Origin of the sequence: Nitrospirillum guanabarense (assembly GCF_034653355.1) — a bacterium.
Taxonomy (GTDB): Bacteria; Pseudomonadota; Alphaproteobacteria; order Azospirillales; family Azospirillaceae; genus Nitrospirillum.
Window position 1 is genome coordinate 2,730,748 of the sequence record NZ_JAYEER010000004.1, and the last position, 51,256, is coordinate 2,782,003.

Genomic DNA, 51,256 nt, shown 5'->3' on the forward strand with positions numbered 1-51,256 from the left:
GCGCCAGGGCAGCGACGCCACCGCCGCCCTGATGTTCTTCGTGCTGTGCGTGGTGCTGTTCCCCTTCGGCGTGGGGCCTGAGCCCAATGTGCTGACCCGCATCGCCCCCGGGGTGTTGTTGATCGCGGCCCTGCTGGCGGCGCTGTTGTCCATGGAGCGGCTGTTCCAGGGTGATTTCGAGGACGGCAGCCTGGAACTGCTGCTGCTCTCGCCCCTGCCGGCGGAGGGGCTGGCCATCGCCAAGGTGGCGGCCCACTGGCTGGTGACGGGTGTGCCCCTGATGATCGCGGCGCCCCTGCTGGCCCTGCTGCTGCGCATGCCGGTGGACCAGCTGGGCCTGCTGGTGGGCACGCTGGCCCTGGCGACGCCGCTGCTCAGCCTCATCGGCGCGGTGGGGGCCGCCCTGACCCTAGGCGCCCGGCGCAGCGGCGTGCTGCTGCCCCTGCTGGTGTTGCCGCTCTACATCCCCGTGCTGATCTTCGCCGCCGCCGGCCTGGACGCCGGCCTGTCCGGCCTGTCCCCCCGGCCGCACCTGCTGCTGCTGGGCGGCATGCTGTGCGGCGCCCTGGTGCTGGCCCCGCTGGCCATCGCGGCCGCGCTGCGGGCGGCGCACGAATAACCTTTCCCTTCCTAAACTATTAGGCCTGATCCATATCAATTTACGGTGTATCCCGATGGCAAAGGCCGGAGGGCGTGATACATAACGGGGGCCATGCATCGCTTCGCCAACCCCGCCCGCTTCCTGAGGATCGCCAACGCCGTGCTGCCGTGGGCGGTGGGTCTGTCGGCGGTCTGTTTCGCGGCCGGGCTGTATCTGGGCCTTTTCGCGTCGCCGCCGGATTATCAGCAGGGCGATACCGTGCGCATCATGTACATCCACGTGCCCGCCGCGTGGATGAGCATGTTCACCTACAGCACCATGGCCGTGGCCGCCGCCGCCGCGCTGGTGTGGAAGCATCCGCTGGCCGAGGTCTACGCCAAGGCGGCCGCGCCCCTGGGCGCCGGCTTCACCGCCCTATGCCTGCTGACAGGATCCCTATGGGGGGCGCCCATGTGGGGCACCTGGTGGGTGTGGGACGCGCGGCTGACCAGCGTGCTGGTGCTGTTCTTCCTCTACCTCGGCTACATGGCCCTGGTGGATGCCTTCGACGATCCGGCGCGGGGGAACAAGGCCGGCAACATCCTGCTGCTGGTGGGCGCCGTGAACGTGCCCATCATCAAGTTCTCGGTGGAGTGGTGGAATACCCTGCACCAGCCGGCCAGCGTGTTCCGCCTGGGCGGGCCCACCATCGCCGCCAGCATGCTGTGGCCCCTGCTGCTAATGGCAGTGGCCTTCCAGAGCTATTTTTTCGCCGTGGTCATCTTGCGCATCCGCGCCGGCCTGGCCGCCCGCCGGGTGCAGACCCTGCGCCTGGGCCAGGCCAACTGAACCGGCGGTTGGGCGATGGGTTGGGGCCGATGGGACAAGAAGACCGAAGGCGGTCATTCCGGTGGCGTGATAACGTAATGGTCGTGCCAACTTCGCGGTCCTTCCGGACCGTCCGGCAGTGGTTGAGAGTGTGATGGACGGGTTCCTGTCGATGGGCGGATACGCCGCCTATGTCTGGTCATCCTACGGGGCCGCGGCCGTGGTCCTGGTGGGCCTGCTGGTGCTGAGCCTGACGGGCCTGCGCCGGGTGGAACGCACCCTGGCCACGCTGGAGGCGGCCAAGCCCCGCCGCAAGCGTGAGCCCAAGGCGGCGCCCACGCCGGCGCCCACGGCCACCCCTGCCGCCGAGACCACACCATGACCCGCAAGCGCCGCCGCCTGATGATCCTGGCGCTGGCCCTCCTGGGCCTGGGTACCGCCACGGCGCTGACCCTGTCGGCCTTCCGCGACAACATCGTCTTCTTCTACAGTCCGTCCGACCTGGCCGCCAAGCCGCCGGGCGCCCGCACCGTGCGCATCGGCGGCCTGGTGGAGACGGGCAGCCTGAAGCGCGAGGGCGCGATGACCGTCACCTTCCAGGTGACCGACACGGCCAAGTCGCTGCCCGTCACCTACACCGGCATCCTGCCGGACTTGTTCCGCGAGGGGCAGGGCGTGGTGGCGGAGGGCAAGCTGGGCGCCGACGGCGTGTTCGCGGCGACCGAACTGCTGGCCAAGCATGACGAGAAGTACATGCCGCCCGACGTGGCCGACGCCCTGAAGCGCGCCGGCCATCCCGGCAAGCCCGGGGACGCACCTGTCGCGGCGGGGGAGGAGCACCAGACCTCCACCCTGCGCACCAATCCCTGAAGACAGTCCGGACGCCGCCCATGATCCCCGAGCTTGGACACTACGCGCTGGTTCTGGCGCTGGTCGTGGCCCTGGTGCAGTCGGTCATTCCCCTGTGGGGCGCGGCACGGCGCGACGCCGCGATGATGGAGGTGGGGCGCACGGCGGCCTACTGCCAGTTCGCGGCCCTGGCGCTGGCCTTCGGCGCCCTGACCTACGCCCATGTGGTGTCGGACTTCAGCGTCCTGAACGTGGTGGAGAACAGCCACACCGACAAACCCATGCTGTACAAGGTGGCCGGCGTCTGGGGCAACCATGAGGGCTCGCTGGTCCTCTGGGTGTTCATCCTGGCCCTGTTCGGCGCCCTGGTCGCCGCTTTCGGCCGCAATTTGCCGGCCAGCCTGCGGGCCCGGGTGCTGGCGGTGCAGGGCATGATCGGCGTGGGCTTCCTGTGGTTCATGGTCGCCACCAGCAACCCCTTCACCCGGGTCGACCCCGCCCCCCTGAACGGCCACGACCTGAACCCGCTGCTGCAGGACCCCGGCCTGGCCTTTCATCCGCCCTTCCTCTACCTGGGCTATGTCGGCTTCTCGCTCTGCTTCTCCTTCGCCGCCGGCGCCTTGCTGGAGGGGCGGGTGGACGCCGCCTGGGCGCGCTGGGTGCGGCCCTGGACCCTGATCGCCTGGTCGTCGCTGACGCTCGGCATCGCCATGGGGTCGTGGTGGTCCTACTACACCCTGGGCTGGGGCGGCTGGTGGTTCTGGGACCCGGTGGAAAACGCCAGCCTCATGCCCTGGCTGGCCGGCACGGCGCTGCTGCACTCCGCCATCGTGGTGGAAAAGCGCGACACGCTGAAAAGCTGGACCATCCTGCTGGCCATCGTCACCTTCACCCTGTCGCTCATGGGAACCTTCCTGGTGCGCTCCGGCGTGTTGACCTCCGTCCACGCCTTCGCGTCCGACCCGGCGCGCGGCGTCTTCATCCTGGCGCTGCTGGTGGTGGCGACGGGCGGCGGCCTGCTGCTCTACGCCCTGCGGGCCCCCATCCTGAAGGCCGGCGGCCTGTTCGCGCCCATCAGCCGCGAGGGCGGGCTGGTGCTGAACAACCTGCTGCTGTCCACCGCCTGCGCCACCGTTTTCCTGGGCACCCTCTACCCCCTGTTCATGGACGCCGTCGGCGGGGGCAAGATTTCCATCGGCCCGCCCTTCTTCAACGCCACCTTCGTGCCCCTGATGGTGCCGGTGGTGGCGGTCATGGCCATGGGCCCCCTGCTGTCGTGGAAGCGGGCGGACCTGGCGGGCGTGCTGGACCGGCTGAAGATCGCGGCCCTGGTGGGCGTGCTGGCGGCCCTGGCCGCCCTGTGGCTGGCGGGCACCAAGCCGGTGCTGGCGGTGCTGGCCCTGGGCTTGGCCGGCTGGGCCGTCATGGGCGCCATGGTGGACGTGGCCGACCGCATCCGCCTGTTCCGCATGCCCCTGACCGACAGCCTGTCCCGCGCGCGCCACCTGCCGCGCGGCGCCTGGGGCACCGCCATCGCCCACGCCGGGCTGGGCGTGGCCGTGGCCGGCATGGTCGGCACCTCCGCCTGGACGACGGAGGCCATCCAGGTTCTCCACACCGGCCAATCGGTGGACGTGGCCGGCTACAGCTTCCGCCTGGACAGCGTGGATGAGGCGCCGGGACCCAACTACACCGCGCGGCGTGCCCGGCTGACCGTCACCCGCGACGGCGGCTTCATCGCCACCCTGGCCCCGGAACAGCGCTTCTACCCCGTCACCCGCATGACGACGACGGGGGCGGCCATCCACACCAATTTCTTCAGCGACCTTTATGCTGTGGTGGGCGAGCCGGCGCCGGATGGCACCGGCTACAACACCCGCTTCTACCGCCATCCGCTGGTGCCGTGGATTTGGGTGGGCTCCATCCTCATGATGGCCGGCGGGCTGGTCAGCTTGTCCGATCGCCGCCTGCGCGTCGGCGTGCCGCTGAAGCGCGCCGTACCCCGCGCCGTCGCCGCCGTCCCGCCGGCTCCCGCCGAATAAGGTCCCCCGCATGCGCCGCCTGATGTTCCTGATCCCCCTGGTGCTGTTCCTGGGCCTGGCCGGCTGGTTCGGCGTGCGCCTGAAGCAGATCGACCGGGGCGACACGCCCGACCGCCTGCCCTCCGTCATGATCGACAAGCCGGTGCCGGCCTTCGACCTGCCGCCCCTGGTGGAAGGGCAGCCGGGCGTGGCGTCCACTGGGTTGGGGGACGGGAAAGTCCGGCTGGTCAACTTCTGGGCCAGTTGGTGCGCGCCCTGCCGGTCGGAGCATCCCATCCTGATGCGCCTGGCGGGGCAGGGGGTGGACATCCGCGGCATCGACTACAAGGACAAGGCGGCGGACGGCCAGGCCATCCTGGCGCGCGACGGCAATCCCTACGCCGCCGTGGCCCGGGATGAGAACGGCCGCACCGCCATCGACTTCGGCGTCTACGGCGTGCCCGAGACCTACGTCATCGACCGCCAGGGCCGCATCCGCTACCGCCAGGTGGGCCCCATCACCCCGCAGGATCTGCAGAACCGTATCCTGCCGCTGATCAATGAGCTGTCGAAATGAGGCGGGCGCTTTTCATCCTGGTCTTGGCGGCCACGCTGCTGTCCGGCCCCTTGGCCCACGCCGTGCAGCCGGATGAGATGCTGCCCGACCCGGCGATGGAGGCGCGGGCGCGCGCGATCTCCAAGGACCTGCGCTGCCTGGTCTGCCAGAACCAGTCCATCGACGACAGCGACGCGCCCCTGGCGCGCGACCTGCGCCTGCTGCTACGCGAACGGCTGGTGAAGGGCGATACGGACGCCCAGGCCGTGGCTTTCCTGACCGACCGCTATGGCGACTATGTCCTGCTGCGCCCGCCGGTGCGGCCGGCGACGTATCTGCTGTGGTTCGGGCCCTTCGCCCTGCTCATCGTGGGCGGCGGCGTCCTGGTGTGGCGGGGCCGGCGCGGAACCGTGGGGGCGGAGGCGGTGGCGCCGCCCCTGACGGCGGAGGAGAAGGCCCACTTGGCCGTGCTCATGCGTGACGGGGACGAGGGGAAGGGCCAGCCATGATGGCGTTCTGGATCGCCGCCGCCCTGCTGACGGCGGGCGTGCTGCTGGCGCTGCTGCGCCCGCTGATGATGCCGCGCAAGGCCGATGCGGGGGGCACGCCCGAGGTCGACATCTATAAGGACCAGTTGGCGGAGATCGAGCGCGACGTGGCGCGCGGCCTGCTGACCGACGACCAGGCCGCCGCGGCGCGGACGGAGGTCAGCCGGCGCCTGCTGGCGGCCGATGCGCGGGCGAAGTCGGCGCAGGCGGCGCCCGCGACGCCGGCGAAGCCCTCCCGCAGGCTGGCCACCGCCCTGATGGCGGCCGTGCCCCTGCTGGCCATGGGCATCTACCTGCGTCTGGGGCAGCCCGACCTGCCGGGGCAGCCGGCGGGCGGGCGTACCGACCAGGCCGCCGGCGTGCAGGCCCAGGCGGTGCTGAAGACCCTGCAGGCCCGTGTCACCGAGAACCCCAAGGATCTGGAGGCGTGGAAAGCCCTGGCCACCGCCCAGGGCATGACCGGCCAGAACGACAAGGCCGCCGTCTCCTGGGCCAAGGCCGTGGACCTGGCCCCCGACGACGCCAACCTGCAAGCCTCGCGCGCCGAGGCGCTGGTGCTGTCGGCCGACGGCGTGGTGGGGCCGGAGGCGAAGCAGGCCTTGGGGCGGGCCCTGGCCCTGAACCCCAAGGAACCGCGCGCCCGTTATTACGACGGCCTGGCCACGCGTCAGGCGGGCGACCTCAAGGGCGCCATCACCCGCTGGTCCGCCCTGCTGGCGGAAAGCCCGGCCGACGCCCCCTGGGTGCCCTTCCTGCGCGGCCAGCTGGGTGAGACGGCGACCGAGGCGGGTATGGATCCGGCGGCGGTGACGCCGCAGCCCCTGCCGCCCGCCAACCCGGCGCCTGCACCTGTTGCCGGTACCCCGGGTCCGACAGCCGACGACATGGCCGCCGCCTCCACCATGTCCAGCGGCGATCGCAACGCCATGATCCAGGGCATGGTCCAGCGTCTGGCCGACCGGCTGAAAACCCAGCCCGACGATGCCGAGGGCTGGTCGCGCCTAGCCCGCGCCTATCGTGTGCTGGGGCAGAACGACAAGGCGGCGGAGGCCGAGGCCAACGCCAAGCGCTACGGCGGCGGCACCGCCGGCGCGCCCACCGGCACCGTTCCGCCGGGCATGCCCGACCCCGCCACCATGACGCCGGAACAGCGGTCGGCCACGGTGAAGTCGCTGCTGGCCCAGTTCCAGGCGGCGGCGGAGAAGGAGCCGGACAAGCCCGAGGGCTGGGCCCGCCTGGCCCAGGCCTATGAGGCGACGGGCGATGTGGCCAAGACGCGGGAAGCTTGGGGTCGGGCCGTGGCCGCCGCCCCCGACGATGCCGAGATCAACCTGGCCTATGCCCGCGTGCTGCTGCCGGCCGACGGGGGCCGCCCACCGCCGCCCTTCTTCACCGCCCTGCGCGTGGTGCTGAAGTCCTCGCCCAACAATCCCCAGGCCCTGTGGTACCTGGGCCTGGACGCGGCGGAGGCCGGCCGCAAGGCCGAGGCCAGGGACCTGTGGGGCCGCCTGCTGCCGCTGCTGCCGGAAGGATCCGAGGACCGTAAGGAGCTGGAGGGTCGGCTGAAGGCGCTGGGCTCCTGAGTCGTTCAGAGGCTTGACCCTGCAGGGGTAATTCAAAGGTGCGGGCCAGGGTGCCGCCGTGTGTGACATCCTATCCCTCGGGTTGGTGCCAAGGGCGGTGCAAACCGGAGGTGAATGACCTAAAGTGCGGGTATCGCCCCCGTTTCGCCGGTGCCGCCCTGTCCTTGTGCCATACGGCCCCGTCTCAGGCCTCTTTTCCCTGATGAATGTCCCGCGATGAATGAATCGTCCCCTTTGCCTTCCGCCGCCGGTCTGGCCGGCGTGGTGGATGAGCATCTGCGGTGGATCGGTCAGTGGCACCGCGCGGCGTTCTTCAACCAGGGCGGCGGCGCCCCCCTGCCCACGCCGATGGCTTTCCCCGCCTGGGTGCGTGGCGCATCGGGCAGCGAGTTGGCGGACCAGCCGGCCATCGACCGTCTGATCTCCCTGCACGACCAGATGCATCGCATGGCCCGCCTGGTGCACATGCGCGCGGCCGAGGGCCAGCCGCCCTCCCTGCAGTCGTACGAGGCGGTGATCGAGAAGTTCGACGAGTTCATGCTGCTGCTGCGCCGCATCGAGCGGGCGTTCAGCGTGGCCGGCAGCGGCATCGACCCGCTGACCGGTCTGCGCAACCGCACCGGCCTGCGTGAAGAGATGGAGCGCGAGGTCAACCGCTACCGCCGCACGGGCCGCCCCTTCTGCGTGGCTCTGTGCGATCTCGACAAATTCAAGTCGGTCAATGACACGTACGGGCACGAGGCGGGCGACCGTGTGCTGATGGCCGCGGCCGGCGCCGTGAACCAGGGTATCCGCAGCTTTGACGAGGCCTTCCGCCTGGGCGGCGAGGAAATTCTGATCCTGCTGAAGGACGCCACCGTCATGGACGGCTACGCCGTGGTGGAACGCCTGCGCCAGGATATGGAAACGCTGTCCGTCGCCATCGGCGGCGGACGGGCCATCCGCTTCACCGCCAGCTTCGGCCTGGCCGAGGCGCGGCCGGATTGCGATCCGGAGGATCTGGTGGCGGAGGCGGACGCCGCCCTCTACACCGCCAAGCGCCAGGGCCGCAACCAAGTGGTGCGCGCGACCCCGCCGGTGTGAAATGGGATTCGCCGGTCGGCCGCGCCGCCTGTCGCGCACCAGCCATGAGGCTTGACCGCTTGGTCAGGATCACCCGCTTGGGGTAACCGGTCGCCTTATTCGGGCGGTCGGTCCTGATTCCTTGCGTCGCCACGGTGGCGCTCGGCCGCCGGGTCCGCTAGCTTGGAACCAATTCCACCGTTAAGAGCAAGATGCGATCAGCCATGATCGCATCTTGCTCTTAACCTGTTCATGATAGTGCGGATTTACACGATCAGGTGACTCCACCTGATCGCGTTCCGCTCTAAATTCCTGGTCTTGCCGCCCATGCGCACCGTTCCCGAATTTCCCAACCTGTTCGTCGCCGATCATCCGCTGATCCAGCACAAGCTGTCGCACATGCGGGACAAGCGGCGGTCCACCATGGGCTTCCGCCAGCTGCTGCGCGAGATCGCGCTGCTGATGGGCTATGAGCTGACGCGCGACCTGCCGTTGACCACGGAGCGGATCGAGACGCCGCTGGTGGAGATGGACGCCCCCGTCATCGAGGGCAAGAAAGTCGCCGTCGTTCCCATCCTGCGCGCCGGCCTGGTGATGGCCGAAGGCCTGCTGGAACTGATGCCCGGCGCCCGCGAGGGGCACATCGGCCTCTATCGTGACCATGAGACCAAGCAGCCGGTGGAATATCTGGTGAAGCTGCCGGCCGCGGCCGGGCGTACCTTCATCCTGGTCGACCCCATGCTGGCCACCGGCAATTCCGCCGTCCACGCGGTGGACGTGCTGAACCGTCACGGCGTGGCCGACGACCAGATCCGCTTCATGGCCCTGGTCTCGGCGCCGGAAGGCGTGCGCGTCTTCCACGCCGCCCACCCGGAGGTGAAGGTCTACACCGCCGCCCTTGACAGCCACCTGACCGACGACGCCTACATCGTCCCCGGCCTGGGCGACGCCGGCGACCGTCTGTTTGGAACCAAATAAGGTTGCCTCAGGCGCCGGCGGGCATCCGCCCTTGGCCGTCCTCAGTTTCCAGTCCGTTCCGCTCCCCGGAAACTTCCGGCGGCCCGGGTCGGGGTCTCGCCCAGTTCCGGGTGGAACTGGGCCCCGGTGCCTCTTTTCCTGGGCCGCGACCGCGGCCACCGGAGCGAGCACCGCAGGGCGCGGCGAGGATAAGGCAAGCGGCCGGACGGCCGCGCCCGCCGTTTGAGGGAACACTTTATTCAGCAGGCGGGATCACCAAAATCTTGTCGATGCGGCGGCCGTCCATGTCCACCACCTCGAAGCGGTATCCCGCGTGGCTGATGCCCTCGCCCACGCGGGGCAGGTGGCCCAGCTTGAACAACAGGAAGCCGGCCAGGGTCAGATAGTCGCCGCCATCGCGCAGGCCCGGCAGTTCCAGGACGTGCGACGCCTCCTCGATGTCCATGCGGCCGTCGATGAGCATGGAGCCGTCCTCCCGCCGCACGAATTCATCCTCATCCACATCGTGCGCCTCGGGCAGGTCGCCGGCGATCGATTCCAGGATGTCGGTCAGGGTGACGATGCCCTCGGCACTGCCGTACTCGTCCACCACCAGGGCCATCTGCTGGCCGGAGGAGCGGAACAGCTCCAGCAGGCGCATGACCTGGGTGCCGTCATGGACGATCAGGGCGGGGTTGGCCAGCTTGCCCAGGTCCGGCGTTTCGCCCGCCAGCACGGCGTCCAGCACGGCCTTGGCGTGCAGTACGCCCACCACCTCGTCCAGGCTGCCGCGGCAGATGGGGAAACGGCTGTGGTGGCTTTCCTGGATTTCCTTGGTCAGCTGCTCCACGTCGTCGTTCAGATCCAGCCACATGACATCCAGGCGCGGGGTCATGATGGCGCGCGCCGGCCGGTCGGACAGACCCAGCACGCCCTCGATCATGCGCTTCTCTTCCGGCTCGAACACGCCGGCGGCCGTGCCCTCGGCGATCAGGCTTTTCACCTCCTCTTCGGTGACGGCGTTCTCCGGCTTGCCCGCGGCACCGAACAGCTTCAGCACCAGTTCGGTGGCGGCACCCAGGAACCAGGCGACGGGGGAGGCGACGCGCGACAGGCCCTGCAGGAAAGGGGCGGTCAGCACGGCGATGCGCTCGGTCGCGAACAGGGCCAGGCGCTTGGGCACCAGTTCGCCCACGATCAGCGAGAGGAGGGTGATGCACACCACCACCAGGGCGACGGCGATGCTGTCGGCGTGCGGGGCCAGGGCCGGAATGGTCGCCAGGCTTTCCGCGAGGGGGCCAGACAGGGTGGCGCTGCCGAAGGCGCCTTCCACGATGGCGATCATGGTGATGCCGATCTGCACCGTGGACAGGAAATGCGACGGGCTGTCCTGCAGGGCCAGGGCCGTGCGGGCGCCGCGTTGCCCTTTCTCCGCCAAGGCGGTCAGCCGGCTGCGCCGGGCGGACAGGACGGCCAGTTCGGACATGGCGAAAAAGCCGTTCAGCAGGATCAGCAGAACCAGGATGGCGACTTGCAGGTAAAGCATCAGGGCGGCGTCGGAGCCTGTCGGGAGGGAAGGTACACGCGGCACGATAGCATGGACGGACAGTCTGTCGCGTCCAACCATCACGGAGGTGGCCAAGTTTTACGGCTTATGCCTTTAAAACGGCGACGGGACCAGGGGCGGGGCCATGACGTTTTCGCGACCATCGCCCCGCCCGCCGCAAGCGGTCTTGATTCCCGTGCGGACTCGTATTATCTCCGCTAGCACTCACCGGGGTTGAGTGCTAACAGCAGGCTCGACCCCACAGCTTTTGCCTTTTAAGGGAGAGACCCTATGAAGTTCCGTCCGCTGCACGACCGCGTGGTGGTGCGCCGCGTCGAGAGTGAGCAGAAGACCGCCGGCGGCATCATCATCCCCGATACCGTCAAGGAAAAGCCCCAGGAGGGCGAGGTCGTCGCCGTGGGCCCCGGCGCCCGTGACGAGCAGGGCAAGCTGATCGCCCTGGACGTGAAGGCTGGTGATCGCGTGCTGTTCGGCAAGTGGTCGGGCACCGAGGTCAAGATCGATGGGGCCGAATACCTCATCATGAAGGAATCCGACATCCTGGGCATCGTCGCCTGATTGGATGGTCGGGCCGGCTGACCGCCCCAACCGCGTTGGACAGGTCGCCGCTCGGGATTTCCCCTCATAGCCATCATGGGCCCTGATCGCGGGCCCCGGAAATTCAAGGAAGAGAGATCATGGCTGCCAAGGAAGTGAAGTTTGGCGTCGATGCCCGCAACCGCATGCTGCGCGGCGTGGACATCCTGGCCGACGCGGTGAAGGTGACCCTGGGTCCCAAGGGCCGCAACGTCGTCATCGAGAAGAGCTTCGGCGCCCCGCGCATCACCAAGGACGGCGTCAGCGTCGCCAAGGAGATCGAGCTGTCGGACAAGTTCGAGAACATGGGCGCCCAGATGGTGCGCGAAGTGGCCTCGAAGACCAACGACATCGCCGGTGACGGCACCACCACCGCCACCGTGCTGGCCCAGGCCATCGTGCGCGAGGGCGCCAAGGCCGTCGCCGCCGGCCTGAACCCGATGGACGTGAAGCGCGGCATCGACCTCGCCGTGGCCGCCGTCATCAACGACATCAAGGGCCGCTCCAAGAAGATCTCGACCAACGCCGAGATCGCCCAGGTCGGCACCATCTCCGCCAACGGCGAGGCCGAGATCGGCGAGATGATCGCCCGCGCCATGGAGAAGGTGGGCAACGAGGGCGTCATCACGGTGGAAGAGGCCAAGAGCTTCGACACCGAGCTGGAAGTCGTCGAGGGCATGCAGTTCGACCGGGGCTACCTGTCGCCGTACTTCGTGACCAACGCCGACAAGATGACGGCGGAGCTGGAAAGCCCGTACATCCTGCTGCACGAGAAGAAGCTGGGCAGCCTGCAGCCCCTGCTGCCGGTGCTGGAAGCCGTCGTGCAGAGCAGCCGCCCGCTGCTGATCGTGTCGGAAGACGTGGAAGGCGAGGCGCTGGCCACCCTGGTGGTGAACAAGCTGCGCGGCGGCCTGAAGATCGCCGCCGTGAAGGCCCCGGGCTTCGGCGACCGCCGCAAGGCGATGCTGGAGGACATGGCCATCCTGACCGGCGGCCAGGTCATCTCCGAAGATCTGGGCATCAAGCTCGAGAACGTGTCGCTGGACATGCTGGGCACCGCCAAGAAGGTGGTGATCACGAAGGACGCGACCACGATCGTGGACGGCGTTGGCGCCAAGGCCGACATCGAGGCCCGCATCGGCCAGATCAAGGCGCAGATCGAGGAGACCACCTCGGACTACGACCGTGAGAAGCTGCAGGAGCGTCTGGCGAAGCTGGCGGGCGGCGTTGCCGTCATCCGCGTCGGCGGCGCCACCGAGGTCGAGGTGAAGGAGCGCAAGGACCGCGTTGACGACGCCATGCACGCCACCCGCGCCGCGGTGGAAGAGGGCGTGGTGGCCGGCGGCGGCACCGCCCTGCTGTACGCCACCAAAGCCCTGGACGGTCTGAAGCCGGCCAACGACGACCAGCGCGTGGGCGTGGACATCATCCGCAAGGCCCTGCAGTCGCCCGTGCGCCAGATCGCCTTCAACGCCGGCACCGACGGTTCCATCGTCGTCGGCAAGCTGCTGGACCAGTCCAGCGCCGACTTCGGCTACAACGCCCAGACCGGTGAGTTCGGCGACATGTTCGCCTTCGGCGTCATCGACCCGACGAAGGTGGTCCGCACCGCCCTGCAGGACGCGGCCTCCGTGGCCGGCCTGCTGATCACCACCGAGGCGATGGTCGCCGAGAAGCCCGAGAAGAAGGCCCCTCCGGCCGGCGCCCCGGGCATGGGTGACATGGACTTCTAATTCGTCCCCAAGACGAATTGGAAATGAGAGGGCCGGCTTCCGAAAGGGGGCCGGCCTTTTTCTTTTGGCCGCATTCTTTCAGCGGGCTTGGCAGATGCGGGCCGGTGGAGTTTCATTCGTGGGCCCCATCCCCCGCGCGACAGGCGGTGCGCCCATGGCCTTGCTGGACGGCTTCACCCATCATCGCATCGCCACCGGCACGGTGGACATCCACGTGGCCCAGGGTGGCGAGGGGCCGCCCCTGCTGTTGCTGCACGGCTTTCCCGAGACGCACGCCATGTGGCGCACGGTGGCGCCGGATCTGGCCCGGCGCTACACGGTGGTGGCGGCCGACCTGCGTGGTTATGGTGACAGCGACAAGCCGGCGGATGCGGGCGATACCGACCACGCGCTCTATTCCAAGCGGGCCATGGCGGCGGACATGGTGGCGGTGATGGCGGCCTTGGGCCATTCCCGCTTCCGCCTGGCGGCGCACGATCGGGGTGCCCGCGTGGCGCACCGCCTGGCGCTGGACCATCCGGAACGGGTGGAGCGGCTGTGCCTCATGGACATCGTGCCCGGTTCCGTCGTCTACGGCACGGTGGACCAGCGGGTGGCCACCGCCTATTGGCACTGGTTCTTCCTGATCCAACCGGCGCCCTTTCCGGAGCGGCTGCTGGGCCTTGATGCCGAGTTCGTGCTGACCAGCGCGCTTCGGGGGCTGTCGCCCCATGTCGGCCAAGGGGAGGCGTCGCCTTTTCCGCCGGCGGTGATGGCGGACTATCTGCGCTGTTTCCGGGACCCGGCCACCCTGCACGCCATGTGCGAGGACTACCGCGCCGGCGCTGGCATCGATCTGACACACGAGGCGGAGGACCGGCGGCTGGGCCGGCGCATCCAGTGCCCGACACTGGTCCTATGGGGGAAGAAGGGACTCGTGGGCCGCGCCTACGACCCGCTGGCCGTGTGGGGGGAGGTCTGCCGCGACCTCAAGGGCGAGGCCCTGGACTGCGGCCACTTCCTACCCGAAGAGCGCCCGCAGGATGTCCTGCGCGCGCTCTTGGACTTCATGGGCTAGCTGCTACGCCTCGTTTCCTTTTCCCTAGGCCGCGACTGCCGCCGCCGGAGATTTCCGGGGAGCGAAGCGGACTGGAAATCGAGGACAGCCGAGGGCGCGGATGCGCCCGTCCGGCGTTTGAGGATACAATAAGCTCAGTGCACCCGCTGGGGTTCCATGTCGTGCTGGCGGACTGAGGCCAACGCCACTTCGGGCGAGGCGGCCACGGCCAGCGGGGTGCCGTCGGCGGCGTGGATGGCATAGCCCAGGATGCCCTGGGTCACCACCGGCTTCACGTAGGCCAGGACGTTCACGCCGAAGGCGGCGAAGTCCTGGGTGGACAGGTGACGCAGGGCGTCGGGGCTCAGCGTCTGGAATTCGGTGTCGAAGCTGTCGGTCATGATGTCACTCGCTTTTCGCAACGTGAGGAAGGACAGGCTTTTGGAAGCCCTGTCAGGGTGAAGGCGGAAAGTGGCCCGATCAGGGATCAAGCAGGGTTTTTATCGGGCGAAACGTCGATGGTTTGTGGCTCGGGCGTGCCCTCGCCGGCGCCGCTGATCTTGATGGTGCGCACCTTGGGTTCCGGGATGGGCCGGCGCAGGTCGATGTGCAGCAGGCCGTTGTCCAGGCTGGCGCCCAGCACCTCGATGCCGTCGGCCAGGACGAAGCTGCGCTGGAACTGCCGGGCGGCGATGCCGCGGTGCAGGTAGATGCGCGACTTGTCGTCCTGCTGGCGGCCCCGGATGATCAGCTGGTTGTCCTCTGTCTGCACCTGCAGGTCGTCGAAGGTGAACCCGGCCACGGCCAGCGAGATGCGCAGGCCATCGTCGCCAACCTGCTCGATGTTGTAAGGGGGATAGCCCTCGGCGGCGGACTTGGAAATCCGGTCGAGCGTACGCTCGAACTGGTCGAAACCCAGCAGGAAGGGGCTGTTCAGGAACGAGACGCGGGTATTCATGATGGCGGCAACCTCCTCCAACGAGCGAGTGTGCGGGGCGGCCTCTGCGCCGGGCTCCATCCGAACCCCGGTGCCTTCGGCCCGCTGCTCGGCGGCCCGGGAACGGCACCGCCTCACGACATACATGGGTACCGCCTCCAACGGTTCAAGACAAGCGCCCGCGCGCGCCGGCGGGCGGTTCGGGGGCACCGCCGCGGCGGCCCGCCCTCCCTGTGATCACCATCATGGCGGACGGACACATGCCTTTCGGCCAGGGGAAAGGGCGGGAGTTAGATACCCCCAGAAACTGTGGATAAGTCTGTGAGCGGGTGGTGCTGGGGCCAGGAGTCCCGGGGCTCTGCGCTCTTTGCCTCAAAAATAGGCAAGAAAAGCAAGCCGTTGAAAATAAAAGATATTAACGAAAATTCGTTTGCATCGCCGGGGGTATTTCCTTATCGCGAAGGGCCATGGGCAGCCTTGATTCGGCCTTGACAGGCTTGTGGACCGCCGAACGCCCGAGTCCGCGTCGGGGAGCATGGGGATTCCTTGAGGCTAGGCCCTCCGGCAGGGGACCCGAGTCGTGCCGCCGCTGGTTCCCCTTGCCGTTGGTGGGGGTTTATCTCCGGCGTCGCGCTTGATCGGCCGCCGGGGTCATGACACAAGCATTGCCATCTACCATTCAGGCTTACCGCCTTTTTCGAGGTGACCCATGCGTCGTCTGTTCTTGGCCCTTGTTCTCGGTTTGCTGGTCGTGGCGCCCGTCGGCGTGGGCGCACGGTTCGCCTGGGCCCAGTCGGGCGGCTTCGGCTTCGCCGATGAGACGCCCATCACCTTGAACGTGGCCGAGATCGAGGTGGTGAACGACTACGTGTCGCCCATGAAGCCGCCCAACATCGAATACCAGCTGCAGCTGACCCCGGCCGAGGTGGTGCGCCTGTGGGTGCAGGACCGGCTGAAGGCCGCCGGCTCCAGCGGCAAGGCCCGGGTCGTCATCAAGAACGCCAGCATCGTCGAAGTGAACCTGCCGCGCACCACGGGTGTAAAGGGGTGGTTCACCACCGACCAGTCCCAGCGCTATGACGGCCGGGTCGAGGTGGAGATCCAGGTGGACATGCCGGCCAAGGGCTATGCCGGCAGCACCTCCGTGGTGGTGACCTCCAGCCAGTCGGTATCCGAGGACGTGACCCTGAACCAGCGGGAAAAGACCTGGTCGCAGCTGGTGCGCGACATGGCCCGCGACATGGACGCCCAGCTGGCCAAGGGCATTCGCGACAACCTGTTCGCGGCGATGATCCTCTGAGTTCCTCAAGCGCCGGCAGGGCCATCCTTGATTTCCAGTCCGCCACGCTCCCGGAAATCTTCGGCACCCCGGTCGGGGCCTAGGAAAAACAAAAGGAAAGGCCGGTGGCGCTGCTTCAAGCGCCACCGGCCTTTTTCGTCGGCGCTGGGGCTCAAGCCTCAGAACATGCTGCCGGCCGGGCTGGGGTTGCCGATCATGGCCAGGAACTCGCGCCGCGTGCTGGGGTCGTTGCGGAAGGCGCCCAGCATGCGGCTGGTGACCATGGACACGCCGGGCTTGTGCACGCCGCGGGTGGTCATGCACTGGTGCGCCGCCTCGATCACCACGGCCACGCCCAGGGGCTGCAGCACCTCGTCGATGGTGTTGGCGATCTGCGAGGTCATCTTCTCCTGGATCTGCAGGCGCTTGGCATAGACCTCCACCACCCGCGCCAGCTTGGAGATGCCGACGACGCGCGAGCGCGGGAGATAGGCCACGTGGGCCACGCCGATGATGGGCACCATGTGGTGCTCGCAATAGCTTTCGAAGCGGATGTCGCGCAGCACGACCATCTCGTCGTAGCCGTCGGTCTCCTCGAAGGTGCGGGCCAGCAGCTCCATGGGGTCGGAGGCATAGCCGGCGAAGAACTCCTCATAGCTGCGGACCACACGGTCTGGCGTACCCAGCAGGCCTTCGCGCGTGGGATCGTCGCCGGCCCAGCGCAGCAGGGTGCGCACCGCTTCCTCCGCCTCCTCCCGGCTGGGACGGCCTTGGGCGGCTACGGTGCGGCGCCCATGGACCGGCCCGGCCACGATCTTGTCGGCGGGGATGTTTTTGGCGTGGGTCACGGTGTTTCTCCCTCGGGCGCACTGGCATGGATGGTGTGGGGGCCGTCAAGCCCCGGGTCGGGTGTGGAACAGTCAGGGGTATATATAGGCATCCGGCGGGGCCGTCTGTGACAGCGGCCGGACACCGCCCTCGCCTTCATCTACGCGCGGAAGGGGGCGTCAGTTCAGCGCCCCGCGCTCGTGGGGGCTATCCAGCGAGAAGGCCGGGATGCGCACGTCGAAACGGCTGCCGTCCGTGCGCTCCATCTGATAGCTGCCGACCATGATGCCCGACGGCGTGCTCAGCGGCGTGCCGCTGGTGTATTCGAAGGACTGGCCGGGGCTCAGCACCGGCTGCTCGCCCACGACGCCGGCGCCCCGCACCTCCTGCACCCGGCCGCGGGCGTCGGTGATGTGCCAATGGCGGCTGCGCAATTGCACCGTCTCGCCGCCGGTGTTCTCAATTCGCACGGTGTAGGCCCAGACATAGTGCCCTTCGCCCGGGGACGATTGGTCCTCCAGGAATTCGGGGCGCACGCTGATCCGGATGGCGTGGGTGGTTTCACTGTACATGGGACGTGTCTTTCGGGGGACGTGTCTTTCAGGGCGTTCTTCCCGTGTCGCCGGCCGGCGGCTGGCTCATCCAGCGCCTGGTTGGTCCGCGACAAAATCTCCTGTCCCATCCTTCTTAGGCCTGTTCGTGGCCAATCTCCAGGATCTTGGGGGATGCGGGGCCGCGCCCCGGGTCGGCATGTCCGAGGCGTGGGCGCTGCAGCAATGCGGGGAATGGGATGCCGACCCCGGCCCAGCGGGGATCAGACCCAAAAAACACGCTTGCGCCCGGTGGAGCTTGGCCTCATATAGGCCCTCGGGTGCAACTACCGACGGCGCGTTACATGTACGCCAGCCTCCTCCTTCGACGACGATCCTACGGTCGCCCGCCTTGCGGGCGACAGGGTCGTATCACGGCCGGATGCTGAAGCGTCGCCCCACTCCTGGCGACGCCCCTCGGTTCCGGTCTCTAGGCGCCCGCGGCGCCATCGCTTTAGAGAACCGGGACACCCCAATCGTATGATCCTGACGACTGAGCTGCCGGCGCACGCCGGCGCCATCGAACGCCTGCTCGACACCGCCTTCGGACCGAAGCGCAAAGCCAAGACCGTTTACCGCCTGCGCCGTGGCGTCGCCCCCGTGGCGGACCTGTGCATGGTGGCCCTGGATGATGAGGCGCCGGGCTACTCCGCCGCCCAGCCGCGCCTGGTGGCGTCCATCCGCTACTGGCCGGTCATGGCCGCCGACGGCACCATGACCCTGATGCTGGGTCCCATCGCGGTGGCCGAGGACTGCCGGTCCATGGGCCTGGGCGGCCAGCTGATCCGCGCCAGCCTGGCCCGGGCCCAGGCGCTGGGTTACGCCAGCGTGCTGCTGGTGGGCGACGCCCCCTACTACAACCGCTTCGGCTTCACCCGCCAGCCGGTGCTGGGCCTGAAGCTGCCGGGCCCGGTGGAACTGGACCGCTTCCTGGGTCTGGAGTTCATTCCCGGCTCCCTCGGCAACGCCCACGGCATGCTGGGCCGCGCCCCGGTGACCCGCACGGCCGTCCCCGCCGCCGCGCCGGCCGGCCAAGCCGATGCCGCTCAGGCTGTCGCCCCCCAGGCCGACACGGGCGTCGCCAAGCTGGCCCGCCCGCGCCGGAGGGCGGTTCGCTGAACCATCCGGCCCCCCGGCCAATTGCAACGGCCGGGACCCGTGACTGACGTGCTCCTGAGGTCCGATGTTTCCCGCGTTTGCAAGCGGCGGCCCTACTGCCGCTTGAACGCCGCCCCGGAAAGCCCTATAAGCTCCTTCCCGGCGCGGGTGTAGCTCAATGGTAGAGCAGAAGCTTCCCAAGCTTACGACGAGGGTTCGATTCCCTTCACCCGCTCCAGTTCAGGCTAACCGAAACCAGCCGCAGGCCCCTTTTCGCGTGGCCGTCCCCGACAGAACCGTTTCGCGGCGCGTCCGACGCGCGGGCCTTCATCCCCGCCGCCTCACTGTCGCCACGGTTCCTCCCCACATTACAAGTGTGTAACCCATCCGGGGCTTGGTCGCTTTCCCGTTGAATTGCCGGGCCAGTGGGACAATATGGAAATCGCGGCCCATGGGGGTCGCCTGGGTTTAACCTGGGATCATTCGAGGAACGTCATGGCTATTGGACCCTACAATCGTTTTGCGTCGAGCACCGGCGCTTACGACCGGGCCCTGTTCGATGAGGGCCTGCGCCAGCACATGCTGCGCGTTTTCAACTATATGACCGTCGGCCTGATCGTCACCGGCCTTGTCGCCTTCTTCGGGGCCCAGTCCCCGGCCCTGGTGGCGGCCCTCTTCGGCACGCCGCTGAAGTGGGTGATCATGTTCGCCCCGGTCGGTTTCGTGCTGGTGCTGTCGGCGGGCATCAACCGCATGTCGGCCAGCACCATGCGTATGGTGTTCTTCGCCTACTGCGCCGTCATGGGCCTGTCGCTCATGAGCATCTTCCTGGTGTTCACCGGCGCCAGCATCGCCCGCGTGTTCTTCATCTCGGCGGCCACCTTCGCCGGCGCCTCGCTGTACGGCTACACCGCCAAGCGCGACCTGACGCAGTTCGGCTCCTTCCTGATCATGGGGCTGATCGGCATCATCATCGCCAGCCTGGTCAACATCTTCCTGGCCTCCAGCGCGCTGCAGTTCGCGGTGTCGGTGCTGGGCGTGCTGATCTTCACGGGCCTGACCGCCTATGACAGCCAGCGCATCAAGGAGATGTACGCCGAGTCCTGGGGTGTCGAGGCCAACACGAAGCTGGCCGTCATGGGCGCGCTCAGCCTGTACCTGGACTTCATCAACATCTTCATCTCCCTGATGCAGCTGATGGGCGACCGCCGCAACTAAGCGGAACCCGCCAGCGCGGAAAAGGTTGAGGGGCCGTCCGGGAAACCGGGCGGCCCTTTCCTTTTGGCACCACCCCTTGCCATGATGGGCGGGGCCTTGGGGGGCCGTCGCCCCGGTCGGGAGGTTCGCGCCATGATCTTCCTCTACACCGATTTCGGTTGGTCCGGCCCCTATGTCGGGCAGATGCGGGCGGTGCTGACGGCGCGGGCGCCGGTGGGCACCGCCGTCATCGACCTGATGCACGACGCCCCCGCCTTCGACCCCCTGGCCGCCGGCCGGCTGCTGGCCGCCATCCTGCCGGCCACGCTGGCGGCCCTGCCGCACACCACCGTGCCGGCCGTCTTCCTCGCCGTGGTGGATCCCGGCGTGGGCACCGGGCGCCGGCCCCTGGCCCTGCGCCTCGTGGGCAGCCAAGGGCGCCCCGTCTGGCTGGTGGGGCCGGACAACGGCCTGTTCCAGCCCGTGATCGCCGACACCACCGCCACCGGCGGGCTGGCCGAGGCATGGGAAATCACCTGGCGGCCCGACGCCCTGTCCGCCTCCTTCCACGGTCGAGACCTGTTCGCACCGGTGGCCGCGCTGGTGGCGGAAGGGCGGGAGCTGGGGGATTGGGCGCGCCCCCTGGCCCTGACGGATTTGATGGGGGCCGGCCTGGCGGGGGCGGCGCCAATGGGTGAAACAGGGAATGGCGGTGCCGCCGACAACGGCCGCATCCTCTATATCGACAGCTACGGCAACGGTTGGACCGGCCTGCGGCCGGCCGGTGTGCTGGACGGCACCGTGGCGCCCGACGCGCGGCTGTGGGTGGGCGGCTCCGCCGGCGGCCGGGCGGTGGAGCCCGCCCGCACCTTCGGCGCCGTGCCCCGGGGCGCGGCCTTCTGGTACGTCAATTCCAGCGGGCTGGTGGAGATCGCCGTGAACCAGGGCCGCGCCGACGACGCGCTGGGCTTCACCCTGGGCTCCCCCATCGGCGTGCGGGCACCTTACATCAAGCTCTGACGCAAGCAGTACGGCGCCGGTACCTTCCCTTCAACTAGGACGCGACCGTGTCCGTCGGAGCTTTCTGGGAGCCGAAGGCGGACTGGAAAGCGAAGGTGGCCCGCCGGCGTGTGAGACGAAAAATGGCGCGTCAGTGCGCCGTGGGCACCACCGTCGCCTCGTCCATCAGGGCCAGGAAAGGCAGGTCGCTGGGCTGGTTGCCATAGCCCCAGCGCCGGCCGTAGGGGCCCGTCTCCTCCATCCACAGGGCCAGGCGCCGGGCCTTCTCAGCGCGCACGCAATTGCCGGCCACCATCTCGCCGGTCAGCAGGCCATCGTCGCCCACCGCCATCTCCGTGCCCAGCAGGTCGTGCACCGGCAGGTCGGCCAGCAGGGCCGGCATGTACAGGGTGAGCGCGCCGGTGGCCACCAGGATCCGGTGGCCCTGGTCGGCATGGCGCATCAGGGTGTCGCGCAAGGGGGTGTGCCAACGCACCCAGGCGCCCATCTCCGCCGCGGCCTCCCGCGCCCGCTCCAGCGGCACGCCCGCCAGGCAGCGGCGCAGCAGCCGGCGCTTGAAGGCCGTCTTGAAATCGTCGTCCGCGTCGCCGGCGTCGCCGCCCTTCACCAGGGTTTCCCGGCCGGCCAGGGGGCGAACCGGTAACCGGCGTGACGCGGCGCCGGCCACGCTGCCGGCCAGATGGCGGCGCAGGGTCTCGCCCCCCGCCACCCGCGCCAGGAAGGGCAGCAGGCTGTCGCCCCGCGCCAGGGTGCCGTCGAAGTCGAACACCGCCAAGCCCGGCAAGTCGCCCTCCAAGGAAATGTCGCCCGCCCGGGGGGCGATGGTCATGGGGGCGGTGGACTGGGACATGGGCGGCATGAAGCTCTGCGGCAGGCGGGAAAGGGCGGGCGGCACCCGGTTCATCCGCGCCATAAAACGGGGTGGACCGCTTCCTCTCAAGGGTTTTTCGCGCTAAGTGTCGGCCTTTCCGCTCAAGACCGACGGCAGCGCCATGATCACCACCCCCACCACCCTTGCCGCCGCCACCCAAGGTGCGGCCAAGCCCTACAAAATCATCATCGACACCGACCCCGGCCAGGACGATGCCGTGGCCATCCTGCTGGCCCTGGCCAGCCCCGAGGATGTGGAGGTGTTGGGCATCACCGCCGTGGCCGGCAACGCGCCGCTGCCGTGGACGGAGAAGAACGCCCGCCGGGTGTGCGAGCTGGCGGGCCGGCCGGACGTGAAGGTGTTCGCCGGCTGTGACCGGCCCATGGTGCGCCTGCTGCACACCGCCCCCGAGGTGCATGGCGACACCGGCCTGGACGGCCCGGTGCTGCCCGAGCCCACCATGCCCCTGCAGGAGCGGCACGCGGTGGATTTCATCATTGAGACGGTGATGCGCGAGGAACCCGGCACCGTCACCCTGTGCCCCCTGGGGCCGCTGACCAACATCGCCCGCGCCCTGGTGAAGGAGCCGGCGATCGCCGCGCGTCTGCGCCAGATCGTGCTGATGGGCGGCGCGCAGATGGAAGGCGGCAATTCCACCCCCTGCGCCGAGTTCAACATCTATGTCGACCCGCACGCCGCCGACATCGTCTTCAAGTCGGGCGTGCCCATCGTCATGTTCCCGCTGGACGTCACCCACCAGGTGCTCACCGCCCGCCGCCACATGGACCGCATCCAGGCCGTGGGCAACCGCGTGGCCCAGGCGACGTACGAGATGCTGGACTTCTACCAGCGCTATGACGAGCACAAGTACGGCACCGACGGCGGTCCTCTGCACGACCCTTGCGTCATCGCCTGGCTGATCCGGCCGGGGATCTTCGAGGGCAGGACCGTGAACGTGGAGATCGAGATGGGCAGCCCGCTGACCACCGGGCAGACGGTCATAGACCGCTGGAACACCACCGGCCGGCCGCGCAACGCCACCGTCATGCTGAAGGCCGACAGCGACGCCTTCTTCGATCTGCTGGTGGAGCGGCTGCGGCGTTTCGGCTGACGCCCCAGCGCATTTTGGCGACGATGACAGATCGGCAATAGTTGCCGATCTGTCGGAATCTTTTGCCCGGGCCGGCATGGAGAAGGGGCATGCTTGGCCCGCCTGTACGCCGGCGAAATTGGCGGAACGCCTGGATTTTCGCGGATGAAGACGACGGCCCGGGCCTTGCTTGGGAAGACATGGTTAACCATGGCCACGCGCGGGTCATGGGGATCGCGTCATTCCACCTCATGGGGCAAGGGACCGAAGACCATGTCGTTCCTGAACACCAGCAACCACACCCAGTCCGCCGCCAACGCCTATGGCGGCTTCGGCACTGCGGGCAGCGGCGGCGTCAGCCCCGGCGGCTCGACGAATGGTCAGGGCAACAGCGCCCTGTCCAACGCCCAGACCGACAGCGCCTTCGCCGACTTGCTGAAGGGCGACGACGATCCGCAAACCATGCTGAAGGACATGACCTCTGGCGGCCTCCAGGGGTATTGGTCCTATCAGATCAAGCAGATGAAGCAGAAGATCGCCGAGGACACGCTGCAGTCCAAGGGCCTGACCCAGGACGATGTGGCCAAGATGCCCGCCGACCAGCGCGCCGACCTGGAACGCCAGATCATGCGCGAGGTGGAGCAGAAGGTCCGGCAGATGACCGCCTCCGGCAAGGATGGCAAGAGCGGCTTGGAAGACGCCGCCCAGATGGCGGCCGACGGCAGCGGCCAGAACGGCTTCGGCAGCCAGATGGCCGCCAACAGCAACCAGACCGGCGCCCGCAGCGGCGTGCCCATCGCCGGCGGCGATACCCTGCAGGGCATCCTGGCCGCCCAGGAGATGAGTGCTTAGTTTTTCGTTGCTTCCGGGGCGGGCCCGCCCCAGCGCAGGGTGGTGACCAGGCGGCCGGCGGTGCCATCCTCCAGCAGGATGCGCTCCCAGCGCATGCGGCTGCGGCGGATCAGCAGGTCGGGGCGGTGGTTGGTCTCCGTCTCCAGGTCCAGGACACCATCCGGCCGCTCGTACCAGCCGGCATCGGCCAAGCCGGCTTCCGCCTCCAGAATCTGCGGGGTGGCATAGCACAGCAGGGGTTGGCCCAGCACCGTGCTGGCGGGCACCGTCCACTCCGCCTCCCGCGCCGCCGAGGCCGCCAGCAGACGATGGCTGCGGTCGCAGATCAGGTGCACCGGATCGCGAGAGCGCCGCACCAGCCGTTTCAGGGCGCTGTCCTGACCGGGCCGGGCGGGCCCTGGGCTCAGCAACGCCGCGATGTGCGCGGCATGGGCCTCATCCGGCCAGGCCAGGCCCCGTTCCCAGCGCGACACGGTGGCCTGGGTCACGCCCAGCAACTCCGCCACATGCCCCTGCTTCAGGCCGCGCAGCCGGCGCAGGCGGCGCAAATCCTGGCCCACGGTGTGGCTGACCGCGTGCGCGTCCATCCCGGCCTCCCCAAAAGCGAAAGGGCGACCCGAAGGCCGCCCCATACCGTACCAGCTTCACCAGGACGCCGCTCAGTGCGACTTGCCGCTCTGGATGGAGCCGGAGATGGAACCGCCGTCGGCGATGCTGATGCGGCCGTAGCGGATGGTGCCGTCGACCTGGCCGGTCTCGCCGATGGACAGGGTGCCGGTCACCTCGATGGTGCCGGTGGCGCGGCCGGCGACCTTCATGCTTTCCACCACGGCGGTGCCCTCGAAATGGCCGCCCTCGGCCACCTCCAGCACCTTCACCTCGTTCAGCGTCACGTCGACCAGGCGGCCGGCGACATGCAGGGTGTGGCAATGGGAAATCTTGGCGCCCTCGATGCGGGCCTCGGGCGAGATGGTGGTGACGCCGCCGCCCAGGTCGGGCGTCGCTTCCGCCTGCGCTCGCCGTTCAGGCCCGGCCGCAGAAAGCTGCGCGGATCGAGGATGTCACTGGCCATCGGTCCCCCTCATCGTCCGGCCTGCGCCGGAACCAAAAAATTTTCCTGGTCCGGGCCGGCGCGCATTCCCCATGACACACCACCGCCCCCGCCGAAACGGGCTGGACGCATCAAAACTCTTAAGCGTTTCTGGGGCTTTTCGCAACATCTCCCGGGCCGGGGGCGCCGGCCTTGTCATCCGGGTTCATCCACGGGCCCACGCCACGCATGCGTCCCGCACGATGGGCGCATGGCAGGGGATCTCCAGAATGGGGCCGGTTGCGATTGACGGAGGGCTTGCCGCACACAATAGTCGGCGGTTCCAAACCCCGGTTGGTGCCCCGGGGGCGGCTCTGGTTTTGTGATAATTCCGTGTAACGCGCCACAAGAAATAAAGGAGTGTCTGGCCGTGATTCCTGTCGTGATGCCGACCTATTCCCGGATCGACGTTGTGTTCGAGCGGGGTGAGGGCTGCTTCCTTTACGACACCACCGGCCGACGATTCCTGGATTTCACCAGCGGCATCGCTGTGAACGCCCTCGGCCACGCCCATCCCTACCTGGTGGAGAAGCTGACCGAGCAGGCGCACAAGCTGTGGCACACCTCCAACCTGTTCCGCGTGGCGGGACAGGAGAAGCTGGCCAGCCGCCTGCGGGACCTGACCTTCGCCGACACCATGTTCTTCACCAACTCCGGTGTCGAGGCCTGGGAATGCGGCGTGAAGCTCATCCGCAAGTATCATTATGAGACCGGCCATCCGGAGAAGACGCGCTTCATCGTCGCCGGCGGCAACTTCCATGGCCGCACCATGACGGCCATCGCCGCCAGCGGCCAGGACAAGATGGTGAAGGGCTTCGGCCCCCTGCTGGACAGCTTCGACCGGGTCGCCTACGACAACCTGAACGAGCTGCGCGCCGCCATCACACCGGAGACGGGCGCCATCCTGGTGGAACCCATCCTGGGCGAGGGCGGTATGCGCCCGGCCAGCCTGGACTACCTGCGGGCCCTGCGCGCCATTTGCGACGAGTACGGCCTGCTGCTGTACTTCGACGAGATCCAGAGCGGCATGGGCCGGTCGGGCAAGCTGTTCGCCCATGAATGGGCGGGCATCACCCCGGACGTGATGTGCATCGCCAAGGGCATCGGCGGCGGCTTCCCGTTGGGCGCCTGCCTGGCCACCGAAAAGGCGGCCCAGGGCATGGTGGCCGGCACCCACGGCAGCACCTTCGGCGGCAACCCGCTGGCCATGGCCGTGGGCAACGCCGTGCTGGACGTGATGACGCAGCCGGGCTTCCTGGATAATGTCATCGCCAAGGGCGCCCTGCTGCAGGGCAAGCTGGAAGAGCTGGTGGCGCGCCATCCCACGGTGCTGGACAGCGTGCGCGGCAAGGGCCTGATCCTGGGCCTGAAATGCGTGACGCCGGCGGGCGACCTGGTCACCGCGTTGCGTGACAACGGCATGCTGGTGGTCTCCGCCGCCGACAACGTCGTCCGCATCCTGCCGCCGCTGATCGTGGGCGAGGCCGAGATCAACGAGGCCGTGGCCATTCTGGACCGCACCTGCGCGGCCCTGGCGGCCTGAGAGGTATCCACATCATGACCGCGACGACCAAGACGGTCCGGCATTTCCTGGACATCAGCGATTTCGACACGGCCACGCTGCGCGAGATCCTGAAGCGGGGCCGGGACCTGAAGCAGACCAACGGCACGGCCCAGCATCCCCAGCCCTTCCGGGGCCTGACGCTGGCCACCATTTTCGAGAAACCGTCCACCCGCACCCGCGTCTCGTTCGAGGTGGGGATGCGCCAGCTGGGCGGCGAGGTCATCACCTTGACGGGCCGCGAGATCCAGCTGGGTCATGGCGAGACCATCGCCGACACGGCCCGGGTGCTGTCCCGCTTCGTCAACGTCATCATGATCCGCACGGACCATGAGACGAAGGTGCATGAGATGGCGGGGGCCGCCAGCATCCCGGTCATCAACGGCCTGACCGACACCTCCCACCCCTGCCAGATCATGGCGGACATCATGACGTTCGAGGAGAAGCGCGGGCCCATCGAGGGCCGTGTGGTCTGCTGGAGCGGCGATGCTAACAACGTCTGCCAGAGCTGGATCCATGCCGCGGCACGCCTTGGCTTCGAGATGCGCGTGGCGGCGCCGGCCAGCCTGCAGCCCACGGCCGAGACCATCGCCTGGGCGGCGCGCGAAGGCGCCCGCCTGGTGGTGACCGAGGATCCCAAGGCCGCGGCCGAGGGTGCCGACATCGTGGTGACGGACACCTGGGTGTCCATGCATCACAAGGATGCGCCTGCGCGCATGGCATTGCTGGCCCCCTTCCAGGTCAATGACGCGCTGATGAAACTGGCCTCGCCCGACGCCATATTCATGCATTGCCTGCCGGCCCATCGGGAGGAGGAGGTGACCTCCTCTGTCATCGACGGGCCGCAGTCCGTCGTCTGGGACGAGGCGGAAAACCGCCTGCACGCCCAGAAGGGCATCCTGGCCTGGTGCCTGAACGCCTGATCGTTCCGGTACCGGACCCATGGTGTCCGGCCTTGAGGTGTTCCATAAGGCCCCGATCGGTTGACCCCGGTCGGGCGCCTTTGTTTTTGGGGTAAGCGATCATGACCACCGCCGCCGTTTCCGCCTTCGCCTCCACCCTTGTTTCCCGGGACATCGACGTGGTGCAGCCCTTCCAGCTGGACCGGTCCAACCTGCGCGGCCGCATGGTGCGCTTAGGGGCCGTGCTGGACGAGATCCTGGGCCGCCACGCCTATCCCGGCCCCGTCGCCCAGATGCTGGCGGAAACCATCACCCTGGCGACCACGCTGGCGGCGGCGCTGAAGTACGAGGGGGTCTTCACCCTGCAGACCAAGGGCGACGGCCCCATCAACCTCATGGTGGCCGACGTCACCAGCGCCGGTGCCGTGCGCGGCTACGCCCAGTTCGACGAGGACAAGCTGAAGGCCGCCCTGGAGGCCGCCGGTGAGGCCTCACGCCCGTGGGCCCCGGTGCCCACGCTGCTGGGCAAGGGCTACTTGGCCTTCACCGTCGACCAGGGCGAGCACACCCAGCGCTACCAGGGCATCGTCGGCCTGGAGGGCGACCGCATGGACGATTGCGTCCGCCACTATTTCACCCAGTCGGAACAGCTGGCCACGGGCATCGTCGTCCATGCCGGCCTATCTGACGGGGGCGCTTGGGGTGGCGGCGCCATCATGCTGCAGGCCCTGCCGGATGAGGATGCCGGCAGCGTGGCGTCGGACGCCAAGCCCAGCGACCTGGAGGACGACTGGCGCCGGGCGATGGCCCTGCTGTCCACCGTCACCCCGGCCGAGGTGCTGAACCCGGCGCTGCCGGTGAACGACGTGCTGTTCCGCCTGTTCCATGAGGAAGAGGCGCGGGCCTACGACCCGCACGGCCTGGCGGCCCAGTGCCGCTGCTCGCGGGAACGGGTGGTGACGGTGCTGAAGTCCCTGCCGCGCGAGGAAGTGGCCGAGCTGAAGGTGGATGGCGCCGTGGACGTCGCATGCGAGTTCTGCAGCACCCACTACCGCTTCGACGATGCCGAGCTTGAGACCGTTTACGGCTCGGCTTCCTGAGGTCGCGCTGTCGCTGGCCGGTTTCGCCCGGGCATGACGCCCACGGCGATTCCGGCCAGCACGCCCGCCAGCCCAAGGGCGTGGGCCAGGGTCGGCCGTTCACCCAATAGGAACAGCGACGGCACCAGCACGGTGACGGGCAGCAGGCCGGTGAACAGGCCGCTGCGGCTGGCGGGGATGCGGGCCGCACCGCGCAGCCAGAACACCACCGCCACCAAGCCGTTGCCCAGCGAGGCTGCGGCGTACAACGCCCAGGCGCCTGGCGACAGGGCTCCCCACAGCGACTCAGGCGTCATTCCCCGCGCCGTCACGATGGCGAAGGGCAGGGCCAGCACCGCCGCCATCAGATTGGCAAGGAAGGTGACGGCCAGGGGCGACACGCCCGCCAGCCGCCGGGCATAGACGTTGTACAGCCCCTCCGACACCACGGCCCCCAGGACCAGGGCGTTGCCGCGCAGGGTATCGCCGGCGCCGCCGTCTCCGTTGTTGGCAAGGTTCAGGGCGGCGATCCCGGCCATGGCCAGGGCGATGGCCGCGCCATTCCGCAGGGTCAGCCGCTCGCGCAGGATGGCGGCGGCGCACAGGGCGGTCACGGCGGGGATGGTGCTGGTCAGGATGCCGGCGGTGGTGGCGCTGGTGCCCCGCAGGCCATACATCAGGAAGACGTTGAACAGCACCATGCCGAACAGCGACAGCAGAGCCAGGCTGGCCCAGTCGCCGCCCGTGGCCGGCCAGGCCCGGCGCCCGTGGCGGACGGCCCAGGGGCCAAGCGCCAGCGCCACCAGGGTGAAGCGCACGTCGGCGGCCACCAGGGGTGGCACGCTGGCCACCGCCATCTTGCTGATGGGCACGGACAGGCCGACCAGGATCATGGCGGCGGTGAGGGAGAGATAGGCGGAACGCATGGGCGCCACTGTAGCCGCTCAAGCATCCCGCCAACACCCCGGGGTCAATATCGCTGTTGAAGCGGGGCCCGCCAGCGCTTACTTGCAGTGCCTGACTGTTTGCCTTTCCCGAGGATGACGACAATGACGACCGAAACCGCGACGCTGGCCGGTGGCTGCTTCTGGGGTATGGAAGACCTGATCCGCAAGGTGCCGGGCGTGGTGGATACCCGCGTGGGCTACATCGGCGGCGAGCTGCGGAACCCCACTTACAAGGACGTGAAGACCGGCGCCACCGGGCACGCCGAAGCCATCGAGATCACCTTCGATCCGGCCAAGCTGACCTATCGCCGCCTGATTGAGTTCTTCTTCCAGATCCACGACCCGACGACGACCAACCGCCAGGGCAACGACATCGGCAGCCAGTACCGCAGCGCCATCTTCTACGCCTCGCCCGAGCAGAAGGCGACGGCCGAGGAGGTGACGGCCGAGGTCGACGCGTCGGGCCGCTGGCCGGGCAAGGTCGTCACCCAGATCGTGCCGGCGGGCACCTTCTGGGAGGCCGAGGATTATCACCAGGACTATCTGGAAAAGAACATCGGCGGCTACACTTGCCATTGGGTCCGCCCCGACTGGGTGCTGACCGGCAAGTAAGCCCGACCCCGAGCACTGAAACGAAAGGCCGCGCCGTCACCGGGGCGGCCTTTTTGGTGTCACCGTCCCATCTCCCGCCCCACCGGGTAGCGCAGGTAGGCGGCGTCGCTGTAGGGGGTGCGCTCGTAAAACCAGGCCAGGCGCTGGTCGGGGCTGGTGGCGAAAGCCGGGTCGGCCTTCAGCTTGGCCTCGAACTCCGCCTTCAAGGCGGGGCTGGCCGCCAGCATGCGTTCGGCCAGGGGGGCGATGGCGTAGGGCTCGATATATTCGGTGCGCTGCAGGATCTCCGGAAAGTACCCCCAAGCCAGGAACGACTCGGTGCTTTCCGCTTCCAGCAGCTCGGCGGCCAGGTCGCCCAGAGGCTGGTCGGTGGGTACGCGCACGCTGCCCTTGGGGTAGAGCACCGTGCGCGTCTCATGCACATAGCCGGCCTTGTCCAGCATGACGTGGCCCTCGTTGGTCTCTGTGGCCAGCTTGGGCTCCGTCAGGCGCACGGCGTCCACCGTGACCTCGCGCGGCTGGTTCTGGGTCTCCATCGCCAAGCCGTGCAGGCGCAGCCGCGCGATGATCTCCGGCTTGGTAGCCGGCACCCAATAGGCTTCGGGCCGTGCCACGGTGACGCTGGGGTGATCCAGGTAGACCGGCATGCGCACCGTGGCGCCCGGCCGGCCCAGCCAGCGCACCTCCACCTCGCCCGAGGCGGGGGAGATGTAGCTCTCGTGCCGCATGGTCCGGAACTCCACGCTGGCGCTGGGCGTCTTCTCCACCTCGAACGCCACGGGCAGGGTGACGGGGCGGCGGGCGCGGTCGGACGCCACGGCCTGACGCAGGGCGGCGCCCTGTTCCGCCAGAAGGGTCAGCGATCGCTCGATTAGCACATAGGTGCCCAGCACCCGCTGGCGATAGGGCTTCAGCGAGTGGTTCTCCACCAGCAGGGTGGGGATGTGCGCCAGGTTGCCGTAGCCAGTGGAATAGCGCAGGGGCGTGGTGCCGCCGGCGATGCCGCCCTCTGGCTTGCGGCCGTCGGCCTCCGTCACCAGGGGGCCGGGGATGTGGCCGGCCTTGGCCAGGGCCTGGCCCACCTCCGTCTTGAAGGGGCCCGCCAGCCAGCGGTCGATGGCGGGGGAGAACAGGTCTCCAGCGGCACCCTCGTCGTTGCCGAAGGTGATGTCATAGGCGTAGTCCATGCCGTCGGTGACATGGATGTCCAGGTACAGGTCCGGCTGGTAGCGGCGGATCAGGGCGATCATGGCCCGCATCTCGGGCGTGTCCAGCTTGCCGTAATCGCGGTTCAGATTCAGGTTCTGCGCCGTGGTGCGCCAACCCTGGTTCATGGGGCCGCGCTGGTTAGGCCGGTTATAGGCGCCGGCGCGCTCATGGCCATCGACATTGAAGATGGGCACGAACAGCAGGTTCACGCGGTCCAGCAGGCCGTCCTTGCCCCGCTGGGTGATGTCGCGCAACAGCATCAGCCCGGCGTCCTTGCCGTCGATCTCGCCCGCGTGGATGCCGGCCTGGACCAGCAGCAGTGGCTTGGCCGGGTCGGGCCTGCCGTCCACAAGGCCCTTGGCCGCCAGCACGGCCACCATCTCCCGCCCCTCGGGGGAGGTGCCGAACACCTCTTGCCGCAGCAGGGGGGACGCGGTCACCAGCCGGTCGATGAAGGCGCGGGTCTCGTCATAGCTGGGCGTGGCGGTCAGGCCGGTCAGCTCCGCCGGGGTGGCCCAGGGATCGCCCGCCTTCACCAACAGCTTTTCCGAGGCGCCGTGCCAGGGCGCCAGCGGCGGCAGGAAGTCCGTGTCCCAGGGGGCCATCTGGGCGGGTGTGGCGGCCACGGCGGGGCCCAGGACGCGGCCCAGGACGGGGGCGGCGACGGACAGCATCAGGATGGCGCGGAGCGCCAGGCGATGGAGATGGGGCATGGGCGGGACTCGGGGGTGAAGGGGCCGGCGGACGGGAACCTGTGGGCCGCCCGACCATCGCCCGGTGATATCCCGCGTTCAAGAAAGCTTTTGCCAGAACCCCGAAAGCGCGAAGGCCCGGCTGACGGGATCAGCCGGGCCTTCGGATTTGGTGGAGCTAAGCGGGATCGAACCGCTGACCTCTACAATGCCATTGTAGCGCTCTCCCAGCTGAGCTATAGCCCCGAACCTTTGAATTCGGTTCCCGCCATCTGGGTCCCACAATCCAGGGGAACGGCGGTGAGGCCGGGAATATGCGCAGATGCAGGGCGGAGATCAAGCGCGCAATTTCATCCGCGACCCTGGCATGTCTTTCAGTCATGTGACAGGTGACCCCGCCATTGCTGGCATTGGAAAAGAAAAAGTGGCGGCAGGGCCAGTCAATCGGATCAGAAACAAGAAAGGCCGGCTGAGTTGCCAGCCGGCCTTTCGAATTTTGGTGGAGCTAAGGAGGATCGAACTCCTGACCTCTACAATGCCATTGTAGCGCTCTCCCAGCTGAGCTATAGCCCCAAACCATTTTTAACTCGATCCGCGCCGCCTGGGGGCTGGCGTGGTGTGGGCGGGAATATGCTCAGATGCGCCGGCCGGATCAAGAGAAAAATTCAGGATTCCGAAACTTTTTTCCAGTGCGGCTAACGCTCTGATTTTCCTAGAGCTTTAGCGGTCCTCGTCGCCACCTTCGACGTCGACCACCTCGCCCATGTCATCCTCGTCGCCCAGTTCCTCGGCGTCCTCCAGCAGGACGTCCTCGTCATCGTCGCCGGGCACGTCGTCGGCGGTTTCGCCCTCTTCCAGGTCATCGACCTCCAGGTCGACCTCGGCCTCTTCCAAGGCCTCTTCCTTCTCCTCGTCCTCGGCCTCGACGCCGGTGTCCTCATCATCCAGGACAGGCTTCTTGGTGTCGTCGGCCAGGATGGGGCGGGCGCGGCGGGACTTCAGCAAGGCCTCCGGATCGAACACGGTCGAGCACGAGGGGCAGGTCGGCGGATTCTTCCGCATGTCGTAATAGCGGGTGCCGCAGTTCGGGCAGATCCGCTTGGTGCCCCATTCCGGTTTCGCCACGGCAATCCTCCGTCAAAAAACACGCGTGGCGACGGCCCGGGCCGGCCATGTCCACGCTCCATATAAAAAGGTACAGGAGCGGGCGTTTGCCATGAAGCCCGCCCCCTGTCAAACGTGAATCCTCGAAGACACCCACAAGGGGGCGCTTTCGTCCCATGCGGCGGCGCCCGCCAGGCCCCCACAGGGCCCGGTGATGGCCCGGCACCTTGCACGGCGGCAGGGGTGGGGCCATCCTGGACGCCGTTCCGCCCCCGTCATGCCAGGGACTCCAATTCCCATGTCAGCGTCCGCCTCGCCCACTTGGACCTCATCCCCGGTTTCCCCCTTGGGCGGCGCGGTCGCGGTGCCGGGCGACGCGGCGATCGCGGTGCGCGCGCTGGTGCTGGCGGCGCTGGCCGTGGGGGAAAGCCGGGTGACGGCGGCTCCCGCCGGGCTGGGACCGGCGGTCCAGGCCCTGCGTACCCTCGGGGCTCGGCTTGAGCAGGCGGGCGAGGGCGCCTGGCGCGTCCACGGCGTGGGCGTGGGCGGCTTGCGTCAAGCCCCGGGCCTGCTGGACCTGGGCGAGGACGGCCTGGCCTTCGCCTTGCTGACCGGCCTGCTGGCCACGCAAGGGGGGAGACTTTCCTCACCACCAGCCATCCCGCCGCCGCCGCTTTCCTGAAGGCGGCGTTGCCGCCCTTGGCGCGCATGGGCGCGGCCTTCATCCCGGCCGGCGATGGGCTGGGCGGCATCCATCCCCCGCTGCTGGCGCGCGGCACGGCCAGGCCGGTGCCGGTGGACCACCGCCCCCTGGCGCCCGTGGCGTGTGACGTGAAGTCCGCCCTGTTGCTGGCCGCGCTCAACATCGCCGGCCGCACCACGGTGGTGGAGGAATTGCCCACCGCCGACCATACCGAGCGCCTGTTGCGCCGTTTCGGCGCCGCCGTCGCCGCGCGCCGCCAGCCGGACGGCGCCTGGGCCGTCAGCGTCGATGGCCAGCGCGAACTGCGGCCGGCCCAGGTGGCGGTGCCGGGCGACGCGTCCCTGGCCGGCGCCGCCCTGGTGGCCGCCGCCCTGCGCCCGGGCCCCGGCATCACGCTGACCCATGTCGGCACCAATGAGCATCGCACCGCCTTGTTCCCGCTGCTCCGCGACATGGGCGCCGACCTGACGGTGCAGGCCCTGCCCGCTGGCGAGGGGGAGCCCGCGGCCGATGTGCGCCTAAGCCCACCGCCGCACCCCCTGCGCGGGGTGGAGGCCGAGGCGGGGCGCTTGGGCGCCGGCGAGTTGGCGCTGGCGGCGGCGGCGGCGTCCTGCGCCCGGGGCACGACGCTGCTGCGGGGCCTGGGGCCTGCCCAGGCCCGGGTGGCGGCCCCCCTGGCCGCGGCCCTGACCGCCTGCGGTGTCGCGGCGTCGGCGGCTGCGGATGTCCTGACCGTCACCGGCGACGGCCGGCCGCCCAGGGGGGGCGCCACGGTGGAGGTGGATGCCGACCTGGCGCCGGCCTTCCTGGCGCTGGGCACCGCCGCCGGGGCCCCCATCGCCGTGCGCGCGGCTGTGAATCCGGCCGCTGCCCACCTGCTGAACGCCCTGGGCGCCGTCGTCACCGAAGGGTAAGGGACGGGGCCGCTTGCCAGGCGGGGCGGGGGGTGTTAGGCCACCGGCCACCCACCGCACCCAATCCTTCGACAGGCGGCTCATGACCACGACCCCTTCCTTCATCGTCGCCATTGACGGCCCGGCCGCCAGCGGCAAAGGCACGCTGGCCCGCCGCCTGGCCGCCACCCTGGGTTTCGCCCACCTGGACACGGGCGCGCTCTACCGTGCCGTGGGGTTGACGCTGTTGCGGGCCGGCCATGCGCCGGACGATACGCAGGCCGCCATCGCCGCCGCGCAGGGCCTGGACGCCGCCACCGTGCTGCCCCTGATGAACGACCCGGCGCTGCGCCAGGACGCGGTGGCCGTCGCCGCCTCCAAGGTGTCGGTGGTGCCCGAGGTGCGGGCCGCCCTGTTGGATTTCCAGCGGGATTTCGCCCATCGCCCGCCGGGCGGGGCGAAAGGGGCTGTGCTGGACGGTCGCGACGTCGGCACCGTGGTCTGCCCCGACGCCCCCGCCAAGCTCTACGTGACCGCCGACGTTGAGGTTCGCGCCCGCCGCCGTTTGTCGGAGTTGCGGAATACTGGCGCTGAGGCTATATACGAGGCCGTCCTGGAGGACATGAAAGTTCGTGATGCGCGTGACAGTCAACGGGCGGTGGCACCGCTGAAGCCCGCTGTCGACGCGTTTTTGCTTGATACGTCCATGATGGATGCCGACCAGGCGTTCATCGCCGCCACGGACTTCATCCGCTCCAGACCCGCGTTTCCCGACTTCCTTTAAAACGGACGGTTTGGCCGCGCGGCCCCCAACTCAACCCAAGTCGCCGGGCATGGTGTCCGACGCCATGGGCCAAGTTAACCCCTTGTCGGCCGGGCGTCTGCCGGGGGGTTGGAACGGGCCTGTGCTGGATCCACTCAAGGAGTTTAAATGGCCCAGGTTTCCGCCGCCAAGTCCCAAGACCGTGGGATGAAGGAAAGTTTCGCCGCCCTTCTGGAAGAGTCGCTCGGCACGAGCGAGAGCCTCGAAGGCACGGTGGTCAAGGGCACCGTTCTCAACATCGAGAACGACATGGTGCTCATCGACGTTGGTCTGAAGTCCGAAGGCCGGGTCGCGCTGAAGGAATTCGCCGTCCCCGGTCAGCCGGTTGAGCTGAAGATCGGCGACACGGTCGAGGTTTACCTCGAGCGCATGGAAGACAAGCACGGCGAAGCCATGCTGTCGCGCGAGAAGGCCAAGCGCGAAGAGGCCTGGACCCAGCTGGAGCGCGCGTTCACCGAACAACAGCGCGTCACCGGCATCATCTTCGGCCGCGTCAAGGGCGGCTTCACGGTCGACCTGTCGGGCGCCGTGGCCTTCCTGCCGGGCAGCCAGGTGGACATCCGCCCGGTGCGCGACATCTCGCCGCTGATGGGCACCCCGCAGCCCTTCCAGATCCTGAAGATGGACCGCTCGCGCGGCAACATCGTCGTGTCCCGCCGCGCCGTTCTGGAAGAGAGCCGCGCCGAGGCCCGTTCGGAGCTGGTGGCCAACCTCAAGGAAGGCCAGGTTCTGCAGGGCGTGGTCAAGAACATCACCGACTACGGCGCGTTCGTGGATCTGGGTGGTGTCGACGGCCTGCTGCACGTCACCGACATCGCCTGGCGCCGCATCAACCACCCGTCGGAAGCCCTGCAGATCGGCCAGACCGTCACGGTCCAGGTCGTCCGCTTCAACTCCGAAACCCAGCGCATCAGCCTGGGCATGAAGCAGCTTGAGGCTGATCCGTGGGAAGGCGTGGAAGCCAAGTACCCGGTCGGCGCCAAGTTCAAGGGCCGCGTCACCAACATCACCGACTACGGCGCCTTCGTGGAGCTGGAGCCCGGCATCGAGGGTCTGGTGCACGTCTCCGAGATGTCCTGGACCAAGAAGAACGTCCACCCCGGCAAGATCGTCTCCACCTCCCAGGAGGTCGAGGTCATGGTGCTGGACGTGGATCCGCAGAAGCGCCGCATCTCCCTGGGCCTCAAGCAGTGCCTGGACAACCCGTGGGAGACGTTCGTCGACAAGTACCCGGCCGGCACCGAGCTGGAAGGCGAGGTCAAGAACATCACCGAGTTCGGTCTGTTCGTTGGTCTGCCGGGCGACATCGACGGCATGGTCCACATGTCCGACCTCGACTGGAACAAGTCGGGTGAAGAGGCCATCCAGGACTACAAGAAGGGCGATCACGTCCGCGTGAAGGTCCTGGACGTCGACGTGGAAAAGGAACGCATCAGCCTGGGCATCAAGCAGCTGGCCAGCGATCCGTTCGAAGCCACCGTCGCCGGCGTCAAGAAGAACGACGTCGTCACCTGCACCGTCACCGCCATCACCGAGGGCGGCATCGAGGTGTCGGTCGTCGACGGCTTCACCGGCTTCATCCGCAAGTCCGACCTGTCGCGTGAGCGTTCCGAGCAGCGCCCGGACCGTTTCGCCGTCGGCGAGAAGGTCGACGCCAAGGTCACGCAGATCGATCGCGCCAGCCGCAAGATCGGCCTGTCGATCAAGGCGAAGGAAGTCGAGGAAGAGAAGCAGGCGATGGCCGAGTTCGGTTCGTCCGACTCGGGCGCCTCGCTGGGCGACATCCTGGGCGCCGCGCTGAAGCGCGCCCAGAAGGACAAGGACGAGGCCTGAGAGTTGGTCCGTCAGGACTGAGTTTCAGGACCCATCCGGGTCTTCCAGTATGAAAGGGCCGTCCCCGGGCAACCGGGGGCGGCTTTTTTCTTGTCCGGCCGGCTTGGCCGGACGGGGGAGGCGACGGGGGAGGCCCTCCGAAAGGCTGAGCCCGATCAGCGATAATGCAGGAGTATGAAGACCTTACCCTTGCCAGGACGGGTCCGCTCCGGCACAGTTGGGCTAGGACGGGCGGTGACGGAAGCCGTGACCCGAACCCCGTGGAACCTTGATCGAGGCCAGCCACCAGGGGAAGCGGGGTGCGGCATCAGGATCCGCTAGGCGTGGGTGGATGTACACCCGGGCCACCGGCCTGCCGGGAGGCATCAACGACACGATAAAGATAGAGGTCCCGCGAGACCGGGACCGATTGCCCAAGGGGGAATTGCCGATGACCAAGTCGGAACTCATTATGCGGCTGGCGGAACTCAATCCGCACCTCTACCAGCGCGATGTGGAAAAGATCGTCACCACCATCTTCGACGAGATCACCGAGGCCCTGGCCCGGGGCGACCGGGTGGAGCTGCGCGGTTTCGGCGCCTTCTCGGTGAAGCGGCGCGACGCCCGCACCGGCCGCAATCCCCGCACGGGCCAGGCGGTGGACGTGGATGAGAAGTTCATTCCCTTCTTCAAGACGGGCAAGCAGCTGCGTGAGCAGTTGAACACCGACTGATAGCCCCCATTTGTGGGACCCGGCCCCGGCGGTTCCGTCGGGACCTTTCGGCGCCGCCCCCCAAGGGGCCGCCCCATTCGGGGGTGGTTCGGGGCGGCCGTTGCCAGTGGAGCGGCAGGTGCTGCGTTATCTTTCCTGGATCGTGTCCATCCCGCTGGCCCTGGTCGCCATCGACTTCGCCATCGTGAATGAGGAGTTGGTGCGCCTGACGCTGTGGCCGCTGGACGGGGCGGTGGTGGCGCCCTCCTTCGCCGTGGTGTTCGTCTCCCTGCTGGTGGGTTTCCTGGCTGGGGGCCTGGTCTCCTGGCTGTCGGCCGGCAAGCACCGCCGCGCCCTGCGCAAGGAGCGGGCGCGGGGTGACCAGTTGCAGCGCGACCTGGACGCGGCCCGCCTGCACGCCGCCGACCTGGAAAAGCGCATCGCCGCCGCCGACCGCGCCGCCACGGTGTCGACCCCGCCCGCCGACGTGCGGGTGATGTCGCTGCGTTAAGTTTGCCCTCAAATGCCGGGCGGCCACATCCGTGGCCTTGGCTTCCTCGATTTCCAGTCCGCCTTCGGCTCCCCAGAAATCTCCGGCGGATGCGGTCGCATCCTACAGCGATATGAAAAGAGGTTTCATGCCGCTGATTTGAAGCGCGGTATCACGGGCGGTCCTCGGCGGGCGCCTTTTCCTTTTCCGTCCTCGCCGCCTCATCCGCCAGGCGCTTGTCCAGGCGGGCCGTCACCGCCTCGCCGTATCGATGGCAGGCGGTCTCGTCCACCAGGGGCTGGGTGGCGTTGGGGCCCAGGCGTTTCCACATCTGCGAGGCGTCGGGGTGGGGCGTCAGCAGGATGTCGCAGGGCAGGGCGGCCATGGTGGCGATGGCCTGGCGGAAGCGGGCCAGCACGCCCGGATGCGCCGTCTCGTCCGAATAGCGGTAGACGTCGTCGGTATAGGCGCTGAGGCTGTCGGCATAGACGATGTGGTGGCACTGTTCACCCTTGGGGCCATCCTGGCAGCTGTCCCAGGTCCAGGTGGTGGCGCCCGGCGTGTGGCCCGGCGTGGCGTGGGCCGTCAGGCGGATGGGGCCCAGGGTCACCTCCTCCCCATCCTTCACGCGCTTCACATGCGGAATGGCGGGGAAGGCCTCGATGCTCAGGTACTGCGGGTCGCCCCGGTCGGCCTTGCCATGCTCCAGCGCGCCGGCCGCGGCCGGCAGGGCCATGACCGTGGCGCCCGAATCGCGCCGCAGCTGGGCGATGCCCCCGGCATGGTCCAGATGCTCATGGCTGTTCAGGATGATGCGCACGTCCTCCACCTTGAAGCCCAGGGCGCGGATGTTGGCCTCGATCAGCGGGGCCGCCTTTTCCGTGGCGCCGTCGATCAGCACATGGCCTTGGGGCGAGGTGATGAGGATGGAGGACAGGCCGCAGGTGCCGACGTACCAAGTGTCGGCATAGATGCGCAGCGGGGCCGCCGGCATGTTCCAGTCCGCCCCCTCCGGACAGGCCGCCGCCGGCTGAGGAGTCGTCCGCGTGGCCGACTCGGCGGCGAACGCGGGGGCGGCGACGCCGCACAGCAGAAGGGCGGCGAGGGCGGTGCGCAGGGGCATGGGGCGGTCCGGAGGCTTGCGTGGGAAACTTCCGCGTGTGTGACCGCCAATTCTGGCTAAAAAAGGGCCGGCCGGCCACCGGCCCCGCACCGCGTGGTAGCGCGGGGCGTTACCGGGGCCGGCGCTTACGGCCGCGCCAGTCAGGCTTGCGCGCGCCTTCGGACGAGGGCCGGTTGGCGGCGGCCCTGGGCGGGCGGTTGCCGCGCACGGCGCGGTAGCGGGCCACCAGGGCGACGAAGGGTGCCCGCAGCCGTTCCACCAGCGTGTCGTCGCCCTCCAGCTTGGCCAGGGCGTAGGCTCCGGCCTCCAGCGTCGACACGCTTTCCCGCCGTGGCTCGCGGCGCAGGTTGCCGTAGGCCGAGACGAAGTCGGGATGGACGATCAGGCGGCGCAGCTTCAACAGCCAGGCGTTGCGCCACCACAGGGCCTTGGCCTGCGACCACGACCCGTCCAGCAGGATGATGCCCTCCAGGTCGGCCAGCACCGTGGGGTCCTCCACCGTCTGGCCCTTCTTGTCCACCAGGCGCAGGGTGCCGGGCTCGGTCGCCGTGGCGTCATCGCCGGAGCCCATGTACAGCACGGCCCAGCGGCGCGGGTCGGCCTCCCTCCCCAAGGCTTTCGCCAAATTGGGCCAGGACAGCCCCACCTTCAACCGCCCGCGCGCCAGGCCCAGGGTCAGCAGCCGGGCGCTGCCCAGTTCCACATCCTGTTCCTGGGGATGCTGCAGCACCAGCACTTCAAGCCGGGTCTCGATGGGCGTGATGCCGGCGCAGACGCAGAGGTCCAGAGGCTTGGCGCAACGTGGGCAGATCGCCGCGGCTTCGGCCGGGACCTGGGGGGCGGGGGCCTGGGGGACGGGCGCTTGAGGGGCGGCGTCTTCCGCCGGCGGCACGGTGTCGTCAGTCATCTCAACCAGCAATCTCTTCCATGAAACGGGCCAGGCGCACGTCACGCTCCGACACGCCGTCGGCATCATGGGTGGCCAGGGTGACCGCGACCCTGTTGTAGACGTTGAACCATTCGGGGTGATGGTCCATGCGCTCCGCCGCCAGGGCCACGCGGGCCATGAAGCCGAAGGCGGCGTTGAAATCGGCGAAGGTGTAGGTCTTGGCGATGGCGTCGCGGCCGTCGACCGCCGTCCAGCCGGGCAGGGTGGCCAGGGCCTGGGCGCGCGCCGCAGGCGTCAGCTTCTGCACCATGGTGTCCTCCTTTACGCCGCCGTCTTCCGGCATAGGGGCCGGTGGGGCCGGATGATGGGGTTAAGTCGCCTGCGACGATGGGCCTTGAGCGCCGGGGCTTGACGGCGGGAGCCGACAGGCGTTGACGTGGACCCGGCGGGACCCTCCCGTCAAGATGTCAGCACAGCTTACCCCGGTATAGAGCCATGGCCACCGTCACCGTCCTGCCCCGCCGCTTCACCTCCCCGCCCACGCTGGAGGAGATCGAACGCCTGGCGACCGACGCCATCGCGTCCATCCCGCCGGAACTGCGGGTGCACATGGGCAACCTGGTGGTCCATGTGGCGGAGTTCCCGGATGAGGAGACGGAGCGGGAGATGGGGCTGGAAACCCCGTTCGACATCCTGGGCCTCTACCGCGGCGTCTCCCTGCCCCAGCGCGGCGCCAACGACGCCAGCCACGGGCCGGACATGATCTTCCTCTACCGCCGGCCGCTGCTGGACTATTGGTGCGAGACGGGGGAGGACCTGGGCGATCTGGTGCTGAACGTCATGATTCATGAGATCGGCCACCATTTCGGTTTCACCGACGACGACATGTACGGCATCGAGGCCAACGATCCGTAAGGACGGGTCTGGCACCGTTTACAAGGCGCACCAATATAGGAAAAATAGGGCCGGCGGCCTGGGGGTGCCGGCTGGAATGGGGAATGGGGCATATGATGGCGTTCGTGTGGACCGGTCTGGTCACGCTGCTGGCGTTGTTCGTCTATTTCTGGACCATAGGGCAGGTCAGCCGGGCGCGCAGCGCCCATGGGGTGGAGGCGCCGTCGGTGGACGGGCCGCCGGCCTTCCAGCGGGTGCTGCGGGTACAGACCAACACCCTGGAACAGATCGTGCTGTTCCTGCCGGGCTTGTGGCTGTTCGCCAACATTTGGGGCGATCACCAGGCCGCGCTGATCGGCCTTGTCTGGCCCATCGGCCGCGTGCTGTACGCCGTGACCTACTACGCCGACGCCAAGAAGCGCACCGCCGGCTTCGGCTTGTCCCTGTTCGCCACCTCCGTGCTGCTGGTTGGCAGCCTCATTGGCCTGGTGCGCCATTTGCTGGGGATTTGAGATCGAAGCGCGCCAGTCCCTTTTATTTTCGCCAGGCCGCGCCCGCGGCCGCCCGGTGTTGGGGCGCGCTTAAGAACCCGGCTGCAGGTTGGCGCCCGCCAGGCGGTAGTACAGGCCGTTGTCGTCATCGCCCACCATATGCAGCGTGCCTGTCAGGGTGATGGGCTCGTTGGTCATGGCGATAGGGGTGCTGGTCTTCACCTCCATCAGGTCGGCGGGGCCGGGCGGCGGGCAGAAGGGACAGCTGGGCGCCATGGCGCTCAGCAGGAAATGACCGGACTTCTCCTTCTGCTCCAGCGGGATGATGAAGCCGGCGATGGTCAGGGGCTTGCCCTCCAACGCCTGCACCTCGGGCCCGAAGGCGGCGCGCACGCGCAGCAGGCCGTTGTCCATGCTGTGCACTTCCTTGACGTCGGCCAGCTTGTCCCAGCCCAGAGTGGCCTTGGGAATGTTGGCCTGCACGGATGCCGCCGTGCCCGGCGCCGGTGCCGCGGGCGTGGCCGACGCCACCTTCTTGTCGGCCGCCAGGGCGGGCGCCCCGGCGACGGCCCCGGTGACAATGACCGCCATCATCAGGGCGGCGGCGAATGTGCGCTTGGCCTGAATGGTCATGGCGAAATCCTTTCTCTCAACTGCCAAATGCTTTGTTGGCCCCCAATCGTGGCCGATTAAGGGCTGGGTGTGGGGCGGAGGTCATCCCCGCGACAGCACCGCCGACACGTCCGTGCGATAGGCCTGGATGGCCGGAACCAGGGCGGCCAGCACCGACAGGCCGGCCGCCAGGACAAGAAGATAGGGTTCCGTGGCCGGAAACTGGAGTCCCGTGATGCCCATGTCGCGGGCCTGGGGCACCAGGCGGCCCGCCAGTTCCACCGCGCCATGGCCCAGAGCCAGGCCCAGGGCGGTGCCTGCCGCCCCCATGGCCAGCGCCTCGGTCAGCAGCAGGCAGGAGATGCGCATGCGCGTGGCGCCCAGGGCGCGCATGACCGCCAAATCGTAGCGCCGCGCCTGGGTGGCGTTGTAGAGCGCGACAAAGATGCTGAGCGCGGAGGAGGCCACCAGCAACAGGCCGAAACCCCTCACCGTGTCCGTCCCGATGCCCACCAGGGACAGCAGCCGCGTCATCTCCGCCGCCGGTGAAGCCGCCTGCATGGCGCTGCCGGTGTTGATGCGCCGGGGCAGCAGCGCGGCCGCGATGGGGGAGCGGTAGCGCAGCAGGACGGAGGTCACCTCGCGTTCGGGTGGTTGCTGGGCCGGCTGGGCGCCCCCAGCCTCATGCTCGTCAGCATCGCCGTCATGGTGATGATGGTGATGGGCGTCGTGCACGGCCCAGACGCTGTCGATGGGGGTCAGCACCAGGCGGTCGACCACGCCGCCGGTGGAGGCCAGGATGCCGACCACGGTGTAGGGCATGCCCTCGTGCACGGCACCGCCGGCCGACAGGCCGTGATTGCCGTTGAACTGGTCGCCCACCTTCAGGTGGGCCGCGCGCGCCACCTGGTCGCCCACCGTGGCCTCCATGGGGGCCTGCCACAGCCGGCCCTCCGCCAGCTGGGCGTGACGCAGGGCGACAAAGGCCGGATCGGTGCCGACGATGCGGTAGCCGCGGAAGCTGTCGCCCAGGGCCAGGGGCACGGCCTGGGCCACCAGCGGGTCGGCCGCCAGGGCGTGGGCCTGGGACAGTGGGATGTTCCCGGTGGGGATGTCGACCTGGTACAGCGCGGACAGGATCAGCTGCAGCGGGCTGCCCTTGGCGCCCACCACCAGGTCGACCCCGGCGGCGTCCCTGGCCAGGCGGTCCTGCAATTGCGTGCCCACCAGGATCAGCACGACGATGGTGCCGGTGCCCAGCGCCAGCAGCGCCACGTTCAGGCAGGTGGTGAGGGCCGAGCGTTTCAGGTACGCCCAGGCCAGGCCGAGGATGGTCATGCGGCCTCCGTCACGGGGCTAAGCTTGGGCAGATCCAGCCGGTCGGATATCCGGGCGCGGGTGCGCTCGTCATGGGTGGCCACCAGCAGGGTGGCGGAGCAACCCTCCGCCTGTTCCAGCAGCAGGTCCAGCACCAGGGCGCAGTTCTCGTCATCCAGGGCGGAGGTCGGCTCATCCGCCAGGATCAGCTTGGGCTGGGTGACCACGGCGCGGGCGATGGCCACGCGCTGCTTTTCCCCCTGGCTCAGATGCTCTGGCTTGGCGGCCAGGCGCTTACCCAGGCCCACGCGATCCAGCGCCCGGGCGACGGCCCCCGCGTCGCGCGGCAGGCCGGCCAGCCAGCGCGCCAGATGCAGGTTCTGGCCCACGTCCAGCGCCGCCACCAGGTGCAGGGTCTGGAAGACGATGCCGATCAGGCGGCCGCGCAAATGGTCGCGGGTGGCGGCGTCCAGGTCCCATACCGCCTGGCCGTCCAGCAGGATGCGACCCTGGTCCGGCCGCTTCAATCCGGCCAGGGCGTGGATCAGGGTGGTCTTGCCGCTGCCGCTGGGCCCCAGCAGCAGACAGTGCCTTCCCGCCTCCACCGACCAAAGGGGGACGTCCAGCACCGGTCGGCCCGCGATGGCGTGGCGCAGACCGGTGACCTCGATAAGGGGCATGGGACCTGTATCCTGCCGCGTTGCCGAACCCCGGCGGCTGCCACCGGCGGGAGGGGCGCATCTTGGGCGGCGCCGAGACGCCCGGCAAGCGGGAAGGGGTGGGCCGGATGTCGCGGTCCTACCTTCTTGGAGAGGGGCATCGGGTGAGCATTTGATTCCCGTGCCCGACGTTGCTACAGTCCCCGCAGATGTCTTGGCACTCCCGGAATAAGGGTAAGGCATTGGAAAATAATCGCAAAATTTCAATCCTGTTCGTTTGCACGGGCAACATCTGCCGCTCCCCCACGGCGGAGGGTGTGATGCGCCGCCGCCTGGTCATGGATGGCCTGGCCGACGATGTGACGGTGGCCAGCGCCGGCACCCATGGCTATCACGTGGGGGAGGCGCCGGACATCCGGGCGGTGGAGGCGGCGCGCCATCGCGGCGTGGATCTGTCGGCGCTGCGCGCGCGCCGCGTGGACGCGGATGATTTCGAGCGGTACGACATGGTGCTGGCCATGGACCGCGATCATCTGGATTTCCTGCGCCGCCTGGCGCCGCCCAAGCATCGCGACCGGGTGCAACTGTTCCTGGACTACGCCCCCGACCACAAGGGCCACGACGTGCCCGATCCCTATTACGGGTCGGAGGACCAGTTCGACACCGTGCTGGACCTGATCGAAGCCGCGGCCGACGGCCTGCTGGACGAGGTTCACCGCCGGCTGGGGCGCAAGGCGGGCTAGGTAAACGGACTCGGCTTGGCGGGCCGGGGGCGCTATACCTAAGGGCCCTATCGTTCCCGCCCTACCGGATTTAGTGCCGTGCCCGACACCAACGATACCGCATCCCCGGCGTTCTCCGCCCAGGGTGTCACGCCCATGATGGCGCAGTACCTGGAGATCAAGGCCCAGCACCCGGGCGCCCTGCTGTTCTACCGCATGGGTGATTTCTACGAGATGTTCTTCGACGACGCGGTGGCCGCCGCCCGCGCGCTGGACATCACGCTGACCAAGCGCGGCCTGCATCTGGGGGAAGAGATCCCCATGTGCGGCGTGCCGGTGCATTCGCACGAGAACTATCTGTCACGCCTCATCCGCCTGGGCTTCCGCGTCGCCATCTGCGAGCAGACCGAGGACCCGGCGGAGGCGCGCAAGCGCGGTGGCAAGGCGGTGGTGCGGCGCGAGGTGGTGCGCGTCGTCACCCCCGGTACCATCACCGAGGACGGCCTGCTGGACGCCCGGTCCAACAACTACCTGGCCGCCTTGGCCGAGGTGGGCGGCGCCCTGGGCCTGGCATGGCTGGACCTGTCGACCGGGGAGCTGACCCTGCAGCCGGTGGAACGCGCGGCCCTGCCGGCCGCCCTGGCCCGCCTGGCGCCGGGTGAGCTGCTGGTGTCCGAACGCCTGACGCAGCAGCCGGAGCTGTTCGAGCTGTGGGCCGAGTGGCGCGACCAGCTGACGGTGCAGCCCAACGCCCAATTCGACAGCGAGAACGGCCGTCAGCGTCTGCTGGACCTCTACGGCGTGGGCACGCTGGACGCCTTCGGCAGCTTCAGCCGGGCGGAGGTGGCGGCCGCCGGCTCCCTGGTCGACTATGTGGAACTGACGCAGAAGGGCCGGGTGCCCCGCCTGGACCGCCCGCGCCGCCTGGCGCTGGGCGCGGTCATGGAGATCGACCCGGCGTCGCGCCGCAACCTGGAACTCAGCCGCACGCTGACGGGGGAAAAGCGCGGCAGCCTCCTGGGCGCCATCGACCGCACGGTCACCGGCGCCGGCGCCCGCCTGCTGGCCGCCCACCTGGCGTCCCCCCTCACCGACCCCGTGACCATCGGCCGCCGCCTGGACACGGTGGCCTATTTTGTGGAGCAGGGCGGCTTGCGCGCCGACATCCGCGCGCACCTGGGCCGGGCGCCGGATATCGAGCGCGCGCTGTCCCGCCTGAGCCTGGGCCGGGGCAGCCCGCGCGACTTGGCCGGGGTGCGCGACGGCCTTGGCCGTGCCCGCGACATCTGCGACACCTTCCCGGCCGAGGCGCTGCGCGGCGCCCTGGAGCCGCCGCTGCCCCCGGGCCTGCTGGACGCCCTGCACGGCGTGAAGGTCCCGGCCGAGCTGGTGGCCACGCTGGCCGCGGCCCTGGGCCCCGACCTGCCGCTGAACGCCCGCGACGGCGGCTTCATCGCCCAGGGTTATTCCGCACCCCTGGACGAGCTGAAGGAGTTGCGCGACAACTCGCGGCGCCTGATCGCCAACCTCCAGGCCCGCTACGCCGGGGACACGGGCATCAGCACCCTGAAGATCCGGCACAACAACGTGCTGGGCTATTACATCGAGGTCACCGCCCAGCACGGCGACAAGCTGATGGCGGCGGAGCAGCGCGGCACCTATATCCACCGCCAGACCCTGGCCAACGCCATGCGCTTCACCACGGTGGAGCTGTCGGACCTGGAACGCCGCGTGGCGGAGGCGGGTGACAAGGCGCTGGCCCTGGAACTGGCCCTGTTCGAGGACCTGACCCAGGCGGTGCTGGCCAGGGCCGACGACATCGCCTCCACCGCCCAGGCGCTGGCGTCGCTGGATGTGGCGACCTCGCTGGCCGACATCGCGGTGGAATGCCGCTGGTGCCGCCCGGTGGTGGACGACAGCCGCGAATTCCGCATCGTGCGCGGCCGGCATCCGGTGGTGGAGGCGGCGCTGGTGGCCGCCGCCAGCGGGCCCTTCGTCGCCAACGACTGCGACCTGTCGGACGCCAACCGCCTGTGGCTGCTGACCGGCCCCAACATGGCCGGCAAGTCGACATTCCTGCGCCAGAACGCCCTGGTGGCCGTGCTGGCGCAGATGGGCAGCTTCGTGCCCGCGGACGCCGCCCATATCGGCGCCGTCGACCGGTTGTTCAGCCGCGTGGGGGCCGCCGACGACCTGGCGCGCGGACGTTCCACCTTCATGGTGGAGATGGTGGAGACGGCGGCCATCCTGAACCAGGCCACGGGCAGCAGCCTGGTCATCCTGGATGAGATCGGGCGCGGCACCGCCACCTTCGACGGCCTGTCCATCGCCTGGGCGGCGGTGGAGCACCTGCACGAGGTCACCCGCTGCCGCGCCCTGTTCGCCACCCACTATCATGAGCTGACGACCCTGTCGTCCAAGCTGCCGTCGCTGGCCTGCCACACCATGCGCATCAAGGAATGGCAGGGCGACGTGGTGTTCCTGCATGAGGTGGCCGCCGGCGCCGCCGACCGCAGCTATGGCATCCACGTGGCCCGCCTGGCCGGCTTGCCGGCCACGGTCATCAGCCGGGCGGAAGAGGTGCTGGCCATCCTGGAGGCGGGCGACCAGGGCAGCGCCGTGACGCGGCTGGCCGACGACCTGCCCCTGTTCAGCGCGCCCGTGCGCCGCGCGCCGGAACCCGCTGCGCCGCCGCCGGAGTCGCCGGCGCTGGCGGCGCTGAAATCCGTCAGCCCGGACGAGCTGACGCCGCGCCAGGCGCTGGAGGAACTGTATCGCTTGAAGGGTTTGTTGTAAGCCCCGTCACTCCTTCGGCAGCGTCGGATCCTGGTCCGGCTTGGTCACGTCCACGAAGTCGCCATCGATGACGGTGATGGGGCGCGCCGGGCCGCCGTAGGTGCCGCCCCCGGCGGTGCGCACGGTGAAGCGGGTGCCGGACAGGCGCTGGGCCTGGCCCAGCAGGGTACGGCGCACCGGGGGAAGCAACAGGGCCAGCCCGGCCAAATCGCTGATGAAGCCGGGCACGGTGAACAGCACGCCGGCGGTGGCCAGGCACAGGCCGTCCCATGCCACCACCGGTGCCTCGCCCGGGGTCGACCTCGCCACCTTGCGCAGGGCGTCCAGCCCCTGGCGCTGGACCAGCCACAGGCCGACGGCGGTGGACAGCACCACCAGGGCCACGGTTCCCAGCACGCCCACCTTCTCCCCCACCCAGGCGAAGGCGGCGATTTCCGCCAGAAGATACGCGATGAGAAAAAGGGGAAGGCGCATAAGCTTGCTCTTTCTTCGGGCGCCGCCTATCTACAGCGAGAGGGCCGCCCGTAATGACAACCGGGTGTTCGGTCTTAACATGGTGGGGCGAGGGCCCCGTATCCAGGTGCCGATTGGACCTGGGACGAGGGCTTATTTCAAGCGCCGGAGGTTCGAAGTCTGCAATGGGCGACAACTCCTACTTCTTCGAAATCATCATCTTCGCGATGATCGCCGTGTTCCTGGCCTATCAGCTGCACAAGGCGCTGGGCCGCAAGACGGGCGAGGAGCGTGAGCGCCCCAACCCCTTCACCGCTCCCCCGGCGCAGGGCCCGACCACCCAGGGGCAACAGGGTGTGCGACCGCCGCCCTTCCAGGGGGTGCCGCCCAAGGTCATCGAGGGCACCGCGCGCGACGTCACCCAGCCCGACGACGACGGCCCGCTGTCGCTGGAGGCCGGTCTCGCCCGCATCCACCAGGCCGATCCCAGCTTTGACGAGCGGCGTTTCCTGAAGGGTGCCGAAAGCGCCTTCGGCATCATCGTCGACGCCTTCGCCCGCGGCGACACCGACGCCCTGCGCCCGCTGCTGGCCGACGCCGTCTACAACGACTTCGCCAAGGCCATCGAGGCCCGCGCCCAGGCGGGCGAAACGCTGGAGGCCCACATCCAGGCCTTCGACACCGTGGATCTGGTACAGGCCCGCCTGCTGGAAGGCCAGGCGCTGTGCACGGTGAAGTTCATCACCCACCAGACCAACGTCACCCGGGATGCCCAGGGGCGGGTGGTGGATGGCGATGCCGAGCATCCGTCCGAGGTGGTGGACATCTGGACCTTCGCCCGCGACACCAGATCGTCCAACCCCAACTGGCGCCTGGTTGAAACCCGCGTCCCGCAGTGAGCGGGCGTTCGGCGGCGCAAATCGCGATGCGCCCCGCATCCGATGTTTCCTTCCGGCGGCGATCCGTTTTAAGGTCCGGCTCGACCTGATCACAGCCGCCTCGTGAGGAACCATTGCCCATGCCGTGCCGGCCCGTTTTCGCCCGCGCGGCGCGCGGCGTCGCGGGCGCCCTGCTGCTGCTGACCACCGCCTGTTCCCTGTTCACCTCTGAAGAGCCGCCGGCGGCCCCGCCGGTGCCGGGGCCCGGCGCCAAGCTGGTGCTGCAGCCGGCCGCCTTCACCGACCTGCCCGGCTGGCAGGCGGACAAGGTGGCGGAGGCCGTGCCCGCCATCCTGCGGTCCTGCGAGAAGATGTTGCGCCAGACCAGCGGCGTGGCCGGCAAGCCCCAGGACTGGAACGCCCCCTGTTCAGCCCTGAAGAACCTGCCGCCGGGGAACGAGGCCATGACCCGCGCCGCCCTGGAACGCTGGTTCCAGCCCTGGCGCGCCACCGACAACGGCAATCCCGAGGGTTTGTTCACCGGCTATTATGAGGCGGATCTGCGCGGCAGCCGCACCCGCCACGGCCGTTACACCGTGCCGCTCTATCGCCGCCCGGCCGACCTGGTCATGGTCGACCTGGGTGAGTTCCGCGACAGCCTGAAGGGCCAGCGCATCGCCGGCCGCGTGACCGACGGCAAGCTAAAGCCCTATGAGGACCGCCGCCGAATTGACGCCGGCGCTCTGACCGGCAAGGGGCTGGAACTGGTGTGGCTGGACGACGCCGTCGACGCCTTCTTCCTGCACATCCAGGGCTCCGGCCGGGTGGTGCTGGAGGAGGGGGGCGAGATGCGCGTGGCCTATGACGGGCAGAACGGCTGGCCCTATGTCGCCATCGGCCGCCAGATGGCGGCGGACGGCAAGCTGGACCGTGACGCCGTCACCATGCAGTCCATCCGCGCCTGGCTGGCGGCCAACCCCGCGCAGGCCCAGGCCACCATGGAAGGCAACCCCTCCTACGTCTTCTTCAAGGCGCTGGAGGGCGACGGCCCCCTGGGCGCCCAGGGCGTGGCGCTGATCCCCGGCCGCTCGTTGGCGGTGGACCATACCTACGTGCCCTACGGCCTGCCCGTCTGGCTGGACGTCACCGACCCGGAGGATGGAGACAAGCGCCTGTCCCGCCTGATGGTGGCGCAGGACACCGGTGGCGCCATCCAGGGGCCTGTGCGCGGCGATGTGTTCTGGGGCCACGGGCGTGAGGCGGAGAGCCGCGCCGGCGTCATGAAAAGCCGGGGCGGCTATTGGCTGCTGCTGCCGCGCACGGTGACGCCGGCCAACATCGGCGCCGGGCCCGGACCGTCTTCATGAGCCGCCAGCGCCGCAGTCCGACGTCGGAGGAAATCCGCCTGTGGCGTGAGGTCATGCGCGACGCCGCCCCGCTGCGCCGGGGCGCTCCCCTGCCGCCGCCCCCGCCCGCGCCGGTGGCGGCCACCCCCGCAGTGCCCGCCGCCCCGCCGCTGGCGTCGGCGCCGGCGGCCAAGCCGCTTCCCGCCGCCCCCCTGGTCCATCCCCCGCTGGTCTTCGGCGCCCGCGCCGGCCTGGACCGCCGCACCGACGACCGCTTGCGCCGGGGCCAGCTGGTCATCGACGGCCGGCTGGATCTGCACGGCATGACCCAGGCTGAGGCGCATGGCGCCCTGAACGCCTTCGTCGCCCGCGCCCACCGCGAAGGCCGGCGCACCCTGTTGGTCATCACCGGCAAGGGCTCCGGTGGCGGCGTCCACATGGGCACCGACCGGGAGAAGGGCATCCTGCGCGTGGCCGTGCCCCGCTGGCTGGGGGAGGCGCCCTTGCGCCCCCTGGTGCTGGCCATCCGCCAGGCCCAGCCGCAGCACGGCGGCGGCGGTGCGCTCTATGTGCTCCTGAAGCGGCAGCGTCCATGACCCCCTTCGGCCAGCGGATGCGTGAGCTGCGCGAGCAGCATGGCCTGGCCCTGAAGGACATGGCCGCCGCCCTGCACATCTCCTCCGCCTACCTCTCCGCGCTGGAGCACGGCCGCAAGGGCACGCCCTCGCCCATGCTGGTGCGTCAGATTTGCGGCTATTTCGGCATCATCTGGGACGAGGCGGAGGAGAT

55 protein-coding genes and 3 tRNA genes (1 of these 58 cut by a window edge) are annotated in these 51,256 nt (G+C 68.9%); 38 read left to right on the plus strand and 20 right to left on the minus strand.

Annotated elements, in window-relative coordinates; all coding sequences use genetic code 11:
- From ccmB to upp, 10 genes are all read left to right on the plus strand, one after another.
- Positions 1 to 619 carry the 3' portion of a heme exporter protein CcmB gene (gene ccmB, locus UAA55_RS30825; RefSeq protein WP_322957656.1) on the plus strand. It extends 38 nt beyond the left edge of the window, so 619 of the gene's 657 nt are visible here — the last part of the coding sequence; its start codon lies beyond the left edge, outside the window; its stop codon occupies positions 617 to 619.
- Positions 620 to 712: 93 nt separating this feature from the next.
- Positions 713 to 1,429, plus strand: a complete 717-nt coding sequence (locus tag UAA55_RS30830; protein WP_322957657.1) for a heme ABC transporter permease — start codon at positions 713 to 715, stop codon at positions 1,427 to 1,429.
- A gap of 133 nt (positions 1,430 to 1,562) precedes the next feature.
- The gene (ccmD, locus tag UAA55_RS30835; protein ID WP_145619877.1) at positions 1,563 to 1,790 is read left to right on the plus strand and encodes a heme exporter protein CcmD; all 228 of its coding nucleotides are present in this window, start codon (positions 1,563 to 1,565) and stop codon (positions 1,788 to 1,790) included.
- On the plus strand, positions 1,787 to 2,278 hold the full coding sequence (ccmE, locus tag UAA55_RS30840; protein ID WP_322957658.1) for a cytochrome c maturation protein CcmE: 492 nt from the start codon (positions 1,787 to 1,789) through the stop codon (positions 2,276 to 2,278). The genes ccmD and ccmE overlap by 4 nt, the downstream gene beginning before the upstream one ends.
- A 20-nt stretch (positions 2,279 to 2,298) precedes the next feature.
- On the plus strand, positions 2,299 to 4,299 hold the full coding sequence (locus UAA55_RS30845; protein WP_322957659.1) for a heme lyase CcmF/NrfE family subunit: 2,001 nt from the start codon (positions 2,299 to 2,301) through the stop codon (positions 4,297 to 4,299).
- A gap of 10 nt (positions 4,300 to 4,309) precedes the next feature.
- Entirely contained in the window at positions 4,310 to 4,855 is a 546-nt protein-coding gene (locus UAA55_RS30850) for a DsbE family thiol:disulfide interchange protein (RefSeq protein ID WP_322957660.1), read from the plus strand.
- The gene (locus UAA55_RS30855) at positions 4,852 to 5,343 is read left to right on the plus strand and encodes a cytochrome c-type biogenesis protein (protein WP_322957661.1); all 492 of its coding nucleotides are present in this window, start codon (positions 4,852 to 4,854) and stop codon (positions 5,341 to 5,343) included. The genes UAA55_RS30850 and UAA55_RS30855 overlap by 4 nt, the downstream gene beginning before the upstream one ends.
- The gene (ccmI, locus tag UAA55_RS30860) at positions 5,340 to 6,965 is read left to right on the plus strand and encodes a c-type cytochrome biogenesis protein CcmI (protein ID WP_322957663.1); all 1,626 of its coding nucleotides are present in this window, start codon (positions 5,340 to 5,342) and stop codon (positions 6,963 to 6,965) included. Before UAA55_RS30855 ends, ccmI begins: the two co-directional genes overlap by 4 nt.
- Before the next feature lie 216 nt (positions 6,966 to 7,181).
- Positions 7,182 to 8,048, plus strand: a complete 867-nt coding sequence (locus UAA55_RS30865; protein WP_322957664.1) for a diguanylate cyclase — start codon at positions 7,182 to 7,184, stop codon at positions 8,046 to 8,048.
- Positions 8,049 to 8,354: 306 nt separating this feature from the next.
- Positions 8,355 to 9,005, plus strand: a complete 651-nt coding sequence (gene upp, locus UAA55_RS30870) for a uracil phosphoribosyltransferase (RefSeq protein ID WP_322957665.1) — start codon at positions 8,355 to 8,357, stop codon at positions 9,003 to 9,005.
- Between the two features lie 235 nt (positions 9,006 to 9,240).
- Here upp and UAA55_RS30875 read toward each other — a convergent pair whose 3' ends face one another.
- Positions 9,241 to 10,530: a hemolysin family protein gene (locus tag UAA55_RS30875; protein WP_322957666.1), complete on the minus strand. Its 1,290-nt coding sequence runs from the start codon at positions 10,528 to 10,530 to the stop codon at positions 9,241 to 9,243.
- Between the two features lie 291 nt (positions 10,531 to 10,821).
- On the opposite strand from UAA55_RS30875, the gene groES reads away from it, so the two are divergent.
- From groES to UAA55_RS30890, 3 genes are all read left to right on the plus strand, one after another.
- Positions 10,822 to 11,109, plus strand: a complete 288-nt coding sequence (gene groES, locus UAA55_RS30880) for a co-chaperone GroES (protein ID WP_040848135.1) — start codon at positions 10,822 to 10,824, stop codon at positions 11,107 to 11,109.
- A gap of 119 nt (positions 11,110 to 11,228) precedes the next feature.
- On the plus strand, positions 11,229 to 12,860 hold the full coding sequence (gene groL, locus UAA55_RS30885; protein ID WP_322957667.1) for a chaperonin GroEL: 1,632 nt from the start codon (positions 11,229 to 11,231) through the stop codon (positions 12,858 to 12,860).
- A 154-nt stretch (positions 12,861 to 13,014) separates the two neighbouring features.
- Positions 13,015 to 13,917: an alpha/beta fold hydrolase gene (locus tag UAA55_RS30890; protein ID WP_322957668.1), complete on the plus strand. Its 903-nt coding sequence runs from the start codon at positions 13,015 to 13,017 to the stop codon at positions 13,915 to 13,917.
- 134 nt (positions 13,918 to 14,051) lie between these two features.
- On the opposite strand, the gene UAA55_RS30895 is transcribed toward UAA55_RS30890, so the two are convergent.
- Together UAA55_RS30895 and UAA55_RS30900 are read right to left on the minus strand one after the other, a co-directional pair.
- Positions 14,052 to 14,297: a DUF1150 family protein gene (locus tag UAA55_RS30895; RefSeq protein WP_088872263.1), complete on the minus strand. Its 246-nt coding sequence runs from the start codon at positions 14,295 to 14,297 to the stop codon at positions 14,052 to 14,054.
- 86 nt (positions 14,298 to 14,383) lie between these two features.
- Positions 14,384 to 14,854, minus strand: a complete 471-nt coding sequence (locus UAA55_RS30900) for an Hsp20 family protein (RefSeq protein ID WP_322957669.1) — start codon at positions 14,852 to 14,854, stop codon at positions 14,384 to 14,386.
- Positions 14,855 to 15,542: 688 nt separating this feature from the next.
- On the opposite strand from UAA55_RS30900, the gene UAA55_RS30905 reads away from it, so the two are divergent.
- Positions 15,543 to 16,133: a hypothetical protein gene (locus UAA55_RS30905; protein ID WP_322957670.1), complete on the plus strand. Its 591-nt coding sequence runs from the start codon at positions 15,543 to 15,545 to the stop codon at positions 16,131 to 16,133.
- A gap of 158 nt (positions 16,134 to 16,291) precedes the next feature.
- Here UAA55_RS30905 and folE read toward each other — a convergent pair whose 3' ends face one another.
- Together folE and apaG are read right to left on the minus strand one after the other, a co-directional pair.
- Positions 16,292 to 16,927, minus strand: coding sequence for a GTP cyclohydrolase I FolE (gene folE, locus UAA55_RS30910; protein WP_322957807.1), 636 nt, complete (start codon positions 16,925 to 16,927; stop codon positions 16,292 to 16,294).
- Positions 16,928 to 17,119: 192 nt separating this feature from the next.
- Positions 17,120 to 17,512 (minus strand): Co2+/Mg2+ efflux protein ApaG, encoded by a 393-nt coding sequence (gene apaG, locus UAA55_RS30915; protein ID WP_322957672.1) that lies wholly within the window; start codon positions 17,510 to 17,512, stop codon positions 17,120 to 17,122.
- 498 nt (positions 17,513 to 18,010) lie between these two features.
- Between apaG and UAA55_RS30920 the strand changes: the two genes are divergently transcribed.
- The 4 genes from UAA55_RS30920 (at position 18,011) to UAA55_RS30935 (ending at position 20,845) form a co-directional block, all read left to right on the plus strand.
- Positions 18,011 to 18,649 carry a GNAT family N-acetyltransferase gene (locus tag UAA55_RS30920; protein ID WP_322957673.1) on the plus strand — a complete coding sequence of 213 codons (639 nt, stop codon included), beginning with the start codon at positions 18,011 to 18,013 and terminating at the stop codon, positions 18,647 to 18,649.
- A 143-nt stretch (positions 18,650 to 18,792) separates the two neighbouring features.
- A tRNA-Gly gene (locus UAA55_RS30925) sits at positions 18,793 to 18,866 on the plus strand.
- 257 nt (positions 18,867 to 19,123) lie between these two features.
- On the plus strand, positions 19,124 to 19,846 hold the full coding sequence (locus UAA55_RS30930; protein WP_322957675.1) for a Bax inhibitor-1/YccA family protein: 723 nt from the start codon (positions 19,124 to 19,126) through the stop codon (positions 19,844 to 19,846).
- Positions 19,847 to 19,978: 132 nt separating this feature from the next.
- Complete coding sequence (locus tag UAA55_RS30935; protein WP_322957677.1) at positions 19,979 to 20,845, plus strand: SAM hydrolase/SAM-dependent halogenase family protein; 867 nt, start codon at positions 19,979 to 19,981, stop codon at positions 20,843 to 20,845.
- 130 nt (positions 20,846 to 20,975) lie between these two features.
- On the opposite strand, the gene UAA55_RS30940 is transcribed toward UAA55_RS30935, so the two are convergent.
- The gene (locus UAA55_RS30940; protein ID WP_322957679.1) at positions 20,976 to 21,740 is read right to left on the minus strand and encodes an HAD-IB family phosphatase; all 765 of its coding nucleotides are present in this window, start codon (positions 21,738 to 21,740) and stop codon (positions 20,976 to 20,978) included.
- Between the two features lie 61 nt (positions 21,741 to 21,801).
- On the opposite strand from UAA55_RS30940, the gene UAA55_RS30945 reads away from it, so the two are divergent.
- On the plus strand, positions 21,802 to 22,827 hold the full coding sequence (locus UAA55_RS30945; protein WP_416235236.1) for a nucleoside hydrolase: 1,026 nt from the start codon (positions 21,802 to 21,804) through the stop codon (positions 22,825 to 22,827).
- 252 nt (positions 22,828 to 23,079) lie between these two features.
- Positions 23,080 to 23,658, plus strand: a complete 579-nt coding sequence (locus tag UAA55_RS30950) for a hypothetical protein (protein ID WP_322957681.1) — start codon at positions 23,080 to 23,082, stop codon at positions 23,656 to 23,658.
- Here the strand turns inward: UAA55_RS30950 and UAA55_RS30955 are convergent.
- Positions 23,655 to 24,245: a helix-turn-helix domain-containing protein gene (locus UAA55_RS30955; protein WP_322957683.1), complete on the minus strand. Its 591-nt coding sequence runs from the start codon at positions 24,243 to 24,245 to the stop codon at positions 23,655 to 23,657. The genes UAA55_RS30950 and UAA55_RS30955 overlap by 4 nt on opposite strands.
- Positions 24,246 to 24,317: 72 nt before the next feature.
- Positions 24,318 to 24,650, minus strand: a complete 333-nt coding sequence (locus tag UAA55_RS30960) for a bactofilin family protein (protein ID WP_322957809.1) — start codon at positions 24,648 to 24,650, stop codon at positions 24,318 to 24,320.
- Between the two features lie 468 nt (positions 24,651 to 25,118).
- Between UAA55_RS30960 and UAA55_RS30965 the strand changes: the two genes are divergently transcribed.
- The 3 genes from UAA55_RS30965 to hslO all read left to right on the plus strand — a co-directional run bounded on the left by UAA55_RS30965 (position 25,119) and on the right by hslO (position 28,311).
- On the plus strand, positions 25,119 to 26,291 hold the full coding sequence (locus UAA55_RS30965) for an aspartate aminotransferase family protein (RefSeq protein ID WP_322957685.1): 1,173 nt from the start codon (positions 25,119 to 25,121) through the stop codon (positions 26,289 to 26,291).
- Between the two features lie 14 nt (positions 26,292 to 26,305).
- Entirely contained in the window at positions 26,306 to 27,232 is a 927-nt protein-coding gene (gene argF / locus UAA55_RS30970) for an ornithine carbamoyltransferase (protein ID WP_322957686.1), read from the plus strand.
- A 101-nt stretch (positions 27,233 to 27,333) separates the two neighbouring features.
- Positions 27,334 to 28,311 carry an Hsp33 family molecular chaperone HslO gene (hslO, locus tag UAA55_RS30975; RefSeq protein WP_322957688.1) on the plus strand — a complete coding sequence of 326 codons (978 nt, stop codon included), beginning with the start codon at positions 27,334 to 27,336 and terminating at the stop codon, positions 28,309 to 28,311.
- On the opposite strand, the gene UAA55_RS30980 is transcribed toward hslO, so the two are convergent.
- The gene (locus UAA55_RS30980; protein WP_322957690.1) at positions 28,293 to 29,216 is read right to left on the minus strand and encodes a DMT family transporter; all 924 of its coding nucleotides are present in this window, start codon (positions 29,214 to 29,216) and stop codon (positions 28,293 to 28,295) included. The two genes, hslO and UAA55_RS30980, sit on opposite strands and share 19 nt — an antisense overlap.
- A gap of 123 nt (positions 29,217 to 29,339) precedes the next feature.
- Between UAA55_RS30980 and msrA the strand changes: the two genes are divergently transcribed.
- On the plus strand, positions 29,340 to 29,849 hold the full coding sequence (msrA, locus tag UAA55_RS30985; RefSeq protein ID WP_322957692.1) for a peptide-methionine (S)-S-oxide reductase MsrA: 510 nt from the start codon (positions 29,340 to 29,342) through the stop codon (positions 29,847 to 29,849).
- A 59-nt stretch (positions 29,850 to 29,908) separates the two neighbouring features.
- Here the strand turns inward: msrA and UAA55_RS30990 are convergent, their stop codons facing one another.
- The 4 genes from UAA55_RS30990 to UAA55_RS31005 form a co-directional block, all read right to left on the minus strand.
- Complete coding sequence (locus tag UAA55_RS30990; protein ID WP_322957694.1) at positions 29,909 to 31,771, minus strand: M14 family metallopeptidase; 1,863 nt, start codon at positions 31,769 to 31,771, stop codon at positions 29,909 to 29,911.
- 149 nt (positions 31,772 to 31,920) lie between these two features.
- Positions 31,921 to 31,996: transfer RNA gene (locus UAA55_RS30995), tRNA-Ala, on the minus strand.
- Between the two features lie 251 nt (positions 31,997 to 32,247).
- Positions 32,248 to 32,323, minus strand: a tRNA-Ala gene (locus UAA55_RS31000).
- 147 nt (positions 32,324 to 32,470) lie between these two features.
- On the minus strand, positions 32,471 to 32,875 hold the full coding sequence (locus UAA55_RS31005) for a TIGR02300 family protein (protein ID WP_322957696.1): 405 nt from the start codon (positions 32,873 to 32,875) through the stop codon (positions 32,471 to 32,473).
- A 277-nt stretch (positions 32,876 to 33,152) separates the two neighbouring features.
- Between UAA55_RS31005 and UAA55_RS31010 the strand changes: the two genes are divergently transcribed.
- The 6 genes from UAA55_RS31010 to UAA55_RS31035 all read left to right on the plus strand — a co-directional run bounded on the left by UAA55_RS31010 (position 33,153) and on the right by UAA55_RS31035 (position 38,308).
- A complete protein-coding gene (locus UAA55_RS31010; protein WP_322957697.1) occupies positions 33,153 to 33,536 on the plus strand; it encodes a 3-phosphoshikimate 1-carboxyvinyltransferase in 384 nt (127 codons plus the stop codon).
- A 26-nt stretch (positions 33,537 to 33,562) separates the two neighbouring features.
- Positions 33,563 to 34,471 (plus strand): hypothetical protein, encoded by a 909-nt coding sequence (locus UAA55_RS31015; RefSeq protein ID WP_322957810.1) that lies wholly within the window; start codon positions 33,563 to 33,565, stop codon positions 34,469 to 34,471.
- 82 nt (positions 34,472 to 34,553) lie between these two features.
- Positions 34,554 to 35,234 (plus strand): (d)CMP kinase, encoded by a 681-nt coding sequence (gene cmk, locus UAA55_RS31020; protein ID WP_322957699.1) that lies wholly within the window; start codon positions 34,554 to 34,556, stop codon positions 35,232 to 35,234.
- Between the two features lie 147 nt (positions 35,235 to 35,381).
- On the plus strand, positions 35,382 to 37,106 hold the full coding sequence (gene rpsA, locus UAA55_RS31025) for a 30S ribosomal protein S1 (RefSeq protein WP_322957701.1): 1,725 nt from the start codon (positions 35,382 to 35,384) through the stop codon (positions 37,104 to 37,106).
- A 430-nt stretch (positions 37,107 to 37,536) separates the two neighbouring features.
- Positions 37,537 to 37,818, plus strand: coding sequence for an integration host factor subunit beta (gene ihfB, locus UAA55_RS31030; protein ID WP_040845205.1), 282 nt, complete (start codon positions 37,537 to 37,539; stop codon positions 37,816 to 37,818).
- A gap of 118 nt (positions 37,819 to 37,936) precedes the next feature.
- Entirely contained in the window at positions 37,937 to 38,308 is a 372-nt protein-coding gene (locus UAA55_RS31035) for a LapA family protein (RefSeq protein WP_322957703.1), read from the plus strand.
- Positions 38,309 to 38,459: 151 nt separating this feature from the next.
- Here UAA55_RS31035 and bla read toward each other — a convergent pair whose 3' ends face one another.
- The 3 genes from bla to UAA55_RS31050 form a co-directional block, all read right to left on the minus strand.
- The gene (gene bla / locus UAA55_RS31040) at positions 38,460 to 39,410 is read right to left on the minus strand and encodes a subclass B3 metallo-beta-lactamase (protein ID WP_322957705.1); all 951 of its coding nucleotides are present in this window, start codon (positions 39,408 to 39,410) and stop codon (positions 38,460 to 38,462) included.
- A 109-nt stretch (positions 39,411 to 39,519) separates the two neighbouring features.
- Positions 39,520 to 40,317, minus strand: a complete 798-nt coding sequence (locus UAA55_RS31045) for a tRNA-uridine aminocarboxypropyltransferase (RefSeq protein WP_322957706.1) — start codon at positions 40,315 to 40,317, stop codon at positions 39,520 to 39,522.
- Between the two features lies 1 nt (position 40,318).
- On the minus strand, positions 40,319 to 40,609 hold the full coding sequence (locus tag UAA55_RS31050; RefSeq protein ID WP_322957707.1) for a 4a-hydroxytetrahydrobiopterin dehydratase: 291 nt from the start codon (positions 40,607 to 40,609) through the stop codon (positions 40,319 to 40,321).
- A gap of 185 nt (positions 40,610 to 40,794) precedes the next feature.
- On the opposite strand from UAA55_RS31050, the gene UAA55_RS31055 reads away from it, so the two are divergent.
- A complete protein-coding gene (locus tag UAA55_RS31055; RefSeq protein WP_145611001.1) occupies positions 40,795 to 41,214 on the plus strand; it encodes a metallopeptidase family protein in 420 nt (139 codons plus the stop codon).
- A 92-nt stretch (positions 41,215 to 41,306) separates the two neighbouring features.
- Positions 41,307 to 41,705 carry an MAPEG family protein gene (locus UAA55_RS31060; RefSeq protein WP_322957709.1) on the plus strand — a complete coding sequence of 133 codons (399 nt, stop codon included), beginning with the start codon at positions 41,307 to 41,309 and terminating at the stop codon, positions 41,703 to 41,705.
- Positions 41,706 to 41,774: 69 nt separating this feature from the next.
- Here UAA55_RS31060 and UAA55_RS31065 read toward each other — a convergent pair whose 3' ends face one another.
- The 3 genes from UAA55_RS31065 to UAA55_RS31075 form a co-directional block, all read right to left on the minus strand.
- Complete coding sequence (locus UAA55_RS31065; RefSeq protein WP_322957711.1) at positions 41,775 to 42,317, minus strand: DUF3299 domain-containing protein; 543 nt, start codon at positions 42,315 to 42,317, stop codon at positions 41,775 to 41,777.
- 81 nt (positions 42,318 to 42,398) lie between these two features.
- Positions 42,399 to 43,634 carry an ABC transporter permease gene (locus UAA55_RS31070; RefSeq protein ID WP_322957712.1) on the minus strand — a complete coding sequence of 412 codons (1,236 nt, stop codon included), beginning with the start codon at positions 43,632 to 43,634 and terminating at the stop codon, positions 42,399 to 42,401.
- The gene (locus UAA55_RS31075; RefSeq protein ID WP_322957713.1) at positions 43,631 to 44,293 is read right to left on the minus strand and encodes an ABC transporter ATP-binding protein; all 663 of its coding nucleotides are present in this window, start codon (positions 44,291 to 44,293) and stop codon (positions 43,631 to 43,633) included. Before UAA55_RS31075 ends, UAA55_RS31070 begins: the two co-directional genes overlap by 4 nt.
- Before the next feature lie 188 nt (positions 44,294 to 44,481).
- Between UAA55_RS31075 and UAA55_RS31080 the strand changes: the two genes are divergently transcribed.
- A complete protein-coding gene (locus UAA55_RS31080) occupies positions 44,482 to 45,015 on the plus strand; it encodes a low molecular weight protein-tyrosine-phosphatase (RefSeq protein WP_322957714.1) in 534 nt (177 codons plus the stop codon).
- A 135-nt stretch (positions 45,016 to 45,150) separates the two neighbouring features.
- On the plus strand, positions 45,151 to 47,790 hold the full coding sequence (mutS, locus tag UAA55_RS31085; protein ID WP_322957811.1) for a DNA mismatch repair protein MutS: 2,640 nt from the start codon (positions 45,151 to 45,153) through the stop codon (positions 47,788 to 47,790).
- A gap of 6 nt (positions 47,791 to 47,796) precedes the next feature.
- On the opposite strand, the gene UAA55_RS31090 is transcribed toward mutS, so the two are convergent.
- A complete protein-coding gene (locus UAA55_RS31090; protein WP_322957715.1) occupies positions 47,797 to 48,264 on the minus strand; it encodes an FxsA family protein in 468 nt (155 codons plus the stop codon).
- A gap of 164 nt (positions 48,265 to 48,428) precedes the next feature.
- Between UAA55_RS31090 and UAA55_RS31095 the strand changes: the two genes are divergently transcribed.
- The 4 genes from UAA55_RS31095 to UAA55_RS31110 all read left to right on the plus strand — a co-directional run.
- Complete coding sequence (locus UAA55_RS31095; RefSeq protein ID WP_322957716.1) at positions 48,429 to 49,142, plus strand: Tim44/TimA family putative adaptor protein; 714 nt, start codon at positions 48,429 to 48,431, stop codon at positions 49,140 to 49,142.
- Between the two features lie 119 nt (positions 49,143 to 49,261).
- Entirely contained in the window at positions 49,262 to 50,488 is a 1,227-nt protein-coding gene (gene mltA, locus UAA55_RS31100; protein ID WP_322957717.1) for a murein transglycosylase A, read from the plus strand.
- On the plus strand, positions 50,485 to 51,063 hold the full coding sequence (locus tag UAA55_RS31105; RefSeq protein WP_322957718.1) for a Smr/MutS family protein: 579 nt from the start codon (positions 50,485 to 50,487) through the stop codon (positions 51,061 to 51,063). The genes mltA and UAA55_RS31105 overlap by 4 nt, the downstream gene beginning before the upstream one ends.
- Positions 51,060 to 51,256: helix-turn-helix domain-containing protein (locus UAA55_RS31110; RefSeq protein WP_322957719.1), on the plus strand; the 197-nt coding region annotated here is incomplete at its 3' end. The genes UAA55_RS31105 and UAA55_RS31110, both read left to right, overlap by 4 nt.

Bases quoted from the DNA above. Each gene is read 5' to 3' on its own strand.
- UAA55_RS30830 (WP_322957657.1), top strand. From the start codon at position 713: ATGCATCGCTTCGCCAACCCCGCCCGCTTCCTGAGGATCGCCAACGCC.
- ccmD (WP_145619877.1), top strand. From the start codon at position 1,563: ATGGACGGGTTCCTGTCGATGGGCGGATACGCCGCCTATGTCTGGTCA.
- ccmE (WP_322957658.1), top strand. From the start codon at position 1,787: ATGACCCGCAAGCGCCGCCGCCTGATGATCCTGGCGCTGGCCCTCCTG.
- UAA55_RS30845 (WP_322957659.1), top strand. From the start codon at position 2,299: ATGATCCCCGAGCTTGGACACTACGCGCTGGTTCTGGCGCTGGTCGTG.
- UAA55_RS30850 (WP_322957660.1), top strand. From the start codon at position 4,310: ATGCGCCGCCTGATGTTCCTGATCCCCCTGGTGCTGTTCCTGGGCCTG.
- UAA55_RS30855 (WP_322957661.1), top strand. From the start codon at position 4,852: ATGAGGCGGGCGCTTTTCATCCTGGTCTTGGCGGCCACGCTGCTGTCC.
- ccmI (WP_322957663.1), top strand. From the start codon at position 5,340: ATGATGGCGTTCTGGATCGCCGCCGCCCTGCTGACGGCGGGCGTGCTG.
- UAA55_RS30865 (WP_322957664.1), top strand. From the start codon at position 7,182: ATGAATGAATCGTCCCCTTTGCCTTCCGCCGCCGGTCTGGCCGGCGTG.
- upp (WP_322957665.1), top strand. From the start codon at position 8,355: ATGCGCACCGTTCCCGAATTTCCCAACCTGTTCGTCGCCGATCATCCG.
- UAA55_RS30875 (WP_322957666.1), bottom strand. From the start codon at position 10,530: ATGCTTTACCTGCAAGTCGCCATCCTGGTTCTGCTGATCCTGCTGAAC.
- groES (WP_040848135.1), top strand. From the start codon at position 10,822: ATGAAGTTCCGTCCGCTGCACGACCGCGTGGTGGTGCGCCGCGTCGAG.
- groL (WP_322957667.1), top strand. From the start codon at position 11,229: ATGGCTGCCAAGGAAGTGAAGTTTGGCGTCGATGCCCGCAACCGCATG.
- UAA55_RS30890 (WP_322957668.1), top strand. From the start codon at position 13,015: ATGGCCTTGCTGGACGGCTTCACCCATCATCGCATCGCCACCGGCACG.
- UAA55_RS30895 (WP_088872263.1), bottom strand. From the start codon at position 14,297: ATGACCGACAGCTTCGACACCGAATTCCAGACGCTGAGCCCCGACGCC.
- UAA55_RS30900 (WP_322957669.1), bottom strand. From the start codon at position 14,854: ATGAATACCCGCGTCTCGTTCCTGAACAGCCCCTTCCTGCTGGGTTTC.
- UAA55_RS30905 (WP_322957670.1), top strand. From the start codon at position 15,543: ATGCGTCGTCTGTTCTTGGCCCTTGTTCTCGGTTTGCTGGTCGTGGCG.
- apaG (WP_322957672.1), bottom strand. From the start codon at position 17,512: ATGTACAGTGAAACCACCCACGCCATCCGGATCAGCGTGCGCCCCGAA.
- UAA55_RS30920 (WP_322957673.1), top strand. From the start codon at position 18,011: ATGATCCTGACGACTGAGCTGCCGGCGCACGCCGGCGCCATCGAACGC.
- UAA55_RS30930 (WP_322957675.1), top strand. From the start codon at position 19,124: ATGGCTATTGGACCCTACAATCGTTTTGCGTCGAGCACCGGCGCTTAC.
- UAA55_RS30935 (WP_322957677.1), top strand. From the start codon at position 19,979: ATGATCTTCCTCTACACCGATTTCGGTTGGTCCGGCCCCTATGTCGGG.
- UAA55_RS30950 (WP_322957681.1), top strand. From the start codon at position 23,080: ATGTCGTTCCTGAACACCAGCAACCACACCCAGTCCGCCGCCAACGCC.
- UAA55_RS30955 (WP_322957683.1), bottom strand. From the start codon at position 24,245: ATGGACGCGCACGCGGTCAGCCACACCGTGGGCCAGGATTTGCGCCGC.
- argF (WP_322957686.1), top strand. From the start codon at position 26,306: ATGACCGCGACGACCAAGACGGTCCGGCATTTCCTGGACATCAGCGAT.
- hslO (WP_322957688.1), top strand. From the start codon at position 27,334: ATGACCACCGCCGCCGTTTCCGCCTTCGCCTCCACCCTTGTTTCCCGG.
- UAA55_RS30980 (WP_322957690.1), bottom strand. From the start codon at position 29,216: ATGCGTTCCGCCTATCTCTCCCTCACCGCCGCCATGATCCTGGTCGGC.
- msrA (WP_322957692.1), top strand. From the start codon at position 29,340: ATGACGACCGAAACCGCGACGCTGGCCGGTGGCTGCTTCTGGGGTATG.
- UAA55_RS30990 (WP_322957694.1), bottom strand. From the start codon at position 31,771: ATGCCCCATCTCCATCGCCTGGCGCTCCGCGCCATCCTGATGCTGTCC.
- UAA55_RS31010 (WP_322957697.1), top strand. From the start codon at position 33,153: ATGTCAGCGTCCGCCTCGCCCACTTGGACCTCATCCCCGGTTTCCCCC.
- UAA55_RS31015 (WP_322957810.1), top strand. From the start codon at position 33,563: ATGGGCGCGGCCTTCATCCCGGCCGGCGATGGGCTGGGCGGCATCCAT.
- cmk (WP_322957699.1), top strand. From the start codon at position 34,554: ATGACCACGACCCCTTCCTTCATCGTCGCCATTGACGGCCCGGCCGCC.
- rpsA (WP_322957701.1), top strand. From the start codon at position 35,382: ATGGCCCAGGTTTCCGCCGCCAAGTCCCAAGACCGTGGGATGAAGGAA.
- ihfB (WP_040845205.1), top strand. From the start codon at position 37,537: ATGACCAAGTCGGAACTCATTATGCGGCTGGCGGAACTCAATCCGCAC.
- bla (WP_322957705.1), bottom strand. From the start codon at position 39,410: ATGCCCCTGCGCACCGCCCTCGCCGCCCTTCTGCTGTGCGGCGTCGCC.
- UAA55_RS31045 (WP_322957706.1), bottom strand. From the start codon at position 40,317: ATGACTGACGACACCGTGCCGCCGGCGGAAGACGCCGCCCCTCAAGCG.
- UAA55_RS31050 (WP_322957707.1), bottom strand. From the start codon at position 40,609: ATGGTGCAGAAGCTGACGCCTGCGGCGCGCGCCCAGGCCCTGGCCACC.
- UAA55_RS31055 (WP_145611001.1), top strand. From the start codon at position 40,795: ATGGCCACCGTCACCGTCCTGCCCCGCCGCTTCACCTCCCCGCCCACG.
- UAA55_RS31060 (WP_322957709.1), top strand. From the start codon at position 41,307: ATGATGGCGTTCGTGTGGACCGGTCTGGTCACGCTGCTGGCGTTGTTC.
- UAA55_RS31065 (WP_322957711.1), bottom strand. From the start codon at position 42,317: ATGACCATTCAGGCCAAGCGCACATTCGCCGCCGCCCTGATGATGGCG.
- UAA55_RS31070 (WP_322957712.1), bottom strand. From the start codon at position 43,634: ATGACCATCCTCGGCCTGGCCTGGGCGTACCTGAAACGCTCGGCCCTC.
- UAA55_RS31075 (WP_322957713.1), bottom strand. From the start codon at position 44,293: ATGCCCCTTATCGAGGTCACCGGTCTGCGCCACGCCATCGCGGGCCGA.
- UAA55_RS31080 (WP_322957714.1), top strand. From the start codon at position 44,482: ATGTCTTGGCACTCCCGGAATAAGGGTAAGGCATTGGAAAATAATCGC.
- mutS (WP_322957811.1), top strand. From the start codon at position 45,151: ATGATGGCGCAGTACCTGGAGATCAAGGCCCAGCACCCGGGCGCCCTG.
- UAA55_RS31090 (WP_322957715.1), bottom strand. From the start codon at position 48,264: ATGCGCCTTCCCCTTTTTCTCATCGCGTATCTTCTGGCGGAAATCGCC.
- UAA55_RS31095 (WP_322957716.1), top strand. From the start codon at position 48,429: ATGGGCGACAACTCCTACTTCTTCGAAATCATCATCTTCGCGATGATC.
- mltA (WP_322957717.1), top strand. From the start codon at position 49,262: ATGCCGTGCCGGCCCGTTTTCGCCCGCGCGGCGCGCGGCGTCGCGGGC.
- UAA55_RS31105 (WP_322957718.1), top strand. From the start codon at position 50,485: ATGAGCCGCCAGCGCCGCAGTCCGACGTCGGAGGAAATCCGCCTGTGG.